Raw genomic sequence first — 55,088 nt, forward strand, 5'->3', positions numbered from 1 at the left:
CATTTATGGAGCGGCGTATGTTGGGAGGTTAGAGCGAGGGGGAATCCGATGCAATGCCATGCTCAGCGCGCGGCGGATTTGGCCTGATGACGCTTGGCCGCGGCAAGGATCGAATCCTGCGTCAGCCCGTCATTGCGCACCATCACCGCATCGAAGGCGAGATCGACGGTCACCGTCTTCACCTCTTCGTTCTGGTAGCCGAGCGCCAGCGAATTCTGAGGCCGCTCATAGGGCATCGGACCGATCTCCGGCAGCACGATCATCTGGTCCATGGCCTGCGCGCCATTGTTGAAGGACGGCGCTGATGGCGCGACCAGAACATGGGCAGCCGGTGCGGGAGCGGGTGCTGCGTTGTAACGTGCGCTCGGCGTCGAGCCGGCATAGGAGGTTGCCGACATCGGCACCGGCACGTTGGACGGCGTCTCGTAGTCTTCCGAACTCTGCAGCTGGTCTCGGGTGATCTTGCGGCTGTTGGAGGCGACCATCACGCCGGTTGCAATCTGCCCTTCCGGATTGACGCCGGGAATGCGGCTGCCCTTCGGCGAATAGGAGGCCATCAGATAGGGCATGTCGTGGCCGTCCATGCGGGCGCGGCCGACATACTGCACGCGCACCTTGCCGGTGCCGCTGTGCTGCAGGTCGAGCATGTCAGCAGTCTTGTTGGAAAGGTCGATGATGCGGCCTTCGTGATAGGGGCCGCGATCGTTGACGCGCACGATGACGGAGGAACCACTTTCGAGATTGGTGACCCGCGCATAGCTCGGCAGCGGGAAGGTCGGATGCGCGGCGGAAAGATGCATCTGATCGTAGACTTCGCCGTTCGCCGTCAGGCGCCCGTGAAAGGCCGAACCATACCAGGAGGCGACGCCGACCTTGTTATAGGCGAAGTCTTCCTTCGGGTAATACCACCTGCCCTTCACCTCGTAGGGGTTGCCGACGATGTAGCGGCCGCCGCCCTTGGGGATATTGTTGCCGGTGGCGACCCGGGGGCTGGCCTTCACGCCATATTCGGATTCGGAGAAATATTCTTTGCCGTGGGATTTTTTCTTCGGCACTGCCTGTGTCGTGCCGCAGGCCGCAACCGTTGCACACATCGCCGAGATCGCCAGCCACCGTGCTGTCGTTGCGAAAGACGCCGCCCCGTATTCCAGTTTCATGTGCCCCACGCCGCTCAAAGATCGTTATGGTTAAGGAAGCCTGCCCCATCCTGGGGCAATACCGCCTTATTCCCGCCCGCCTAACGAGGCTTTAATCTTGTTAAGTTCGTGGCAATTTTACGAACGATTTCGCGGCGATAGCGACAATTCTAATAATTATGGTTTATAAATCACTAACGCGAGCCCTCCCGTCTGCCCTTCCATCGCCGCAATGACGCCCGAAATCAACGTGCCGATGCGGGGCATATGGTGAACATCCGGACGCTTCCGGACGCCCCAAAAGCTCCATATTGAAACACGGTCTGCGGGTATTTCACGAGCAGCGGCGCGGCACTACCTTGCCTATCCCGGCGATATGACGCTATGCACTCTCATCGCGGGTTGGGGGCATAAGAATGGGTCGAATTTTCAAAAGCTTGATCTTGCTGGTGGTGATATCAGCCTCATCGACCGTCGCCGCCGCTGCGGAGGAAATTCCAGCCTATTGGCGCAAGACGATGACCAATGATCCCCAGACGAATTTCTATCTCGCCGAGGCCCTGAAGCCTCTATCGAACAAGGATGCCGAAACCCTCAAGGTGCTCCGCCTGTCGCTGATCGCCGGCAACCTATGCCTCGGCGCCGCCATCGATAGGAGGACAGGCGAAGCCTATCTGCAGCGGGCAGGATATGACCGCATCCGCGGAAAAGCGTGGGACGAAGCCGCCTTCCTCGCCAACGACTGGTTCAAATATTTCAACTACCGCTCCCTTGCCCATCTCTGCGCCGGCATCGACTATATTTTCGGACCTGAGGGAAAGCTGGTGCCCAATCTGGTAAGGGCCGGCAAGGGTGAACCGAAGGGATCCTACGATCCCCAAAATCCCTACCTGCGGCTTCCACCCCTACGCAAGCCGAATGGGTAGGTCACCTAGCCGACTGGATGTGATGCAACGCGGATCGCGTATTTGGCTCTTCTCGGCTGCATGGGAACGAAATGGCCGCCTCAGGCTTTGAAGGTTTAGACCTTTGGAGGATCACCATGAACGATGAGACCCTGACGCAGCTCGACACGGTCAGCCAACAGTTGCATGCCCGATCTCTCGCGCTTTCCCAGCCAGATAAAGACAACGACATCGCAATCCTGATGTCGGCACTCGCCGTGACGATGGAGGCGGTTCGATCTCTCTGCGAGGATATGAACCAGCTCAACGGTCCGAAGGGCCTTGGATCCGACGGGGGCTAGACCTCTCATGTCTCCGGTGCAATTCACGGAGAGCTTGCGCCGGGGAACGTGATACGCGCGAAACGCTCATCTCCCAGATCAGTGGACTGCCACCTACGCTGCCGGTGGGCGATACCGAATCGACTTCGCCTTTTCCAAGGCTTCGATCGTATCCTCGACGCTAAGCAGGACAGTGGTCTCCATGGAGCTGAGCGCGCCTCCTGCACCGATAGCAAGCGCGACTGCCGCCATCGATACGTTATCAGGCGCCTCCCACAGATTCCAACCATCATGCTCGCCGAAGGCGTACCAGAACCCGTGGAGCTTTCCGCCCACGGATTCAATGTAACTGCGTGCCGCCTCTCGGCGATCCTCGGGCTTTTCGATCATTCGCGCCCACGTCTCGGGCGTGTAGCTAAAGCGCGTGAGATACATGGCCATGGTTTGTTTCCTCCGCCAACACAACACAGTAAACGCTCAAGCCAGGGCGAACGCGAGTCATTTCCAATGTGCGGAACAAGGCCCCTCTGCCTGTTTCGTTTCGCAAAGAGGCAAAGATTTATGCGCCGGAACTGCGATCGGCGAAGATACCGGCAAATGCTGCAGAGCAAGTTGACGCTGCTATCAAAGCTGCTAAAAAGCCAGCCATCGAGTGATTGGGTAGCAAATCGGCAGCAAACGCCGGTTGGCAGAAATCAACAGAATGTTGATGTCTCAACCTTTCAATCAGATGGAAGAGTGTCCGAGTGGTTTAAGGAACCGGTCTTGAAAACCGGCGTGCGGGAAACCGTACCGTGGGTTCGAATCCCACCTCTTCCGCCATTTTATATTGATTTTGTTGGATAATTTCCGCTTTCTGCCCGGGCAGTTCTACGCTTATCATAACTCTGATCCTCGTATGAAAAACCGCCAGCTGGTGAGGCCGGCGGCGCGCTATGGTAGGGCTTCCGTTTTGCGGTCGCCCCGATGATCGACTGGATGGATCGGCCAAGCAACTAGCGCCCTCAGAGCGCGTGTCGTACTTCTCGTCGTACCGTGGTTATTGCGCCTCCCTCACCTAGCCCTAAATCAGCACCTCCCTAATCCTTGCGAAAATTCACGAGGCGCATAAATTCAATCTATCAGATGGCTTTTGCTGGTGACCACGGATGTACTGGCACCGTGCTGATGCAATCAAAGAAGGTCGGCGCGAGCATTCGCCCGACCTTTCTTTTTATCCCGTTCTGTGGCCACTGCCGATAATCCCATCCTGGCCCGACACCTTAATCTCCTGGCAGCGCAGCTGGTCAGAGGTTGGCTTTCTCTAAAGTAATCGTTGAGCCTCACGCCTGCTCCTTTGCGTCGACAATGAGATGATGTACAGGCTGCGGCAGGACGCGACTGCCATTAACTTAAGAATGGGGTCGGGCGGCAGATTGACGTCACGTCGCTGCCACGAGATCACGTGGCCGTCCTCTGAGCCGGCGTCGCAAAGACGTCCTGACATGACACGGCAACCTTGCAGGGCTGAAGTCACTCCGAGTTAGGTTTGCTTCAACCCTCCAATTGAGCCGCTTTAGGCTCTCGGCGTTCGCGCAGCTCCACCCTGGACCAGAAGCAGCAGTCGCCTATCCCGGCTGATTTGATATCACTGGGGCTGCAGCAGCAAGGGAAACAGCCGTGATAGCGGCGCCCCCCAAGGTTCTTCGAATTTTCCAGATTTTGGTATACCCAGTGTCTTAAGCGGCCCAACAAGCGCGAGGCTCCTTTATGATCGTTCAAGCTTGCATCAACGGCGCACGGCCGAGCGATTTCCATCCGCTCATTCCGCTGACGATCGATGCCATGGTGCGCGATGCCGCCGCTTCGGTCGCCGCGGGTGCCGCGGAGCTCCACATTCATCCGCGCGGAGCCGATGGCAAGGAGAGCCTTGCCGCTGTCGACGACACGGTTGGCGCAATCCGCCATGTCTGTCCGGGGACACTGGTCGGCGTGTCCACAGGCGCCTGGATCGAAGGCGATCGGGAGAAAACGCGGGAAGCCATCCGCTGCTGGCGCGTTCTGCCGGATTATGCGTCGGTGAACCTGTCGGAAGACGATGCGCCTGGTGTCATCCAGTTGCTCCGGCAGAAGGGCGTCGGGATTGAAGTCGGGCTGGCATCGGTCGCCGATGCGGAGCGCTACACCAGCCTCGAAGATCATGAGCGGGTCTTTCGACTGTTGATCGAGCTCGATGACGAACAGGATCTACAGCGCGCATGTGATATCAGGGATGGCATCATCGAGGTGCTCGAGCGCAGCCGCGTCAATCGGCCGATCCTTCTGCACGGTTTCGACGGGACTGTCTGGCCCTTCGTCAGATCGGCGCGTGAGCGGCACTATTCCACCCGCATCGGCCTTGAAGATGGCAAGCACCTCCCGGATGGAACGATTGCGCGTGACAACGCTGCATTGGTCGTTGCGGCCGTTGCAATCTTCCGCGGCCAATCGAAGTGATCCCACTGTCGAATTTTCGCCGTCGTCGATCCACTTGATCCCGGCCGACTGATCGTTGCTCGCGAACTAGAACCATGACAACCGGAATAGAAGCTTTCCGGTTTTCGGAATTCAGCGCGCCTGATGTCCTCAGCCGAACGCGCGGTTCGATTATCCTAATTCCGTGATGCCGCACCCGCCGATGCGAATGATCATTCAGTATTTCGACCGAGGAAAAATATTCACGAAAAATAAGCGTATATCAGGACGCCGACAGAACCCCAGAAGATAAGCGGTGCCAGTATCATCCCCGCGACGATAATCTTAGTCACAGCAAAAACTCCGCAAAACTCTGCCAGGCGCAAAATCTATGGCAGCGGCCGAAGCTTTGGTATGGGCATGAAGTCCGGGACAGGTCGGACCTTGGTCTGAGCTTCGCTGTGGCGGATGAGCGCCGGCTCATTTATCCCCCCGCTGGGCGTCGCCGGTAAGGGATCGCTGGCGTTCGGGATACCTGCGCGTGAGTTGATTGAAGAAGGGTCGCGTGGGGCTGAAGATCAGCCTAGCCGGCCCCTTCGCATTGACTATCCCATGCCAACATGATTTCCCGTCCGGGATCACAGCGCCGCGCGTCTTTTCGGACGGGCAAAGGACGCCGTACCACTTTGAATTACTGCGGGGACATTATGGCCGACATCATTGTGAAGGACAGCAACGGAACTCAGCTTCTCGATGGCGATTCCGTGACGCTGATCAAGGACCTCAAGGTCAAGGGAACTTCGGAGACGCTGAAACGCGGAACCCTGGTCAAGGGCATTCGCCTGACCGATAATCCTGGTGAGATCGAGTGCAACACCAAGCAGGTCAAAGGTCTGGTACTGAAAACAGAGTTTTTGAAGAAGGCATAGGATCTCCCTCGCCCACCATCAGTCGTCCTTGAGTGTCTCCTGCGGAACTTCTTCGGTGATCACCTGGAAACGGGAAAGCGTTGCCGGGCCAAAGGCCGTCGACATAGCGACGTCGGTGGCGTCGCGGCCGGTCCCCATTAGTATTCTACCGATCCGCGGCGTGTTGTGGCGGGCGTCGACCGTATGCCAGTGGCCGCCGAGAAAGACCTCGAACCAGGCGCTGAAATCCATCGGATTGGGGTCGATCGGAACGCCGATATCGCCGAGATAGCCCGTGCAATATCTGGCTGGGATATTCATGCATCGGCAAAGCGCGATGGCGAGATGGGCAAAGTCGCGGCAGACGCCCGCCTTGTCCGTGAAGCCGCCATGCGCGGTCCTGAGGACGTCGGCCTTCAGGTAATCGAAGGTGATGTGGTCATGGACGAAATCGCAGATCGCCTGGACGCGCGCCCAGCCGAGCGGCGTCGATGAGAACGTCGCCCAGGCGAAATCGGCAAGCCTGTCGGTGTCGCAATAGCGGCTGCCAAGCAGGAAGACCAGCACATCGTCTGGCAGGTCATTGATCGCGTGCTGGACGGCATCATCGGGAACCATGTCGGGCTGGCCGCTGTCGTAGATCTCGAATTCCGTCGAGATCGTCGTCAGGCCCGGCGGGGCGACGATCCGGCTGCAGGCATTGCCGAACACATCAGTATAGCTCCAGGCCTCGATGGGCTGGTCGAATGTCAGGATCTGATCGCTGAGAAGATCGGCACGACGGGAGGGGTGGATGTTGAGGACGAGCAGCATCGGCGTTGGCTGCATGCATTCGTAGCCCAGATGAAACCCGGCGCGTATCTTCATTGTGGCTTCCTTGTCGCGTCTCCGCTTTGGCAGCGGTGAGTGGAGAACGCTGATCGCGCTACCCGGTTCCCGCAAGATCGGGACTGTCATCGCGTGGCTGGCCAGATTGCCTCGTGGTGACGTTCACCTGCACCGTCATGCTGTCGAAATCCTTCCCATCCCCGTCATAACTGCCGCTCAACGGGACTGCCTGGCGCGGATCGCGGGCAACGGCGACACGAATGAGATCGCGGTTACCGACGATGCCGTTGGTCGGATCGAACTCGGTCCAGCCGGCGCCGGGAAGATAGATCTGGCACCATGCATGCGTCGAACCGCCGCCGAGCACGGTGGAGCCGTCCCGGTCGGGAACATAGACATAACCCGTGACGAACCGCGCCGCGAGACCGAGGATGCGTGCCGCCTCCATCATCAGCAGCGCAAAATCCCGGCAGGTGCCGGAACGAAGCTGCAAGGTCTGCACCGGCGTCTGCGTCCCATGTTCCTGGCGCCGCGCATACACGAAGCTTTCCCGAATGGCGTAACAGAGCGTCATCAGCAGGTGGCCGGTCTCCGTCGGACGCCCAAGGCGCACGAACTGGCGCGCCCAGCGTCCGACCTCGTCGTTCGGATCGGGATAATGGCGCTGCATCGCCGGCGTCAAATCGGCAATCTCATCCTTGTCATAGGAGAATGGATAGGTCAGGGCTTCGTCGTCGACCTTAAGATCCAGGGCGACCTGCGGCGTATGATCGAGCGTGATCCAGGTTTCGAAACGAAGCTCGGACGCCGGCCTCGAAATATCGACAAGCGCCACGCAATTGCCGAAAACATCGTGGATCCAGCGCACATGACTTTCCTCAGGATAGATCGTCAACGACGCTTCGATCAGCCGCTGGTCGAAACTGTCGCGCGGTCGGAACATCAAGCGATGCTCGCCGAATTCGACCTCCCTAACGTAACGATAGGACGTGATGTGGCGGACGGAGAAAATCGTCATGAGCCGCCGCCCGGTAATCTGTTCACTTTGCTGCTCCAAGACGGCGATGCCGCCTCTCCTCTGCGGAAGCGCCCTGCCCGCTTTCCCGCTTATCCCGATTTCTTGTCATATAAGCACATTCGAAAGATTGCTATTGTATCTTCAACCGATCGACGGCGGGACCGTCCAACCTAAGAGGATAACATGCATATCATCTGGGACGTTCTGACGCTTCTACTGACAATCGGCTCGCTTTATGGCGGTCGCGAATACCGGATTATTCGCGCCCGTGCCCGTGCTCAGAACTGGGGCAACTTCTGACCTGATCCCTATCATTGATTCGATCCGGATATCTCTGATTCGTTTCAGAACCATGGATCGCATCGGATCGCTGCCGGTCGCGGTTACGTCGAATGACGTAAAGCCACACGCTTAAGAAAGTGCTTTATTAGCTGAGACGGAGTCTATCCGTCCATTCTCCCTGTTATTCTAAGCCCGCCTCACCCCAGGCGGGCTTTTTTATTCCGTCGCCTGCGTCACTTCTTGGCGCCGGCGGAAAGCACCCGATGGGTCGCGTTGTCCATGGCGTGGCTCGCTTCCTGTCCATCCTTCTTCAGCCCGTATGCGGTATTGCCGCAGCCGGAAAGTGTCAGCAGGCAGATGCAGGCGATGGCGATTGCAGCTTTTGGCATCAAGTGTTTTCCCCGATTGAATGGCGATTCAGAGCATGATGCCGAAAAGTGTGAGCGGTTTTCGGACGACATCATGCTCTAACTCTTAATTTAGGACAGGATTCAGATTTTAGGCCGACTGGGCCTAAAATCATCCTATTCTAGGAAAATGATGCACTCCTCGCCAAAATCAATCCGCGGGGATAAGCGCGAACTGGCGGTATGGAACTCCATGACGTGGATCGGCGTTAACGGGAGCTATCCAACCGGGGTTAACGACATGGACTACCAGATTGCCTTCGCCGCGACGGTCGCAACAGCATCCTTCCTCTTCTTCATGTTGATCGTCCACCGGACCTGACTGCCAGCCGGCGGCGGATTGGCCTTGAGGCGCTCGATCACTTGACCAGCGCCGCCTCATGCTGCGGCCCGCCTGTTTGCGATCCGGAGAGATGGCAGCACGGAGTGCTGCCGCGTCTGCAGTCGGCGCTGATGAGGCGGCATAGACCGAAGGCCTGGAGAGCATAGATTGCAGAAGATCCGTCAGCAAACACGGGAAGGGTGCAGAAGAAGAGTTTCGACATCAGAAAGTATTATGACAAAGCAAAATGTACTGAATTTTAATTAATTGCCAGGCTTAACTATCTATTAACAATATAGTTGCGCTCCGTCCGCTTCCGCTTATGCTTTACGCAAAAGGGGAGAGGAAAGATGTTTAGCAAAAGCCTGATCATGCCTTTCGGATTCGCAATGCTCGCCATTGCCGGCCTCCTATTCCAGATTGCCGCACACGCGCTGAACTCTCCGGTCACCTTGCTGCAGCCGTGAGTCACATAAGTTGCTGAACCCGCAAGCAATCTCAGTAACTGGGAGTGGAACTTCCTTTCGTTTCGTGCATTCTGTGACTCGTTTTGCCAGGAGGGAGATAACCATGGAAGACGCAGGCGTGGGTTGGATTGCAGCCATCATTATCGGCGGTGTCGCCGGATGGCTGGCGGAAAAGGCCATGCGCAGCAGCATGAGCCTGCTCATGAACATATTGCTCGGCATCATTGGCGCCATTGTCGCCAACTGGATCCTGGGTCTGTTGCACATCCAGCCGCTCGCCGGTTGGCTGGGTTATCTGATCACCGGTTTCGTCGGTGCCTGCATCCTGATCGCGATCGGGCGCGTCATCCGCCGCTGAACCGGTCGCGATAGCTGGCCTCGGTAGCTTTTGCTGTCCTCAGAAATATTGAAAGCCGGGCGTTCATGACGTCCGGCTTTTCTTCACCCTATATTCCCGTTCAACGGCGGCTGAGCAGGCCGAACACGTAGGCAATGCCTGCCGTCACCGCGAGTGCCATGAGCGGTTCTTCGCGTACCTTGTCGCGCAGCTGCTCCGTCATCAGCGAAGCCTCGTCGGTTACCGCCGACTTTGCCCCCTGTCCCAGCGCCACCACGCTTTCCGTCAGCCGGGAGAGATCGTTGCGAAGGGCTGCGACCTGCGCCGACAGATCGTCTGCTGCTATGTCAGCCTTGACGCGCGCAGCGGTGGATTCGGCGGAAGCGGTTTTCAATTCTGCCATGGTCTGCTCCTGTTTCATGGGATGCCGCTTCAACGAGATGGCGGCCAAAAAGGTTCCGCCGGAGCCGATCTTTTGTTCGCCGCAAAGCTGCTGCCGCGCTGACGTCGGTCCGCGCAGCTTTTCGCGTCACAAACCCTTCATTTCCTGTCGGGTTTGTTTTAAGGAACGTCGAATGTCTGCCCGCGCGCGGGTCAATGATACTGCGAGGTTTGCGTTTCTATGTTCCATATCCTGAGAAGGGCCGCTCAGACCTGGGTCGCCAAGCTGCTGATGCTTCTGCTGGTCGCGTCCTTCGGCATCTGGGGCGTCTCCCGGTCGCTGATCACGGGCAGCAACAGCACCACGGTCGTGACCGTCGGCGATCAGCATGTGGACGTCAACGAATTCCACCTCGCCTATCAACGCCAGGTGGCAAGCGTCAGCCAGCAGTTCGGCACGCGCCTCACCCCCGAGCAGGCCCGCGCCTTCGGCATCGAGCAGCAGGTGCTCGCCCAGCTCGTCGCCGGCGCCTCGCTCGACCAGCTCGCCGAAGACATGAACCTCGGCCTGTCGCAGGATCGCCTCGCCCAGCTGATCGCCGACGATCCGGCTTTCAAGGCGGTCAACGGCCAGTTCGACCGCGAGCTTTTTGTCTCGCGTCTTCGCAATGCCGGCATCCGCCAGGACGATTACATCAAGGAGCGCAGCAAGGTCGCTGTCCGCAGCCAAGTGGTCGATGCCATCTCCAACGGTTTCACGGCCCCGAAGACGCTGGTCGATGCCCTGAAGCTCTATGGCGATGAAAGCCGCAGTATCGACTACCTGCTGCTGACCAACGCCAATATCGAGCCGATCAAGGCGCCTGCCGACGACGTGCTGGCGACATGGTTTGATGGCGTCAAGCAGCGCTATCGGGCGCCGGAATACCGCAAGCTCGTTTATCTCAAGCTGCAGCCCGCCGATATCGCCGATGCGGCGACCGTCACCGACGACCAGATCCACGAAACGTTCGACAAGAGCAAGGATACCTATCGCACGCCGGAAAGCCGCACCATCGAACAGCTGACCTTCACCAGCAAGGATCTCGCCGCCGCCGCCGAAACTGCGCTGAAGGGCGGCACCAGCTTCGACCAGCTGGTTTCCGACCAGGGCAAGACGGCAAGCGACGTGCTGCTCGGCGAGTTCACCAAGGACAAGGTTCCCGACCAGGCCGTTGCCGATGCGGCCTTTGCGGTTTCGCGCGATGGCGGCACGACGCCTGTCGTCGATGGCTCCTTCGGCCCCGTCATCCTGCGCGTCACCAACATCAAGCCGGAAACGACGAAGAATTTCGACGAGGTGAAGGAGGATATCCGCAAGCAGCTGGCGCTCTCCAACGCCTCTCAGGAAGTGATCAACGTTCACGATCGCATCGAGGATCTGCGCGCGGGCGGTTCCACGCTCGAGGACATTGCCGGCCAGCTGAAGCTCACCGCCGTGGCTGTCGACGCCGTCGATATGACCGGCGCCGACAAGGACGGCAAGGAGGTCAAGGATCTCCCCGCCAAGCAGCAGCTGCTCGGCGAAGCCTTCAAGACCGAGGTCGGCGTCGATGCGCCGCCGCTGCCGATCGGCAACGACGGCTATGTCTGGTTCAACGTCCGCGAAATCACGCCGGATCGCGAGCGCCCGGTGGCCGAGGTGCACGAAAAGGCCGTCGAAGACTGGACGGCGGAGCAGCAGAAGGCCGAACTCGCCAAGAAGGCCGGTGAATTGAAGGCCGAAGCGGCCAAGGGCACGGCACTTGCCGATATCGCAACACCGCTCGGCATCGCCGTCGAGAGCAAGAGCGGCGTCACCCGCTCCACCGATGATGCGGTCCTCGGCCGGGCCGGCATTACCGCCGCCTTCTCCGGCCCCGTCGACACGGTCGCAAGTGCTGTCGGCGCCGATCCCTCGACGCAGATCCTGCTGAAGGTCACCGAGGTCAACACCCAGCCGACCGGCGATGTGCTGAACAACCGCGATGCCCAGATCACCGCCATGGCGAATGCCGCCGGCGATGATATTCTCGATCAGATGGTCAACCTGCTGCAGACGCAGTATGGCGCGCAGATCAACCAGACCCTCGCCGAACAGGCGACGGTCCGCTAGGAGGCTTTATGACCGATCTGAAGCCGTTCCTGGCCAAGGCCGCAAGCCGCGAGCCGCTGACGCGTGAGGAGGCTCGAGCCGCCTTCGACATCCTGATGTCGGGCCAGGCGACTCCCTCGCAGATCGGCGGCTTCCTGATGGCGTTGCGCGTGCGCGGCGAAACCGTCGATGAGATCGTCGGCGCCGTCACCGCGATGCGCTCGAAAATGCTGACCGTCGAGGCTCCGGCCGATGCGATCGACATCGTCGGCACCGGCGGCGATGCCAGCGGCACCTACAATATCTCGACGCTGGCGGCGCTGATCGTCGCCGGCGCCGGTGTTCCCGTCGCCAAACACGGCAACCGGGCGCTGAGTTCGAAATCGGGCGCGGCCGACAATCTGGCGGCACTCGGCGTCAAGCTCGACGTCGGTCCCGAGATCATCTCCCGCTGCATCGCAGAAGCCGGCGTCGGCTTCATGTTCGCGCAGATGCATCATTCCGCCATGCGTCATGTTGGCCCCTCCCGGGTCGAACTCGGCACGCGCACGATCTTCAACCTGCTCGGCCCGCTCTCCAATCCGGCCGGCGTCCGTCGCCAGCTGCTCGGCGTCTTCTCGCCGCAATGGCTGGTGCCGCTTGCCGAAGTCATGCGCGATCTCGGCTCCGAATGCGTCTGGGTGGTCCATGGCGACGGCCTCGACGAGATCACCACGACAGGCATTACACAAGTTGCGGCGCTCGAAGACGGCAAGATCCGCAACTTCGAGCTCTCGCCCGCCGATTTCGGCGTCAGCCCTTGCGTGCTCGCCGACATCAAGGGCGGTGATGGTGTCGCCAACGCCGCGGCCCTTCGCGAGGTGCTCGGCGGCGCCAAGAACGCCTATCGCGATGTCTCGCTCGCCAATGCCGCCGCCTCGCTTGTCATCGCGGGCAAGGTCGCAACCATCCGCGACGGCATGACGCTGGCCACGCAGTCGCTGGATAGCGGCTCTACTGCGCTCGCTCTCGACAAACTCATCGCCGTTTCCAACGATATCGACTAGGATTGCCCGATGACCGATATCCTGAAGAAGATCGAACTCTACAAGCGCGAGGAGATCGCCGCCGCCAAGGCGACCGTGTCGCTTGCCGATCTCAAGGCGATGCAGGCTGATCAGTCCGCCCCGCGCGGCTTCCACAAGGCGCTCGTTGCCAAGCGTGATGCCGGCCGCTTCGGCCTGATCGCCGAGATCAAGAAGGCAAGCCCCTCGAAGGGTCTCATTCGCCCGGACTTCGATCCGCCGTCGCTGGCGAGCGCCTATGAGGCCGGCGGTGCCGCCTGCCTTTCGGTGCTGACCGACAGGCCGAGCTTCCAGGGCGCGCCGGAATTTCTGACAGCCGCCCGCGCTGCCTGCACGCTGCCGGCGCTGCGCAAGGATTTCATGTTCGAGACCTATCAGGTGCACGAGGCCCGCGCCTGGGGCGCCGATTGCATCCTGCTGATCATGGCCTCGCTGTCGGACGATGAAGCCGAGCGCCTGCAGGACGAAGCCTTCGGCCTCGGCATGGACGTGCTGGTCGAGGTCCACGACGCCGAGGAGATGGAGCGGGCGCTGAAGCTTTCTTCGCCGCTCATCGGCATCAACAACCGCAATCTGCGTACTTTCGAAGTCAGCCTCGGCGTCAGCGAGGCGCTTGCCCCCATGGTGCCTGACGACCGGCTGCTGGTCGGCGAAAGCGGCATCTTCACCCATGCGGATTGCAAGCGCCTGCAGGCCGTCGACATCAATACTTTCCTTGTCGGCGAGAGCCTGATGCGCAAGGACGACGTGGCGGCCGCCACCCGCGCGCTGCTCTTTGGCGAAGCCGCCATCGCGGCCGAATGATATGAGCGGCGCAGAGCCCGGTCTGACTCATATCGATGCCTCGGGCGAGGCGCATATGGTCGATGTCTCCGATAAGACCGAAACAGTGCGCATCGCCACTGCCGAGGGCCATGTGAAGATGGCGGCGGAAACGCTCGCTCTCATCCGGCAAGGCAATGCCAAGAAGGGCGATGTGATCGGGACGGCGCGCCTTGCCGGCATCATGGCGGCAAAACGCACCGCCGATCTCATTCCGCTCTGCCATCCGCTGATGCTGACTAAGGTCACGGTCGAGATCCAGGAAGATGCCGCCCTGCCCGGCCTGCGCGTTACGGCGACCGCCAAGCTGACCGGCAAGACCGGTGTGGAGATGGAGGCGCTGACCGCCGTCTCGGTCGCTTGTCTGACGATCTACGACATGGCCAAGGCGGCCGATAAGGCAATGGAGATCGGCGGCATCAGACTTCTTGAAAAGTCCGGCGGAAAATCCGCCGATTTCCGTCATCCGGAGGCAAGATGAACCTTCTCCCGGTTGCCGAGGCCCTGAACCGCTTGCTCTCTCGCGCAAAGCCCGTTGCCGCGTCCGAGACGCTGCCGCTTGACGAGGCTGAGGGCCGCGTCCTGGCCGTCGATCTGACGGCCGGCCTGACCCAGCCGCCCTTCAATGCCTCCGCCATGGATGGCTATGCGCTACGCCGCGAAGACGCGCCGGAGCCGGGCGCCGAGCTGAAGGTCATCGGCACGTCTTCCGCCGGCCACGCCTTCGAGGGAAGCGTCAGCCAGGGAGAGGCCGTCCGCATCTTCACCGGCGCGCCTGTTCCCCCAGGCGCCGATAGCGTCCTGCTGCAGGAGGATGCCGAGAAGATCGAGGGCGGCATCAGAACCAATTTCCCTGTGCGGCAGGGCCAGCATGTGCGTCCGCGCGGCCAGGATTTCACCGAAGGCGAAGCCGTGCTGTCGGCCGGCACCGTGCTCGATTTCTCGCGGCTGACGGTCGCTGCCGGCATGAACCGGCCCGATGTCGAGGTGCTGCGGCGCCCGCTGATCGCCATCCTCGCAACCGGCGACGAACTGCTGCCGCCCGGAAGCACGCCCGGCCCTTCGCAGATCATCGCATCCAATACGTTTGGTATTGCAGCGCTTGCCCGCAAAGCCGGTGCCGATGTGCTCGATCTCGGTATCGTGCCTGATGACAAGGCCAAGATCACCGCGGCGATCGGCACGGCGCGGGACGCCAAGGTCGATGTGATCGTCACGCTCGGTGGCGCTTCGGTCGGCGACCATGATCTGGTGCAGGCCACGCTGATCAAGGCCGGCATGCAACTCGATTTCTGGCGCATCGCCATGCGCCCCGGCAAGCCGCTGATGGTCGGCAGCTTCGGCGAGACGCATGTGCTCGGCTTGCCCGGCAATCCGGTCTCTAGCCTCGTCTGTTCGCTGCTCTTCCTGGAGCCGCTGATCCGCAAGCTCGCCTCCCTGCCGCCGGTGCAGCGCGAGGCAACTGTGGAGGCGGCGGTCACACTGCGCGCCAATGACCACCGGCAGGACTATATCAGGGCGAAACTTTCGAAATCCGCTGCCGGCGGCTGGCTCGCCGAACCCTTCGGCAAGCAGGATTCCTCGATGATGAAGGTCTTCGCCGAAGCCGACTGCCTTGTCATCCGCCCGCCGCATGCGCCGGAATTGCCGGCCGGAGCGCCCTGCCCGGTCATGCTGTTGCGGCCCGACCTCCTGGCATAATCTCGCCTTCAGCTTTGCCGGAGAGCGCAAAGACGCCCGCCAGCACGGCACCGCCGCCAGTGCCCCCGCCGAAATCCGCAACCGCATGGGTGGCGATTCGCCTGAGTTCGTCCTGCGGTAGGTAGGCCCGCTCAGGATCGCCGATCAGCACCTCGATGCCGCTCGCCTGGCAACGCCGCAGGAAGGCCATCACCCGCAGGGCAAGTGAGGGGTCGTAGAACAGATCGCCGACCGCGAGGAGATCTGTCTCTGGTGGCGGCCCCTCGATGATATCGGCGGCCCGGGCTACGATATCCACGCCGTTGATCGCCGCGTTGAGGCCGATCGCGGCAATGGCATTGGCATCGATGTCGACCGCCGTAACCGCGCGCGCTCCAGCCTTTGCCGCCGCGATAGCGACGAGCCCTGAGCCGGCGCCGAGATCGAAGACACGGCGGCCCGCGATCGTTTCCGGCTGGTCGAGCAGATGGCGGGCTAGCACGGCGCCGCCGGCCCAGGGATAAGCCCAATAAGGCGGCGGATCGGCCTCTCTGCTACCGGCAAGCCGCCAGAGCCCGCTCGCAGGCCCTGCCGTATGAAGGCAGATCTCGGGGATCGAGGGAACGGGTGATATAGGCAGGTTGGCACCGATGAAGGCGGCCGGATCGGGTTGCGACATGCCCGGGCGTTTCATCGTCGTCTGCTCCTGCCGGCGCTGTAACGGCGTCATCGTTTTTAATAGCAAGAGCAGGCCGCCGTTGTGAAATTACCCGCCATTGATGCACGCCACGATTTAGGTGAAATAATGAAGCCCAGCCAGGCTTTTCGCAAGGAACTGAACGGCTATTCGTGATGAGGCGTGCCATATGCCATTCAAGAACGCAACACAGGCCGGTGAAGCGAGACCGTCTTGGGAGCCTCGGCGCGTGCGAGATCTGCCAGAAACTGCTCCATCAGCGGGGAATCACCAAACCGACGATAGTTGCGCTCTGTTTCGAGCGAGAAGTCGGGCTTTGCTTTGACCAAATTGGCCATGGTTGCCTTGGCCTTGTCCAGCTCTGAGCGACCAGCCTGCAACGCGGTTTGAATGAGCAGGCAGTTCGAATCCTGCGGCGCGCGGATCAGGCACTCTTGAATAACGCTCGCAGCTTCATCGCTACGACCAGCCGCATAAAGTGCCTGGCCATGGACATAAGCATAATATTCGGGAGCTATGGGATGAAGACGGCGGGCACGCTCGGCATTCCGTAATGCCCCATCGTAGTCACCAAAACGAACCTGGGCCTTTGCGAGCGCCATCATGCTGTCAGGATCGTTCGGATTGAGTTCCACCGATCGGTGTCCAGCTTGCAAAGCACCAGCGTAATCACCGCTTGCAGCCAAGCCGTAACTCAACACCTGATATCCCATCGCCAAATTTGGATCGAGTCGGATGGATTGACGCGCCTCACTCAAACCAATCTCAAGGTCTCTGTCTGTGGCGTGACCGCTGACGTTTTGTGTGACATCGAAAATATACGTCATACCGAGATTGGCGCGCGCCACGGCATAAGCCGGATCTAGTTCCAAAGCCCGTTGGAAAAGACCTCGGGCGGAAAGAAGCCCCTCGGCATCTTTTGAATCGTGCGTGAAGCGAGCACGTGCCTGAAGAACGAGATCGTAGGCCTGCAGATCTTTGGTTGGGCGTTTCATCGCCTCTGCTGCTTCAGACTTGCGTACAAAGGAGACAAGGTGGGCAACAATCTCGGATGTTAATTCGCTTTCGACCGTGAATATATCATCGATATGGCGGTCGTAGCTGCGCGACCAGAGGTGAGCTCCACTATAAACGTCAATAAGTTGAGCCGCGACGCGGAGTTTATCACCCACCCGCCGCACGCTACCTTCAACGACGTACGCCACACCCAATTTCTCGCCGACCTTGCGAATATCGGCTTCCTGGTTTCGCATTGCATAAGTGGAGTTGCGGGCAATCACCTGAAGCTCAGAGTTTCGGGCAAGTTCCGTCGTGATGTCTTCCGTAAGTCCGTCGGCAAAGTAGGCCTGTGTTGCCTCGCCGCTCATATTGTCGAAAGGCATAACAGCCACAGACGGCCGAGGGTCCGCCCGTTCGCCGCCGGCAAGCACCGAAAGCTCAGCCGGTATCCGGCCGATCATTGCCGCGAGAGGAAGCGGCTGGATTGCAATCCCGATGAGCACGAGGGAGGCGGCCCCAAGACAATAGCCAAGGCGAGCGCTGACGTGCGGGACAAGAGCCGCGTACCGGCTCCATTTGCTTCTCCGTCGTCCAGCGCGCGTGACCGCATAGACATCGAGTGGTTCAGGAAGGTTTTTGGCATACCGACGTCCAATGCGGAAAAACTCGTCGCCTCGACCCCGGTCAGCACTCAAGACCACCGCACCACTAACAAAGATACTGCCAGGATCTGCCATTGCCTCAAGGCGCGAAGCGACATTCACGCCATCGCCGTACATGTCACCATTGTCTTCGATGACGTCACCCAGATTGATGCCGATCCGAAATTCGAAGGGCCGCGTATCGAACCCGTTCTGAATCTCCACCGCCGCATTCAACGCTTCGTTGACGCTCGGGAATGTTGCGAGAAAGCCATCTCCAGAGTTTTTGAATGTTCGGCCGCCATGGTGCTGGACCGCTGGATCGATCACGTCGTCAAACACCGAACGCAATTCCGCATACGTCGTTGCTTCGTTTTCCGCCATGAGCCGACTGTAGCCGACAATGTCCCCGGCGAGAATCGCCGCCAGCTTGCGTTGCATCGCGGAACTTCCTGTTCGCATCTCTGTCACGTTCCACTGCCGATCGTTCTTCTGGGTGGAAGATCCACCATGGGCAGTGAGGAGCGATAGCAGAGAACGAACGGCTGGATTAGCCGTCGTTGCTCGCATGAAGTTATGAATGCGGTTTCTAAATAGGCGAACTTCCGCGCTGCAACCGATGTCTGCAGAACCTCTCCGAGGGAAGCTTAAGCTTCACTGATTGCATGCTGCGGCAGGCATCAAGAGGGTTGAGTCCAGCTGGTGCAAAGCAAGGCGGACAACCTTCGTCGACGATCGTTGGCTGTCGGGCATTTATGAACCTCATTTCTAACATCATGCAGATAGTACCGCCTAATGCTCGATGCTGAGGCGAGGTAACGTCCCCAACCAACCGCCGTCTCCAGTGCGATGCCATGTCCGGAGAAGATGAGGCGCGTCTTGGGTCTAAGGTCTTTAGCGCGGCCTGCCAGCAACGGCGCTGGCGCGCGCAACTCCACCGTCCTTTCAGGGCTTCGAAAGCCTGTATTCGGGAAGAACACGCATGACAAAAATTTTCGCCTCCGTTGTGATCTCCACCTTGATCCTTGTGTCGGCGACGGCTCCTGCCGCAGCGGAGGGAGATGTCGCCTTGGGACAAAAAGCGTTTCAGCGCTGTTCCGCCTGTCATTCGACCACGGACCAGAAAAAGGCTGGACCGGGGCTCGGTGGCGTTGTTGGGCGCGCAGCCGGCTCTGTGGAGGGCGTCCGCTATTCGGCGGCCATGAAGGCGTCGGGATTAGTATGGGACGAGGCGACGTTGGACCGGTTTCTAGCGGCGCCTCGCGAAGTTGTACCGACAACCACAATGACCGTGAGCGTGTCCAAGCCTGAGGATCGGCTAAATATCATCGCTTACCTGAAGTCCCTGTCGGAGTAGCGGCGAACCTCTTGGCTGAGCAAGCCGGCGATCGATGGGCACCCGACCCGGCTGATCATCGCTGACCGCGTATTGGGTTGACGTGTCAGCTCGTGCTTTTGCTTCGCATTCAGAAGCCGCCTTTCTAACGTCGTGCAGGTTTCGCCAACTAATTCGGCGGCGCCGGACGAGCTAACGTTACCGCGGAGCGCAGGCCTTTGGTCGCGGCGTCTTATCGTCCTGGAGGTTGCCGTCGGCACTCCCGTCGCCGTCGCTGTCCTTAGAGATCGCCAGTTCTAACGATTAGCTGAATGACCTCAGGCAGCGAGCACATCCATATGAAACATAGGAGAACCGACCAGCCATGATCACACTCGATATCAACGGCAATCAGTACGAGGTCGATGCCGAGCCGGAGACACCCATCCTTTGGGTCCTGCGCGACACGCTCGGCATGACCGGCACCAAGTTCGGTTGCGGCGCCGCGCTTTGCGGCGCGTGCACGATACATCTGGATGGTGAGGCCGTCCGTTCCTGCAGCACCCCTCTCTCCGCTGCCGAGGGCCTGAAAATCACCACCATAGAAAAAGCGACCGACGGCAGCGACCGCGTCGGCACCGCGGTGCACGCGGCTTGGGTAAAGCACGATGTGGCGCAGTGCGGTTATTGTCAGAGCGGTCAGATCATGAGCGCCACGGCGTTCCTGGCATCCCTGCCCACCGGCTCGCAGCCGACCGCCTCGGAGATAGATACGGCAATGGAAGGCAATATTTGTCGTTGCGGAACTTATACCCGTATCCGCGCCGCCATAGCCGATGCTGCCAGCAATCTTGTCTGAAGGAGACGCCATATGTTGCCGAACATAGATTATAGCGAATTGCCGCGTGCGCTGCAGCACATGCTGGAACGAGGCCGTTCGACACCGGTCCAGGCGTTGCCACGCCGCAGCTTTCTAAAGCTGACGGGGACCCTCGGTTTGGCTGTCGGCATTTTCCCCCATCTGGCCGCCGCCCAGTCCACCGACGCGGGTGAGGCTCCCACCGCTCTGAAGCCGACCGAGCAGCCTTCTGCATTTGTTCAAATTGCGCCAAATGGCGAGGTTATGGTCACAATCAACCGGCTGGAGTTCGGTCAAGGCGTCCAAACGGCATTGCCCATGATCCTTGCCGAAGAACTCGACGCGGACTGGAATTTAGTACGCAGCCAGCTCGGCACCAATGACATGGCCTACGTTGATCCGCTCTTCGGCATGCACCTTACCGGGGGTTCGAACACCATCAAGAACAGCTTTACGCAGTATCGCGAGCTGGGTGCCCGCGTCCGCGCCATGCTACTTGCGGCCGCAGCGGACCGCTGGAACGTGGATGTTTCCGCGCTGCGAACCGAGGCCGGTGTGGTTCTGGCTCCGGATGGCCGCAAGCTCGGTTATGGAGAACTTTCCGAAGCGGCCATGGCCCTGCCCGTGCCTCAGAAAATAGCGTTGAAGGACCCGAAGGATTTCCGCATCATCGGCCAACCCACCCAGCGTCTGGACGCACAAGCCAAGAGCAGTGGCCAACAGAGTTTTGGCATCGACTTCAAGCTGCCGGGACAATTGACGGCCGTGGTGGCTCGCCCTCCGGTTTTCGGAGCCAAGATAGCCTCCCTGGACGACAGCGCAGCACGTTCAGTAAAGGGCGTTAAAGCTGTTTTGCGTGTACCGCTGGATCGCGGTGCAGAGGGTGTGGCCGTGGTGGCCGACGGATATTGGCAGGCGTCTCAGGGCCGTGATGCCCTTAAGGTGGAGTGGGACACATCGGCTGTCGAAAAGGTCGATAGTGAAAAGCAACTTGCCCAGTTTCGCGAGATCGCCAATCACCCCGGCCCGCGCCAGTTCGATGCCGACATGGCGCCATTGGAAACCGCACCCTTGAGTCTGGAAGCTGAGTTCGTGTTCCCGTATCTCGCCCACGCGGCGATGGAACCGCTGAACTGCACGGTTCGGCTTTCCGACGATCGTGCCGAGATCTGGATGGGAAGCCAAAGTGCAGGGCTCGATGCCGGTGTTGCAGCAAACGTGCTCGGCCTCAAGCCGGAACAGGTCGTGGTGAACGTGCAAACATCGGGTGGTGGCTTCGGCCGGCGCTTTTCCAGCAGCAGCGACACAGCAATGGAGGCCTGCCAGGTAGTCAAAGCCGCCAGAGCGGCGGGGCTGAACGCGCCAGTGCGCATGCTCTGGAGCCGCGAGGACGATATGAGGGGCGGCTACTACCGTCCAACGCACCTTCACCGCGCTCGCATCGGCTTCGACAAAGAGGGCAATGTGCTGGCCTGGGACCACACCATCGTCGGCCAGTCCATACTGACGGGAACCGTGTTCGAGAAGTTCCAGGTGAAGGACGGCATCGATGCCGCCACGACTGAGGGGATGCGGAGCCCCTATCCGCTTCCCATGCGCCTGACAGTACATCATCCTGTTGCCAACGTGCCGGTTCTGTGGTGGCGCAGCGTTGGCTCCACCCATACGGCTTTCGTGATGGAGACCTTGCTTGATGATATAGCGCGAGCCACCGACCAAGACCCGGTCGCATATCGCATGAAGATGTTTGGCAACGAGCATCCTCGTCATCGCGATGCACTGCAGCTCGCCGTAGACAAGAGCGGTTACGGCAGTAGGACATTGGCAGAAGGCAGGGCCTGGGGTGTGGCCGTGCACGAATCCTTTTCATCCGTGGTGGCCTACGTGGTGGAAGCCTCTGTCATCGATGGACAGCCCAAGCTGCATCGGGTCACGGCGGGGGTGCACTGCAATCTGGCCGTCAACCCTCGGACCGTGGATGCGCAGGTCCAGGGCGCGGCGATCATGGGCTTATCGACGTGCCTTGCCGGCTCGGAAATCACGCTCAAGGACGGTGTTGTGGAGCAAAGCAACTTCAGCGAATTCACGGTGGCAAGGATCACGGATGTGCCGGAGTTCGACGTCAGTATCGTACCAAGCGCGGATGCACCGACAGGCATGGGCGAACCCGGCCTGCCGCCTTTGGCGCCGGCATTTGCCAATGCCATCTCGCGTTTGACGGGCAAGCCAGTCCGACAGATGCCTTTCAACCTCGCTTAGAACCTGGCTCGGACGAGAGCCTGGCCCGGTCCGGTGTGCCGCTGAATGCAGCGGGCCGCACAGGGCCGCGATGTTCCTGTCGGGTGGCGTCTTGACAATAATGGAGCTAAGACTTCGCGGTCAGCGATGACCGCGCGGATCACCAGTAGTCAGGACAGGCGGGACCTCACATCTATCGGGCAACCGCGCGACTGAGGTCAATCCGCCAATCCAACGCAACCATCTTCCGGACAGGCCTGGCAGGAGCGTCAGCCTTTGAAACGAAGCGCCTCGACGAGGAGCGCAAACGCGGCCGTATGCTGACGTCTGCTTGGGTAATAAAGGTGATAGCCAGGGAACGGCTGACACCAATCGTCGAGGACTCGGATCAGTCGCCCGTCTGCAATGTATTGTGAAACTTGACTTTCGAAGGTGTAGGCAAGCCCGAGCCCATCTAAAGCAGCGGCTTCCAGCATCAAACTATCGTTGATGATAAGCGGCCCGTTCATTCTGACCACTAGCTCTTCGCCGTCGCGCTCGAACTCCCAGGCATACAATCCACCTCCTGTGGTTTGCCGGTAGCTTATACCCCGGTGGTCGCCGAGATCGCGGGGCGTCATCGGGATTGTGCGGTTCTGGAAGTAGGACGGCGATCCGACGACTGCCATGCGAAGGTCAGGGCCGATCCTGACGGCAACCATGTCTTTTTGAACCTGTTCTCCAATGCGAATACCGGCATCGAACCGGCCGGCCACGATATCCGTCAGGCCCTCGTCAAGAATGACCTCCATTTCAATATCCGGGTATTCCGCCAAGAACGTTGTCATGACAGGCCAAAGCACGCTCATGGCGGCATATCGGAACGTCGTGATGCGGATGGTGCCGGCAGGCTTGTCACGAAGTGCGGTGACGGCTGCGATCTCGCTTTCAATGTGTTCGAAGGCAGGGCGGAGGCTCCGAAGCATACGCTCTCCCGCATCGGTCAGCGATAGGCTTCGTGTGGTGCGTGAGATCAGCCGCACCCCTAGCCTCTGCTCCAACATCCTGACTGAGTAGCTGACGGCAGACTGGGAAAGCCCCAGTTTGGCGGAGGCGCGCGTAAAGCTTCCGGCCTCGGCGACGGCGATGAAGGCTGCAAGCTCGCTGAAATCACCGTGCCTCATTTATCTCTCTCATTTCTAACTTCATGCAGATTATACCAACTAATCATCGTTTGTCTTCATTGCTACTTGTCATTTCACAAACCGCTTAAACGGCATGCAAGAGAGACCGCTGATGATGGAAGCCACCCCCGCACTATTTGAACCCTTCGTTTTCGCCAATGGGATCACGCTTCGAAACAGGGTCGTCATGGCCCCGATGACGACGTGGTCAGCGAATGACGACGGAACAATTTCGGATGAGGAAGTGTCCTACTATCGACGCAGGGTGAACGGCGTTGGCCTCGTTCTAACGGGCTGCACGCATGTCTCAGCCAACGGCATCGGGTTCACGGGCGAATTCGCTTCTTATGATGACAGCTTCACCCCAAGCCTCCGGCGTCTGGCCGAGGCGGCCAAAAGCGGCGGTGCGCCAGCGATTCTTCAAATTTTTCATGCCGGCAGCAAGGCGGTGCCGGCGCTTATTCCGGACGGAGACATTGTTAGCGCCAGTTCGCTTCAAGTTTCACCCGGTCCTTTCAATCCAGGCGGCGGCACGACGCGCGCACTGAGCCACGACGAAATCCTTGATGTGATTTCTGCTTTCGGCGAAGCAACCCGCCGCGCTATCGAAGCCGGCTTCGATGGGGTCGAGCTGCATGCGGCCCACGGCTTCCTGATCCAGAACTTTTACTCGCCGCTCTACAATCATCGCGACGACGAATGGGGAGGCACGCCGGAAAACCGGATGCGGTTTCCGCTCGCCGTGGTCCGCAACGTGAGGCGGGTGATAGGCACACACGCGACGCGTCCGTTTCTTCTGGGATACCGGGTCTCGCCCGAAGAACCTGAAGAGGGCGGCCTTCGTATTGAAGACACCTACGAACTCATCGAGCATCTGATCGACGGCGGCGTGGACTACATCCATGCTTCGCTGACGAGCGTACTCGAAGCCCAACCACTCGAAGCCATCGCCGATCGTCCTATCGCTGAACTGATCGCCGCCAGGGTAGCGGGGCGCGTTCCGGTTATCGCCGCTGGCCAGATCAAGTCACCCCAACAGGCGGAAAGCGCCCTTCATATGGGCCTTTCGCTTGTGGCTGTAGGCCAAGGGCTGGTGATAAACCCGGAGTGGGTCGAACTTTCACGCAGTGGCAATGAGAGGCTGATCGAGAACGAGATCAGGACCACGACAATCCCGAAAATTGCCCTTCCGGCCAAACTTTGGGGCGTCATCGAGGCGGCCACCGGCTGGTTCAACATCAACGATGATCACGAAGCGCAGCGGCAGAAAGCCACCGCATAGAGCATCGGCACACAATCTAGCATGAAGGAAAATTCGATGAGTAAGGTTTGGATGATCACAGGAGCCGGGCGCGGCATGGGCCTGGACTTCGCAAAGGCGGTTCTGGCTGCTGGCGACAAACTCGTTGCAACCGGCCGCAATCCGGAGCGCGTTGCCAAGGCGATCGGCCAGTCGGAAAATCTGCTCGTCGTCACGCTGGATGTAACCAGACCGGCCGACGCCGACTCTGCCGTCAAGGCCGCACTCGAACGCTTTGGTCGCATCGACATATTGGTCAACAATGCCGCGAACTTCTACTCAGGCTATTTTGAGGAGCTGACGCCGGCTCAGATCGACCTGCAACTGGCCAGTAGTCTCCTCGGCCCCATGAGCGTCACCCGCGCTGTCCTGCCGGTGATGCGCCAGCAGGGATCCGGCAAGATCATCTCGATCTCATCGACGGCCAGCCTGCTGGGCTTTGAGTTCTGCAGCGCTTACTCTGCCGCGAAGTTTGCCCTCGACGGCTGGATGGAATCGCTGCAGCCCGAAGTGGCGCCGTTTGGTATCGAAACGATGATCGTCAACCCGGGCTTCTTCCGAACGGAATTGCTGACTGATGAATCAACCCAATATGCTCCGTCGTCTGTCAGCGACTACGACGAAAGACGCGCCCAACACCTGGCATTCTGGAAATCCGCCAACGGCCAGCAGAGCGGCGATCCCGCAAAACTCGCCCAAGCGCTGATCACCCTGGTCAACCAACCGGAGCTGCCCCGCCGGTTCATCGCCGGAGCTGATGCTGTTGGCATGGTGGAACAGAAAATCGCGCTGCTGCAGCAACAGATCGATGCCTACCGGGACCTTTCAAGTTCGCTTGCCTTTGACGTGAAATCCCAAGCCTGAAACGACGCGTCGCTGAAGCTCAGTAATTCTTCATGGCAAGATGCGGCATGCCACCGTCAAGAAATTCCGCGCCATAGGCAACGAAGCCGAAACGCTCGTAAAGCGGCAGCTTGTCCGCCTGCGCTGTGAGATAGAAGCGGTTGCCGCGCGCGTCGCGATGCAGTTCCATCGCGCGCCCGATCATATCAGCCGCAATGCCCCGGCCGCGCCATTGGCCGGCAACCGCAACCCGACCGATCTTCATATGTTCTTCGGCGTAAATGACTCGCAGCGTGCCGGAGACCTCGCCCGCCGTGACGGCGACGAGATGATGGGCGCTGAGATCGTCGGCATCGAATTCCTCGGCTTCGGGAACCTTCTGCTCATGCACGAAAACGGCGCGCCGCAGCCTGAACGCCTCATTGCAGAGCGTACTGAAAACCGGAACGCTGAGGATTACCGTTTCCACCATCATCCTTGCCTCGCTGAGGGATACGACCCAAAGCCCTCCGCCAGGATAGGCGAAGGGTTACCGCATAATTCCTTAAATGGGAATCGATTTTAAGGATAAAATTATGCAGTAATTCAAAGCATTACAGCGCGGTGCTGCAGCGACAAAATCAGCCGGGCTTTTTCTTCGAAAACTTGCCCTTCGGCCCGGCGCCGCCTTTGCCGTCATATTTGGCGCCTTCGAATTTCGGCTTGTCGAATTTCGGTTTGTCGGATCTCGGGGCATCGAAGCCAGGCTTGCCCGGTTTCTTGCTCCAAGGCTTGCTATCCTGTCTCTCCTGGCCTGCATTGTCGGCTGCGGCGTATCCGCCGCCCGGACCCTTGCCGAACTTGTTCTTCGGCCGCTCGCCGCGGAACGTATCGTCCGGCCGCTCGTCACGGGATGGCTTGCCGGCATAAGGCTTCGGCGACGGCGCCCGGCTGAAATCCGGCGTGCCGGAAAGCCTGGTCACACGGATGCCGCGTTCGAGCGCCTTGTTCGGTCCAATCGCCGCCTGGAAGCTTTCGGCACTCGCCGCGGCGATCTCCACGAAGGTTTCCTCAGGCTGCATCTTGATCGCGCCGATCTCGCGCTTCGTCACATTGCCGTTGCGGCAGAGCATCGGGATCAGCCAGCGCGGCTCGGCATTCTGCTTGCGCCCAACCGAGACAGAGAACCAGACGCTGGCGCCGAAATCCTCGCGCGGTCCCCTCTGCGCCGGCTCGTAGGGCTCGGCATTGTCGCGGCGCTTGCGGCTGCGCTCGTCCTGCACGGTAACTTCGATGAGATCTTCCGGCGCCGAATGATTGGTGCGGTAAAGACGTAGGAAGGCGGCGGCAAGCTTTTCGGCGCCGTGGCTGGCGAGAAGCTGCTGTACCAGCCCCTGCTCTTCCTCCTGCGGCGTTTCGTTGAAGATCGGATCGGCGAGCAGCCGCTCGTCGTCGCGCTCGCTTACCTCCTCGGCCGAGGGCGGTCGCGCCCAGGCAGCCGAAATACCGGCATTCTCGAGCAGGCGCTCTGCCTTGCGCCGTGCATTCAGCGGCACAATCATGGCGCTGATGCCCTTGCGTCCGGCCCTGCCGGTACGGCCGCTGCGGTGCAGCAGCGTTTCCGGATTGGTCGGCAGGTCGGCATGGATGACGAGATCGAGGCCGGGCAGGTCGATGCCGCGGGCGGCAACGTCGGTCGCGATGCAGACCCGGGCGCGCCCGTCGCGCATCGCCTGCAGCGCATGGCTGCGTTCATTCTGCGTCAGCTCGCCGGACAGCGCCACCACGGCGAAATTGCGGTTGTTGAAGCGCGCGGTCAGATGATTGACGGCAGCGCGCGTCGAGCAAAAGACGATGGCGTTGGTCGCCTCATAATAGCGCAGCACGTTGATGATCGCATTCTCGCGGTCACTCGGGGCCACCATGAGCGCGCGATATTCAATGTCGATATGCTGCTTTTCCTCGGCCGCGGTGCTGATGCGCACTGCATCGCGCTGGTAGCTCTTGGCGAGCTTAGCGATCGCAGCCGGCACCGTTGCCGAAAACATCAGCGTCCGGCGTTCGTCCGGTGCCGCATCCAGGATGAATTCGAGATCCTCGCGGAAGCCGAGATCGAGCATCTCGTCGGCCTCGTCGAGCACGGCAGCCTTCAGTTCCGACATGTCGAGAGCCCTGCGGCGGATATGGTCGCAGAGGCGGCCAGGCGTGCCGACGACGATATGGGCGCCGCGTTCGAGCGAGCGGCGCTCGCTGCGGATGTCCATGCCGCCGACGCAGCTGACGATCACCGCGCCAGTCATCTCAAAAAGCCATTCGAGCTCACGCTTGACCTGCAGGGCAAGTTCGCGCGTCGGGGCGATAACGATGGCGAGCGGCGCGCCGGCATTGCCGAAGCGCTCCCTGCCTTCGAGCAGCGTCGGCGCCAGCGCCAAGCCGAAGGCGACGGTCTTGCCGGAACCGGTCTGGGCCGAGACCAGCGCGTCGGAAGCGGCAAGCGCCGGATCGAGCATCGCCTTCTGCACCGGGGTGAGTTCGGCGTAACCGCGCTTCTGCAACGCCTTGGCGATCGCCGGGACGACGCCGTTAAATTCTGTCATGGATTCGATCTTTCGGAGCTGTCAGGCGCGTTGCTGCGCCATGGCCGGAGCCAGCCGGCGGGGTATTTGCGCCGTTCCTAGCCGCTCCCGCGGCGATTGTCAAAGCGTACGGCTACGCCACAGCCAGACGTCGATGCGGCTTGCCCGGCCGCGCAGCGCCGTTTCCAACGGTCCCTCCATGCGGCCGGACTGCGTGAGCACGCTATCGGGGCCGGCAGCGCGGACGATTTCGGCGCTCAGCGCCAGTTCGACGCCATGGCGGGCGGCCACCTCCATCAGCCGGCTGCCGACATTGATGGTGTCTCCCGCCGCCGTGATCTGCTGCCGGTCGCCGGTGCCCAATCGCGAGGCGACGATCGGGCCGCAATGGGCGCCGACCTTGAAGCCGATCTTCTTCGGGGCAAAGCCGGCATGGGCTTGAAGCCAGGCCCGTGTGCGCTCGCACAGGCTGACCGCGCAGGCAGCGGCGCGGGCGCCATCGTCATTGGCCGGCTCCGGCAAGCCGAACAAGATCATCGCGCCGTCGCCCATGAAGCTGGTGATGGCGCCGCCGTGGGCGCGCGCCTCTTCGTCGATCAGTTCGAAGAAGCCGCTCAGCATCTCGCTGACCGCCACTGGCCCGACATTTTCGCTGAGGCCGGTGAAACCCGAGAGGTCGATGAAGATGACGGCGGCGTTCTGGCGCACCGGCGCGGCAAGGAAATTCGGATCGCGCGCCAGCCACTCGCCGAGGCCGGGCGCCTCGATGCGCTGCAGGAGCGCGCTCTGCTCGGCGAAATGGCGGGCGCGGCCGCGGTCGAGCCAGAGTTCGGCCGCCGCGAAGATCAGCGCCGGCGGCAGCGCTGCGGCGATCGGCAGCGCCGCACTCAGCCAGTAGCCATGCGCAAAGGCCGACAGGTTGATCATCGCCCAGACGATCAGCGTCAGCACGATGATGATGTAGCCTGCCGTACTGCGGCGCCAGGCAATCAGCGAAACGAGCACGAGCGTCAGACCGACAGCAATGCCGGCATCGATCAGCCTTATCCTATGGTCGCGTACCATGCCGTCGCCGGTGACGAGATGGGTGATCGCGGTCGACATTACCTCGACACCAGGCATGACGGGATCGAACGGCGTCGGGAAGACGTCGCCGCCGCCAGTCACCGTCGAACCGATGACGACGATGCGACCAGTGACCGCATCCGCCGAAAGCTTGCCATCCAGCGCATCGGCGGCGCTGAAGGTGGCGATGCTGCCATGCCCGCCATAAAAGGTCACCGGCAGGCGCTGGCCGATATCGGTGGGAACACGCAGCTTTCCGAGCATGATGGCATCGGGTTCGATGGTGGGATCGACGCCGAGCGCCACCGACGCGACACGCAGCGGAAAAGCCGGATCCAGCCGGTCTGCGGAACGCGAGATCAGCGGAATGAAGCGCGGCGTGCCGGTCTGGTCGGTTGCGACATTGACGATGCCGACCGCAGCTGCCTCGGCAAAGCGCGGAAGCGGCAAGAGAAGCTGGTTTGCCTCAGGGATGGCGGCAAGCGGATCACCGGCCGCATCCGTGACCCGCTGGCTGCTTTGCGCGAAAGTGGCCGCAGCCGCAATCACGCTCGGCCCCCCGCGGAGGGCAGCAGTCAGCGCCGCGTCGCCCGCCTCCGGCCCCGGATCGACGAGCAGAATGTCGATCGCCAAAGCCTTCGGCTTCAGCGCGGTGATCGCGCCGGCGAGGCGCGCAAGTGTCGCCCGATCGAGCGGATAGCCGTGGGCTGCCGCGGTGCGGTCGTCGATCGCAACGATCGAGACGACGGGAGGCGGTGTTTTCGCCCCGACGATGACGCTGCGGATATCGGCAAGCGAGGCCTCTATCCGGTCGAGAAAGCCGCTTCCGGCATTGAGATGGGTATAACCGAGAGCAGCCGCCCAAAGACCGGCGAGCAGCAGTGCGATCACGGTCAACAGACGATGGTTCATGGGATTTACTGGCCGAGGCGGGCAAGCAGGGCGGCGGCACGCGGCGCCGGCCAGCGGCGCACGACAAGGGGTTCGGTTCCGCCGGTAACATCGACGCCCTCGCCCGGCGACAGCACCACCGCCTCGCCTGCCGGCCGGCGGACTGCGACGCTGCCTCTGACGACCAGCACCGAGGTCTTGCCGCCTGCGACATCGACAGCCCATTGGGTGCCGCGCACGGCAGCGATCGCCTGCGGCGTCACGACCTGGAAACCACCCGCGTGCTGAGTGCTGTCGACATCGACGAGGATGGCCTTGCGCCGCAGCGACGCCGAATCAGGGCTGCCGTCGCGGTTGCGATCGACGAGACTGTAGGCGGCTCCGGCCTCCGCCGTCACCGTGACGCCACCTGGACAACTGAGCACCTGGCGGGCGCCGGCATCACGCGATACCGTGCAGCCGGCAGACTGCGCAAAGGCCGCCCCATGCGGAATGAGGCCGACAGCGAGTGCGGCGGCAAAAAGGCTGCGAAGCGTCGTATTCATGGAAAGTCCCCTTGACCGTGCGGAACAGCTCTTTTGGAAAGCACCCGCCAACCGTCTTCTTCCATGTGAGGGATGATAGACGAATTCAAATATTTCCCTAGTCAAAAAAAGCAAACCGGCGCAATCGCCGGCGGAATTCTTACGTTCTACTATCCGTTTCAAGCACCGGTCCGGCATAACGCGCCCGCGGCCGGATCAATTCGCCGCTGTCGATCTGCTCCATCGCATGCGCAAGCCAGCCGGCGGAACGGGCAAGCGAGAAAATGATGATTGGCGCCTCCCGTGGGAGATCGAAGGCGGCGGCCATTGCGGCAAGCGCGAAATCGACGTTGACCTTCTCGCCGACCATCTCCTCGCCGGTTTCCCGGATCTCGGCAAACTGCGGCGGCAAGGCAAAGTGCAAAAGCAGCGCCAGAGCCCTGACATCGCCGTCGGGATAGAGCGGATGACCGAAGGCCGACAGGCGATTGCCCTGGGCGAGCGTGCGGCGGATCGCCTGCTCCGCCCCGAGGGCGGAAGCGGTCTCGATCAAGGCGTCGACACCCTGCCAGGCGGCGCCGTGCAACGGCCCTGTCAGCGTCGCCAGACCGGACAGCACGACGGCCGAAAGGGCTGCACCCGCCGATGCCGTGACCCGCGCCGCAAAGGTCGAAGCGTTGAGTTCGTGATCGGCAAGCAGCACCAGCGCGCGACGCAGGCAATCGGCAGCATCCGGCCGCTGCCAGCTTGCCGCAAGCCGCAAATGCAGCGGCTGGTCGAAAGGTCCTGGCGCCAGCGCATCGGCGACGGTACGGAGAACGCCACTTGCTTCGCGGCGAAGTGCTGCCTGCGAGCGGCCGAGCGATGGCAGATCCGATGTCACCCGCCCTGCCAGCGCCAGGAACGCCGCCTGAAGCGACGGAGAAGCATGTCCGGTCGCTCTGCCGGAGGAGAGTGTTTCCGCGCCGTTCCAGAGCAGCGCCGCCGTCTGCTCCAGCGTCGCGACTTCTGCGAAACCGGCGGCATCCTTTCCGCGGTAGAAAAGCCGTCCGCCGATGATAGTGGAAATTGCCGAGGACAGAACTGGATCGCCCCAGCGGATCGCCTCGGCGGCGACGGTTTCGGTCTTGCGGCGCCCGGCATGGCGTTCGGCAAGCCGCTGTACGTCGGCAGCCTGGTAGAGGCTGCGGCGCGGGTCGGTGGGATCGGGCCTGGCGCGGATGCGCCCGCGGCTGACATTGGCGTAAAGCGTCTGCGGCTTGGTCTTCAGCGCCTGCAGCGCCTCCTCGGCGGTCAGCCACGACATCGGAACCTCATGTTGATCAATTGCATCAAGATTGACGTCAATGAGACTAGGTCGGATCATCCGTGCCGTAAAGGAGAAAACAACATGAAAAATGGCTTGGAAGACGTCATTGCCGCCGAAACGCAGCTCTCGGATGTCGATGGCGAAGCGGGGCGACTGATCATCCGCGGCGTATCGCTGGATCATCTGGTCGCAGACGGCACTTATGAAGGCGTCGCTGCCCTGTTGCTGGACGGGTTGATGGAGCGAAGCTTCAATGAAGCGGAATTGCGCGACTGGCTGGCGCAAGCGCGAGCTGGGGTGTTCGACCACATCAAGGCCGCCGATGCCGCCCTGCTCGCCTTGCCTCCTGTTGATGCGATGCGGGCGCTGATCGCCCGGCTGCCAGACGGCGAGGATTTCGATACCGCGCTCAGCCTTCTGGCCGCACCCGCGGTCTTTCTGCCGGCGGTTTTGCGCCTGCAACGCGGCAAAAAGCCGATCGCGCCCGACGCCTCGCTGCCGCAGGCCGCCGATATCCTGCGCATGCTGACCGGAAAATTGCCGACCAGGGAGCAGACGGCGGCACTCGACGCCTATCTCGTGACGATATCAGACCATGGCCTCAATGCCTCGACCTTCGCATCACGCGTCATCGCCTCGACGCAGGCTGGCCTCACCTCTTCGGTGCTGGCGGCGCTCAGCGCCCTGAAGGGGCCGCTGCATGGCGGCGCGCCCGGTCCCGTGCTCGACATGCTGGATGCGATCGGCACGGCCGAGAATGCTTACCCGTGGCTCGGCGAAGCGCTTGATCGCGGCGAAAGGCTGATGGGCTTCGGCCACCGCATCTATCGCGTCCGCGATCCGCGCGCCGATGCGCTGAAGGGCGCCCTGAGGCCGCTGATATCAACCGGACAGGTCAACAGCGCCCGCGGCGCGCTGGCGGAAGCCGTGGAGGCTGCTGCATTGGCGATCCTGAAGGTACGCAAGCCGAACCGGCCGCTCGACGTCAATGTCGAATTTTATACCGCGCTGCTGCTCGAAACGCTGGGCTTTCCGCGTGAGGCCTTCACCGGCGTCTTCGCGATCGGCCGCACCGTCGGATGGCTGGCCCATGCGCGTGAACAGGCGCTCGACGGCCGGCTGATCCGTCCACGTTCGGTCTATATCGGGCCGCTGCCGGCCGCTGCCTAAAAGTTGAATTCGCCGGCAGGGGCATGTCCTTGCCGGCGACCGTCAACCGCCGACGAAGGCGGCGAGGTTGTCGAGCGTCGAGCGGCAACCTTCCTCATTGTCTTCGAGGCGAATGCCGGAGGGGATGTTGTCGCAGACCATCGTCACATCGGTGCCTCCATCGGCGGGCGACAATGTCGTGCTGACCGTCATCTCGCCGGAAAAACCTTCATCTTCGGAATCAAAGACCGTAGCCCAGACGATGCTTTCGTCAGGGACGAGCCGTGCAAAACGGCCTTCGAATCTGTCGGTCTTGTCGGAGGTCTTGCCCGGCTGCGACGCCTCGTCATCGGAATAGACGAGCGACATGCTGAAGGCGCCGCCTTCCCTGCCCTCGAAGGCATGGACGATGCCCTTCATCGAATCGGGCGGAAGCCAGGTGGCGACGGCCTCTGCATCGAGGAAGGCGCGGTAGATGTGCTCGCGCGGTGCTGCGATGAAGCGTGAGACGTTGATGCTGCGTCCGGTGGTCATGCAAGCAAGATAGCTCGAGCGCGGATGTTTTCCAGATCGCGCCAGAGCAATTCCAGCAAAAGTGCGCAGCGGTTTTGCGTCCGGAATTGCGTGAAAACAAAGAGATAGAGCATTTCCGTTACTCGAAGAAAACGGAAATGCTCTAACCGCGCGATCTGGTCTTGGCGTTCGTCAGACGAGGCGGCTTTGTTCCGTCGCCGCTTCGATGAAGCTGGCAAATAGCGGATGCGGATCGAGCGGCCGGCTCTTCAGTTCCGGGTGGTACTGCACGCCGATGAACCAGGGATGGTCGGGATATTCGATCGTCTCCGGCAGCACGCCGTCCGGCGACATGCCGGAGAAGACGAGGCCGCAGTTTTCGAGCCGGTCCTTGTAGTCGACATTGACCTCGTAGCGGTGGCGGTGACGCTCGGAAATATCGGTGGAACCGTAGATATCCGAGATCTTCGTGCCCTTCTTCAGCGCCGCCTTGTAGGCGCCAAGGCGCATCGTGCCGCCGAGATCCCCGGCTGCCGTGCGCTTCTGCAATTCGTTGCCCTTGACCCATTCGGTCATCAAGCCGACCACCGGCTCTTTCGTCGCGCCGAATTCGGTCGAGGAGGCACCGGCCACGTCGGCGAGATTGCGCGCCGCCTCGATGACCGCCATCTGCATGCCGAAGCAGATGCCGAAATACGGCACCTTGCGCTCGCGGGCGAAGCGGGCAGCGTGGATCTTGCCTTCCGAACCGCGTTCACCGAAGCCACCGGGCACGAGGATGCCGTGCACCTTTTCGAGATAGGGCGCCGGATCTTCCTTTTCGAAGACCTCGGATTCGATCCATTCGAGGTTGACCTTGACGCGATTGGCGATGCCGCCGTGATGCAGCGCCTCGATCAGTGACTTATAGGCGTCCTTGAGGCCGGTATATTTGCCGACGATCGCGATCGTCACCTCGCCCTCCGGCGTGCGGATGCGATTGCAGACCTCTTCCCACTGGTCGAGCCGCGGCTTCGGCGCCGGCTCGATGCCGAAGGCGGCAAGGACTTCGTCGTCCAGACCTTCCTTGTGGTAGGCTATCGGCACATCATAGATGTTGGCGACGTCGAGCGCCTGGATAACGGCGGACGGGCGAACGTTGCAGAACAGCGAGAGCTTGCGGCGTTCGGCTTCCGGAATTTCGCGGTCGGCGCGCACCAGCAGGATATCGGGATGAATGCCGAGTGCCTGCAGTTCCTTGACCGAATGCTGCGTCGGCTTGGTCTTGAGCTCGCCGGCCGCCGGAATATAGGGCATCAGCGTCAGGTGGACGTAGACGGCGGTGCCGCGCGGCAGGTCGTTGCCGAGCTGGCGGATCGCCTCCATGAACGGCATCGCCTCGATGTCGCCGACCGTGCCGCCGATCTCGCAGATGACGAAATCGTAGTCGTCATTGCCCTCGATAACGAAATCCTTGATCTCGTTGGTGACGTGCGGAATGACCTGCACCGTCGCGCCGAGATAGTCGCCGCGCCGTTCCTTGTCGATGATGTTCTTGTAGATGCGGCCGGTGGTGATGTTGTCGGTCTTGGTCGCCGAACGCCCCGTGAAGCGTTCGTAGTGACCGAGATCGAGATCGGTTTCCGCGCCGTCGTCGGTGACGAAGACCTCGCCGTGCTGGGTCGGGCTCATCGTGCCCGGGTCCACGTTCAGATAGGGGTCGAGCTTGCGAAGCCGAACCCGATATCCACGGGCCTGCAGCAACGCTCCGAGAGCCGCGGCCGCAATTCCTTTTCCGAGAGAGGAAACCACGCCGCCAGTGATGAATACGTATCGCGCCATGGGATTCACCGGATACCTTTTCAAAAACGATTCCACCAGCCCCAAAAATTCTTTTCCGGAACTTTCGGAGCGTGGCGCAGGAATCTGAACAAAAGAAAACCGGCAGACCCTTGGGCCTGCCGGCGGTTTATGTCGAAGCCGGGCTTATTGTCCCGTCGGGACGCCGGAAGGCTGAGCCGGCACCGGCGTGGCCGGAGCTGCAGGCGCAGTCGTCGCCGGTGCGGTGGCAGCCGGAGCCTGAGTTGCTGGAGCAGTCGTTGCCGGCGCTTGAGCGGCGGGAGCCTGCGGTGCGGGCGTCGCTGCCCCGCTGCTCGGAACGCCGTTGCCGGCCGGCTGATTTGCCGGAGCCTGTGCGCCGCCGAGCGAATCGAGAATGCCGTTGCCCTGACCGCCTGTTGCCGGAATCCGGTCGAGAATATCGCTCGGGCGGCCTTCATAACGCGTCAGAATGCCGAGGCCGAGTGAGGTCAGGAAGAACAGCGTCGCGAGGATCGCGGTGGTGCGCGTCAGTGCATTGGCCGTACCACGGGCCGACATGAAGCCGGAACCACCGCCGATACCGAGGCCGCCGCCTTCAGAGCGCTGGATGAGCACGACGCCAACAAGGGCGAGCACGATCATGAGATGGATGACAATCAATACGGTCTGCATGGGTCCAGTCCTGCCCGCCTGGAGACGGACATAAATAAGAATTCTGGCGGCTCTTTACATGAGGCTTTCATCTATTCCAAGCCCTTCGGCCCGGAATAAACCCAGGAATAAAAAATGCCTCAGGCGAGCAGCGCCTCATAGGCCCGGTAGATGGCGAGGAAGTCGGCCGCTTTCAAGCTCGCTCCGCCGATCAGCGCGCCGTCGACATTGGCGATGCCCATCAGTTCATGGGCATTGGCCGGCTTGACCGAGCCGCCGTAGAGAAGACGCATCTTGCGGCCTTCATCGCCGAAGCGGGCCACAAGCTCTGCCCGCATGAAGGCATGCGCCTTTTCGACATCGCCTGATGTCGGCGTCACACCGGTGCCGATCGCCCAGATCGGCTCGTAGGCGATAACGGTATTTTCGGCTGTCGCGCCATCGGGAACGGAGGCGGAAAGCTGGCGTTTGATAACGTCAAGCGCCTGGCCTGTCCGGCGTTCATCCGCGGTCTCGCCGATGCAGATGATCGCCGTCAGCTCTGCGGCGAAGGCGGCCTCCGCCTTGGCGCGCACCAGATGATCCGTTTCGGCATGGTCGGTGCGCCGCTCGGAATGGCCGACGATGACATAGGTGCCGAAACAATCGGCAATCATCTCGGCCGAGATGTCGCCGGTATGCGCACCGGACGGATTCTGATGGCAGTCCTGAGCGCCAATCGCCAGCGGGCTGTCGGTGCACAGCGCCGTCGCCACGTAGAGCAGCGTCGTCGGCGGGCAGATCAGCGCCTGGACCTTGTCGGCCAGCGGCGGGCGAACACCCTCGGCGATCGCTTTGATCTGATCCAGGGAGGCACGCATGCCATTCATTTTCCAGTTTCCCGCCACAAGCGGGCGCACATCAGGTGTCATGCTGGCCTTCCACAATCTGCATATGCCTTGGGCAATATCAAAAGCTTGCAGCAAAGAAAAGCATCATGCCCTTGACGTAAGGGGAATCTCTGCGATCCCGCGCATATTTCTGCCGAATATCGTCCGCTACAGCGCCGCGCGTCTTTTGAGGCACGCAAAGGTAGCATTTTGAATTCATGCATCGTGCTTTCTAAAAATAGTCTCCGAATTTCCGACCGATGCGCTAGCCGGCAAGAATCCAGTTCACCACCCTGCGCCAGTCGATCATCCGGATCGGTGTCCCGTGATTGCCGGTCTGAAACAGCGTGAAACGCGCCGGATATTTTGCCTTGTGCAGGCTTTCGAACAGCGCCTGCTGGTCGGAGGCGGCATAGACCGGGTCGCGGCTGCCATGGGCAAACCAGAGCGGCAGCTTTGCCTTGTAGAAGGCGCTCTTGATGAAATCCGGATCGGTGACCCCGCTCATGATCAGCATGCCCTTCAGCCGCTTGACGCTGTCGCTGTCGCGCGCAATGCCCCAGCAGACCTGGCTGCCCATCGAGGCACAGGAAAGGATGATCGGCCGGCCTGGCGATTGCGCGCTGGCATAGCGGATCAGGCCGGCGATCGCCGCAACGCCGCTCCTGTCGAAGCTCTTGACGGTCGGCGAATAATAAACGCCGCCATTGCCGGCGACGAGGTTCTTCAGCCGGTTGAAATTGCCGCCGAAGCTGTAGTCGTTGGCGCCGAGCCGGCGGTCGCCGTCGCGCCCGTGGATGAAAATCACCGTGAAAGCGGCACTCTGAGCCGGTCCCACCCTGGTGACATCGAGCTTGATGCCGTCGAGAGACAGCGTCTCGTCCGCCTGGACCTTGCGGATGCCGAGCGCCACATATTTCTGCTGCACCCGCTTTTGCGGGATCTGGTCGCGGCCGTTGATATCGCGCATTTCGTCATAGTCGATAACCTCGAAGGCGCCGTCATCGCCCGTCTGCAGCACGGTCTGCTTCGAAAACAGATCGTCCTTGAAAGGCGCCAGCTCATCCGCCGCCTGCGCCGGGCCAACAGCGGACAGCATGGCCGCGGACAAGAAAAACGCCGCAATTGCGGTGATAATGGTGCAATGACTTGTGGACATTCGCATTCGGATGGTTCCTGAGGCCTGCCGCCGCTTGCCATTCCGCGCCCGGCAACGCAAATCATTTGGGAAAAACCCGCCAAGTCAGGCGGTGTCGCGTATAGAGGTGCTTTCTGGCAAAATCTGCCTGATTCGCAAACGTGGCATGAAATGCGGTGATTTTGGGTCGGCGGCGGATGCCCGCCCAAGACAGGATGAAGATCTGAACGGCTCCATGGACGATAGCAACGACCTCTTTTCCGGAATGCCCCTCTCTGAAAAACGCGAGGAGGCGCAGAAGCCTGCCGCTCCGGCCGAGCGGCCGCCGGTGACGGCTGCGCCCGTCGCCGCCGCAGCCCCCCCGGCTGCTGGAGCCTCAGCGCGTCCGGCGCCCGCCGCCTCGAACTCGGATGATTACGGTGCCTCGTCGATCCGCGTCCTTGAAGGCCTCGAGCCGGTGCGCATGCGCCCGGGCATGTATATCGGCGGCACCGATGAAAAGGCGCTGCACCACCTGTTTGCCGAAGTCATCGACAATGCGATGGACGAGGCGGTCGCCGGGCACGCCAATTTCATCGAGGTCTATCTCGACCTCGAGGGTTACCTCACCGTCTCCGACAACGGCCGCGGCATCCCGGTCGAGAACCATCCGCAGGTGCCGGGCAAGTCGACGCTCGAAGTCATCATGACCAAGCTGCATGCCGGCGGCAAATTCGACGGCAAGGCCTATGAGACCTCGGGCGGCCTGCACGGCGTCGGCGTCTCGGTCGTCAACGCGCTCTCCGACGACCTCGAGGTCGAGGTGGCGCGAAACCGCAAGCTCTACCGCCAGCGCTTCTCCCGCGGCCTGCCGCAGGGCGGTCTCGAAGAGCTCGGCGACGTCCACAATCGCCGCGGCACCCGCGTGCGTTTCCATCCAGATCCCCAGATCTTTGGGGATCACATGAAGTTCGATGCCGCCCGCGTCTTCCGCATGGCGCGCTCGAAAGCCTATCTCTTCGGCGGCGTCGAAATCCGCTGGAGCTGCGAGGCGGGCGTGTTGCCCGAAGGCTCCGAGGTCCCTGACAAGGCCGTCTTCCACTTCCCCGGCGGCCTGAAGGACTATCTCCAGGCGACGATGGGCAAGGAGTTCACCGTCACCCGCGAGATTTTCGCTGGCAAGACGGAGAAGGTGAGCGGCCACGGCTCGATGGAATGGGCGATCACCTGGTATGGCGGCGATCCGCAGGTGCATTCCTATTGCAACACCATCCCGACGACCGAAGGCGGCACGCATGAAGCGGGGCTGCGCATCGCGCTGACCAAGGGCCTGAAGGCCTATGCCGAGCTGACGCAGAACAAGCGCGCCGCGCAGATCACCACCGACGACGTGATGATCTCGGCGGTCGGCATGCTGTCGGTCTTCATTCGCGAGCCGGAATTCGTCGGCCAGACCAAGGACAGGCTTGCGACCGTCGAGGCGCAGCGCATCGTCGAGAACGCGTTGCGCGATCCCTTCGACCATTACCTTGCCGACAATCCGAACGAGTCGGCCAAGCTGCTCGACTGGGTGATCGAGCGCGCCGAGGAGCGCCTGCGCCGCCGCAAGGAAAAGGAAGTCAACCGCAAGACGGCGGTGCGCAAATTGCGCTTGCCCGGCAAGCTTGCCGACTGCTCGCAGAACACCGCCGTGGGTGCCGAACTCTTCATCGTCGAGGGCGATTCGGCAGGCGGTTCGGCCAAGCAGGCGCGCAACCGCGCCAACCAGGCAATTCTGCCGCTGCGCGGCAAGATCCTCAACGTGGCCAGCGCCGGCCGCGAAAAACTTGGCGCCAACCAGCAGCTCGCCGATCTCGTCCAGGCTCTCGGCTGCGGCACGCGGTCGAAATATCGCGACGAAGACCTGCGCTACGAGCGCATCATCGTCATGACCGATGCCGACGTCGACGGCGCCCATATCGCCTCGCTGCTCATCACCTTCTTCTATCAGGAGATGCCGGAGCTTGTGCGCGGCGGCCACCTCTTCCTCGCCGTGCCACCGCTTTACAAGATCACCCAAGGGGCGAAATCCGCCTATGCCCGCGACGACAATCATCGCGCCGAGCTGATGCAGACAGAGTTCAAGGGCAAGGCCAAAGTCGAGATCAGCCGCTTCAAAGGTCTCGGCGAAATGATGCCCGCCCAGCTCAAGGAAACCACCATGGATCCGTCCAAGCGCACCCTGCTCAAGGTGCTGATCGACGAGGTGGATTTCGAAGGCACCCGCGCCGCCGTCGACGATCTGATGGGCACCAAGCCCGAAGCCCGTTTCCGCTTCATCCAGGACCGCGCGGCCTTCGCGGAGAACCTCGATATCTAGGGTATACCATCGAGCGCGCCAAACGGTCGGATAGAGACGGGTTCGGCGCGCCGCATTTTAGCATTCACGATTTCACGGAACTGACGAAGAACCGTAACAACTCCGTCAAACAACCGGCGCATGAAGCGGTCGGCGCGCCTTCCCTAGGGGAGCGGCGGCGCCGGTTCGAACCGTTTTCAAACCCCTTGCCGGATATTTGTCATGACCAAGCGTTTTCTCGCGGCTGCCGCATTCGTTTTCCTGTCCAGCACCGTCACCGTCAGCGCCACCGATATCGGCGCCACCTTTGAGACCGCCTGCCCCTTTGGCGGTTGCGCTGCCGGCATCTCGCTCTCCTATCTCGGTGAATTCGTCATCCCGACCGGCCACATGGAAAACGGCGTCGAATTCGGCGGCATTTCCGGCCTCGATTTCGATGCCGCCACCGGCCACTATCTCGCCATCAGCGACGATCGCTCGGAAAGAGGCCCGGCCCGCTTCTATGAACTCAACGTCGATGTCGACGCATCCGGTCTCAAGGGCGTTTCAGTCGTCAAGCAGGTGACGCTGAAGGACAAGAACGGCGAGCCCTTCACTGCCCGGACCGTCGATCCGGAATCGATCCGCCTCGGCAAGGACGGCATCTATTGGGGCAGTGAAGGCGACGGCAAGGCGCTGCTTCCGCCCTTCGTCCGCGTTGCTGCGCCCGACGGTTCCTTCATCCGCGAGTTCAAGCTGCCGGAGGGCTTTGCCCCGACCGCAGACAAATCGACCGGCATCCGCGACAACCTCGCCTTCGAAGATCTAGCCGTCACGCCCTCCGGCGATGTTTTCGTCGGTATCGAAGCTGCCCTCTATCAGGACGGCCCGAACCCCTCGCTGACGTCAGGCAGCCTCTCGCGCATCGTCCGCTACGACGGCGCCACCGGTGAGCCGAAGGCCGAGTACGTCTACCCGGTCTCGCCGATCCCGCAGGCCGCCACCAAGGCCGACGGCGGCAATGACAACGGCATGTCGGAGATGCTCGCCCTCGACGATCACCGCCTGCTTGCCGTCGAGCGGAGTTATGCCCAGGGCTTCGGCAACAGCATCAAGATCATGATGATGGATCTAGCCGACGCGACCGATGTATCCGCCATCGCGTCCCTCGCCAAAAACGACCAGCGTGTCGTCCCCGCCCGCAAGAGCCAGGTCCTCGATTTGAGGGCGATCGGCCTCGTTCCCGACAATATCGAGGCCATGTCGCTCGGCAAGGCCAAGGACGGCACCGATGTTCTCATTCTCGGCTCCGACAATAATTTCTCGGCCAGCCAGAAGACGCAATTCTATGCCTTCAAGATTCTGCGCCGCCCGCAGCAGTAAGACGCTCGGGTCTGAGGGTCGAATAGCGACGCTTTGTATACGCTTTCATGGTGCGGACCTTGAAACCGTCGGGTTGATGGCCCATAACCAGAGTACAAGAAAAAGAAGAGGCGCGCGTGGGTGTGTTCGACCGTCAGAAAAGCAATCATGAACCGCGATGGCTCGGATCGTCGGCGCAGACGCGCACGCCGCTGATTCCCTCCATTTCGGCGGCGCGCTGGCTGCTGGTCCTGGTCGTCGCCGCCGGCGTTTATTTCTTCTACGGCTTCCTCGTGCCGGTGCTCGCAGCCCTCGTCATCGGCTTTGCCAGCTGGCCTCTCTACCGCAAGCTTCTTGCTCGCGTCGGCGGCAATACGACGATCGCCGCAACCATCGCCATCATCATGATCATCACCTTCCTGGTCATCCCGATCGGGCTTGCGGTGACCTATACGACGGGCGAAGTGCGCACCTGGGTCACCTGGGCAATCCACGCCAACCGCGCCGGCGCCCCGACACCCGACTGGATCGTCGCACTGCCTTGGGCGGGCGCCTATCTCGATGAAGTCTGGACAAAATATATCGGCAGTCCCGGCGCCCTGGGCGAAGTCATCCAGGCGGTCAGCGGCGCCAATATCGGCAACATCTATCGCGCCGTGCTTGCGGCCGGCGGCGGCGCCTTCCACCTGCTGCTGACGCTGCTCTTCATGCTGATCGCGCTGTTCTTCGTCTATCGCGACGGTTTCTCCTTCTCCAAGCAGATTGATATGCTCGGCGAGCGCATCCTGCCGAACCGCTGGGAGCGCATTTCCCGCGTTGTGCCGGCGACGATCAGCTCCACCGTCATGGGCATGACGTTGATCGCGATCGGCGAAGGCATCGTGCTCGGCCTTGCCTACTGGATTGCCGGCGTGCCCTCGCCGGTGACGCTCGGCGTTCTGACGGGCGTGATGGCGCTGATACCGGGCGGTGCGCCGCTCTCCTTCACGCTGGTCTCCATCTATCTGCTGGCGAGCGGCTCGCATGTCGCCGGCATCGGTCTCTTCGTCTGGGGGACGGTCGAGCTCTTCATCGTCGACAAGACCCTGCGGCCGAAACTCGTCGGCGGTCCGATCAAGCTGCCCTTCCTGCCGACCTTCTTCGGCCTCGTCGGTGGCGTCAAGACGATGGGTTTCCTCGGCCTCTTCATCGGCCCGGTGCTGATGGCGCTGATCGTCGCCATCTGGCGCGAATGGATCCACGAGGCCCGCAACGCCGACAAGAGCGAAACCGGACCGCAGATCATCATCGACGAACCGGCCCCACCGCCGGTACCGCGCGTCGCCGAAGGCTGAACATATCTTCGCAGACCGGTTACCCCAGTCGCTTTTCCATGAACAGGCTGAGCGGATCCGGCAGGTAAGCGCCGAACGGCTCGATTTCCCGATATCCGTATTTGCGGTAGAGCGCGATTGCCTCGGGCTGGTAGATACCGGTTTCGAGCCGGATTGCCGTCAGCCCCTTTTTCTCTGCGATTGCTTCGAGCGCATTCATCAGGCCGCTGGCGATCCTCAGCCCCCTCGCCTCGGGATCGACGAACATGCGCTTGATCTCCGCCGTGCCGTCGCCGGCCTCGACCATCGCGCAGCAGCCGACGATCACATCGTCGCTGCGCGCGACGAGGAAGCTCACCGAAGGTTTCTCCAGCACGGAGAGGTCGACCAGATGGTTGCTTTCCGCCGGGTAGAGCGATTGCGCATAGGCATCGGAAAGATCGAGAAGGCGGATGACGCCCTCCTGGCGCGGCGGCTCCAGGGCGATGGTCACGGACATGCTGACTTCCTCTGCTGGCGCGGGGCACAATCCCGACATGACGAAGAGTTAATGCCGTTGCCTTCATTCGGTTGGAATTGCGCCCTCTAAGACGATGATGTGCTCAATAATCAAGGAAGCAGAATATGCAAGCGGTGCTGATCGCGATGACCATTCTTGGCTGCGACGATTCCATCAGCCAGTGCAACTATGTCGCGACGGTCGATAAACGCTGGAAAACCGTTGCCGCCTGCGATGCGGAAGCCGAACGACGGCTGAAGACCTATGTGAATGTCAACTATCCCTCAGTGATCGCGGTGTGCGAGGCGCCGAAAGCCATCGCCGCCGCCGAGCCGCCGAAGCCGGCGCCCGTGCCTGCCGCTGCGCCCGAGGTCGCTGTCGCAGCGCCTGAGGAACCCGCAGGAAGGATCGCCGGTTTTGCTGAAGGTATCGCCGGGCAGGTCCGCGCCCATCTGCCCTCGGGCAGAAGCGTCAGGGACACACTCACCAAGCCGGTGCATTTCGTCTCCGCCAGCTATTCCTGGGTGGTGACGCGGCTGGCTGATTAGGCCGCGGCAAGCGCCGCGTAGACGCGGGCCGATTGTCGCTGCTCGTTAATGTGCAGCTTTTCCACCATGTCGAGCAACTCGCCGATCGCGCCATGCGCGTCGTGATGGCGGAATTTTTCGAGAAGACGGCCGCAGACATTGCCGAGCACGTTGCCGGGCGCTTTTCTGGCGGCGTCGCGCCACAGCATCGTCGCCTCGACGAAGATCACGCTGATCTCCCTCGGCAGGCCAGCGGACTCATAGAGCGCCCGCACGGCATGCATGCGCCCGGTTGCCAGGATCGAACGCACGCGGCGCTCGCCGCAGCCGGTCAGATCGACGATCGCGCCGGCGAAGAAGTCCACCTTGCCGGCGCAGAGCGCATGCATCAGGAAGGATGGCGTCAGCCGGCCGTTGAGGCGCAGATGCTGGACGAGGTCGGGGATTTCGCGCGGGGCGATATCGCCGGCGATCGAGACGATGGCAGCCTCAGTCGCCTCGCGGCTGATGCGCTGAAGCCGCTGCAGGCCGATCGCCGCCTGCGCCAGCGGCAACCCGATCAGCGCATTGCTGACATGCTGGGTGAGCAGCTGGCGGGCATCTGCGGGAAGATCGCTGCGGTCGAGAAGCAGGTTGCGGATATCGCAGCAGTCGCCGAGCCGTTCCGCGATGCGTTTCAACGAAAGGCTGGAAATCACAGCACCGTCATTCTCGAGCAGGCAGAGCAGTTCTTCCTCGTCGCCAACCTCCGCAAGGGCGGCGGAAACCGGGCGCGTCACATGCGCTCTGGCGGCGATCAGCATGCGGGTGGCGCCATTGCCGCGCGCGGCAAGGTCGACCAGATCGGCATCGCTCAAAAGCGGCGAACAGGTCACAGCATGGCAGGCAACCTCGGGCTGGTCTTCGGCAAGCGAAAGGATCAGGTTGCGCGGCGCATCGGGTGACCAGGCGATCGCCTCGGCAAGCCCAAGCCGCACCCGCGGCGACGGATCGTCGAGAAGAAAGGTCATCGCCATTTCGGCCGCCGCCCGCTCGTCCGCGGACATTGCGGACTGCAGATAGGCGCGCCCGAGGGCGTTTGCGGCCCGGGCCCGGTCACCGGTCTTGGCCGTTTCGATCCAACGAAGGAAAGCTTCTACGATCACGCGACGCCCCAGCACTTGAACGCGATTCCCTCGCGCTCTATTCAATGCTGCGACCGTAGCGGCAAAAGGTTTAGGATTGGTTCACCATATTTCTTAAGTCTTTGTACGCCTTGACGGCTCGGCTCAGCCTTGCTGTGGCTTCGGCCGGACCATCTCGAAAACATCGCTGCCTTCGCTGTAATCCATGTAGCCCATACGGGCGACAGGTTTGGCGATCGACATATCGAGGCGGCCGTCCCTGACGATCGCTTCGTCGATACGGATGCCGACCACTTCGCCGAAGACCAGGACGTTTTCGGACGGTTCCCCCGACAGCGTCTTCGGCTCGATGATCTCCGTGACCTTGCATTCAAGTACCGCGAAAGCCTCGCCGACATAGGGCGCGTCGATCAATTCGGCCTGCTTCGGCGTCAGGCCCGCGAAATCGAATTCGCTGTCGCCGTAGGGCAGCGCCGCCGAGGAGAGGTTCATCTTCTCAGCGAGATCGCGGCTGACGAAATTGCAGGTGAAGACGCCGGTCTCGGCCGCATTGCGCTGGCTGTGCTTGCGTCCGGCGGAAGAAAACATCACCAGCTTCGGCCGGTCGGCAACGGCATTGAAGAAAGAATAGGGCGCGAGATTGATCGATCCGTCCCTGCCCTTGCTGCCAATCCAGCCGATCGGGCGCGGCGACACGATCGCCTTGAACGGATCATGCGCGAGCCCGTGCCGGTTGCTCTCGGTGGTGTAGAACATCAATCGTCTCCGCCGACCCAGGTCACGGTATCGGCAAGCTCCGGACGCGGCCGCTCGATTGCCGGAAATGTGGTCGAGCCGATATGGATGAAGCCCGCCACCTTTTCATCCGAACCGACGCCGAGCAGCGGATAGGCGCGCTCGTCATAGGCGAACCACTCCGTCAGCCAGTTGGCAACATAACCATTGGCGTTGGCGGCGAGAATGACGTTGAAGCAAAGCGCGCCGGCCGACATCAACTGCTCCCATTCAGGGATCTTGATATGCGGTCCTGCCTTGCTGACGACGGCGACGACCACGGGCGCGCGGGTGAAACGGCTGCGCTCGACCTGGATCATCTCTTCGGAAAGTACGGGCTTTGTCTGAAGTGCCAGCGTCAGAAGCTCCTCGCCGAGACGCACGCGCGGCTCTCCGCGATAGACGATGAAGCGCCAGGGGGCGATCTTGCCGTGATCGGGAACACGCGAGGCAAGCCGCAGGATCTCCTCGATCTCGGCCTTTTCAGGGCCTGGTTCGCACATCTGGAAAGCGGGGATGGAGCGGCGCACGGCGAGGTAGTCGATCAGCTTGATATCGGATTTCATGCGGGAGAGGCTCTCATTATTTATGCTGCTGCAAAGGGTGGGTCTTGAATTTGCCATCGCGTTGGTCTTGAAGTGGCCTTTGCGATTTCAGAAGTCAATCGGTTCACGAAACAGATGTTTGGCATTTTGCCTTTTGCACGTATCGGCCTTGCCATTGCCCTGATCATACTGACGCCCTTCGGCGCCGCCGCTCAGGATGCCTTCAAGGGATTCAAACAGCTTGAATCGACGCCGAAGATGCCGAAGCTCGATGCCTTCATCGCGCCCGGCGCGGCGCCCGAAGGGGTCAAGCTGCGCGACATCCCGATGGAAGCGAAGCTGACAGCGGACGGCACGCCGGTTGAGGAAGGCCTCTCCTGGTACGTCTTCAGCCCGATCGCCGGATCCGACGGCAAGCTGCCGCTGATCGCCAGCGCCAAGGGCGGGCCTGCCGCCTTCCAGCTCGCACCCGGTGACTATTTCGTCAACGTCTCCTTCGGCCGCGCCGGCGTCACCAAGAAACTGACCGTGCCCGCTGAAGGCGAGGTCGACAAGCAGGTGATGGTGCTCGATGCCGGCGGCCTGCTGCTCAATGCCGTCTCCGGCACCGACGCCCGCATCCGCCCCGACCAGTTGAGCTTCTCGATCTATTCTTCGGAAGTGCGCGACGATGGCGAGCGCGGCCTCGTCATGGCCGATGTCTCGCCGAATACCGTTGTCCGCCTCAACGCCGGCACCTACCACATCGTTTCCGAATATGGCAGCGTCAACGCCGTGATCCGCGCCGATATCCAGGTCGAGGCCGGCAAGCTGACCGAAGCGACGATCCAGCATCGCGCCGCGCAGATCACCTTCAAGCTGGTCTCCGACGCCGGCGGCGAGGCAATCGCCGATACGGCATGGTCGATCCTGACGGCGGCCGGCGACAGCGTCGGCGAAAGCGTCAGCGCCTTCCCGACCATGGTTCTCGCCGAAGGCGGATATTCCGCCGTCGCCCGCAACAAGGACAAGATCTACCAGCGCGATTTCACCGTCGTCGCCGGCAGGAACACCGATGTCGAGGTCCTGATGAAGGACCAGCAGCCGCAGCCTCCGGCGGATGCTGCCCGCACGGTGCAGCAGGTGCCTGTGGGCACACCGACACCGCCGGGTGTCCAGCCGGCTCCGGTGGAGCCGCTGCCTTCCTACGAACAGCTCGTGCCGCAGGGCGGCGACGACACCAGCCTCGATTGATTTTACCGTGCGAGGTTTCGGCTCAGCCGAGACGTTTGGCACAGGCGCGTTCCGTCATTGGCATAGGGAATTTTTTGACGCGCACTGCGGTCGGGTGATTCGTTCCCCGATCATGGTGGTACCGTACGGATCTTGATCGGATTTCCGACAGCGCCGAATCCGGCGCTGTCCGACCCCGGCGATTTTTAGGCCGCCTTGGCCCTTTTTGCTTCGGCCTTGCGACGAATGTCGGGCGGTGTCGCTTCGAGGGCAAGGCTCTCGACGGCGGCGTCGAGCCCCATCGAAACCTGTTCCTGGCTGCCGAGGCGGCGGATATTGACCGTGTGCTCCTCGGCCTCCTTCCTCCCGCAGACGATGATGACAGGAACCTTGGTGACCGAATGCTCGCGGACCTTGTAGTTGATCTTCTCGTTGCGGAAGTCGGTTTCGACGTTGAGACCGGCCTCGCGCAGCGCCTCGGCCACTTCAAGCCCGTAGGCGTCGGCTTCCGAGGTGATCGTTGCGACAACCACCTGAAGCGGCGATACCCAAAGCGGCATGTGGCCGGCGAAGTTCTCGATCAGGATGCCGAGGAAGCGCTCCATCGAGCCGCAGATGGCGCGATGGATCATCACCGGCTGCGTTTTTTCGGAGTTGCTGTCGATATAGAAGGCGCCGAAGCGTTCCGGCAGGTTGAAATCGACCTGCGTCGTGCCGCACTGCCATTCGCGGCCGATGGCATCCTTCAGCGTATATTCGAACTTCGGCCCATAGAAGGCGCCCTCGCCCGGCAGGATGCCGGTCTTGATGTCGTTCGACTGCTGCTGGATCGTCTCCAGCACGCCCATCATCACGCTTTCGGCGCGGTCCCAGAGCTCGTCCGAACCGACACGCTTGTCCGGCCGGGTCGAGAGCTTGATGGTGACTTCGTCGAAGCCGAAATCCTTGTAGACCGAAAGGATCAGGTCGTTGATTTTCAGGCATTCGGCCGCCATCTGCTCGTCGGTGCAGAAGATATGCGCATCGTCCTGCGTGAAGCCGCGCACGCGCATCAGCCCGTGCAGCGCGCCCGACGGTTCGTAGCGGTGGACATTGCCGAATTCGGCAAGCCGGATCGGCAGCTCGCGGTAGGATTTCAGCCCGTGCTTGAAGATCTGGATATGGCCGGGGCAGTTCATCGGCTTCAGCGCAAAGACGCGGTCGTCGTCGGTGTCGTCGCCGGCAACCGTTACCTTGAACATGTTGTCGCGGTACCAGCCCCAGTGACCGGAGGTTTCCCACAGCGACTTGTCGAGCACCTGCGGCGCATTGACTTCCTGATAATCGCCGGCCAGCCGGCGGCGCATATAGGCGACCAGCGTCTGGAAGACGCGCCAGCCCTTGCCGTGCCAGAAGACGACGCCCGGCCCCTCTTCCTGGAAATGGAAGAGATCCATTTCGCGGCCGAGGCGGCGGTGATCGCGCTTTTCGGCTTCGGCAAGCATATGCAGGTAGTTGTCGAGTTCCGACTGCTCGGCGAAGGCCGTACCGTAGATGCGGCTCAGCATCGGATTGTTGCTGTCGCCACGCCAATAGGCGCCGGCCACCTTCAAGAGCTTGAAGGCGGAGCCGATCTGGCCGGTCGAGGCCATGTGCGGGCCGCGGCAGAGGTCGAACCAATCGCCCTGATAATAGATCTTGAGATCCTGCCCTTCCGGGATCGCGTCGACGAGTTCGACCTTGTACTGCTCGCCCTTGTCGGCGAAGACCTGTTTGGCCTTCTCGCGCGACCAGACCTGCTTGGTGAAGGCGGCGTTGCGGGCGATGATCTCCTTCATCTTCTTTTCGATCTTCGGCAGATCGTCGAGTGTGAAGGGCTCGTTCTTGGCGAAGTCGTAATAGAAGCCGTTTTCGATGACCGGGCCGATCGTCACCTGGGTGCCGGGCCAGAGTTCCTGCACCGCTTCGGCCATGACATGCGCCGCGTCGTGGCGGATAAGTTCCAGCGCACGGTCGTCATTGCGGGTGATGATCTCGATCCTGCCCGTCGTCACGGGATCGGAAAGGTCGCGCACGGTGCCGTCGATTGCAACGGCGACCGCCTTCTTGGCAAGCGACTTGGAAATGGATTCGGCGACATCCCGGCCGGTTGCGCCAGCATCGTAGCTGCGCACGGAACCATCGGGAAATGTCAGGGAAATAGCTTGGGACATCGAAATTCTCCTTGTCCAGTCCCGCCAACGAATGCGGGTGGTTGCAACGACAGCGCCTCCGTCCTTGGATTCGCTGCCGCCTGATACTCAGATTTGCTGCGTGAGTAAAGACGAAGCCGGCCTACATGATCATTTCGGTCAGGCCGCACACGGTGTTCCAGTTGCGCATCGTGCCGACGCCGAGCCGCTTGGTCGTCAGCGCCGAAAGCAGCTTGGATTGGCTCGGCTTGCCGGCGAAATCGATCCAGAGATCGCCGCCGACGACGGCGATGCGCTGTCCCTCCGTCATCAGCGGTTTCAGCGCCTCCACCCTCTTCGGGTCGACCGGCAGGCGCATCACCCGGACGATCACCTGGTCGCCATTGCCATCCCTGAAGGGATTGGTGCTGCAAAGAGCCATCCAGGTGCAGTCGCTGCGCACGATGATGTCGACATGTTTGCCGAACTTTTCTTCAAAGCCCTCTTCCAGGGCTACCTCGAGTTCGTGCGGCCGCATTTCGTCGGCCTCGAAGACAAGATTGCCCGTGGAAACCAGCGTGCGCGGCTCGCGATAACCGAGTTCTTCGGCAAGTGCGCGCAAATCCTGCATGATGACGCGGCGGTCGGGCGTCAGGACAATGCTGTGCAGAAGGGCGATGAAGGTGCTCATGGCCGCCAGAACTCCTCTGCGCCGTCGGGCAAGGTCTTCAGCACCCTGTCGAATGCGGCGGCGTCAACATGTTTCCGCACAGCCATCGCCACGTCTCGGATGGCAGTGTCGGGTGAAAAATTATGGTCACCGCGCAGTGACTGCGCCTCCCGCGTCATCGTCGCGCGATCCTCGAAGGACCGTTTGGCCTCGTCGGGATTCCAGTCGGCGACGAAGATCGCGCGCAGCACCGGCGGCAGCACATCGGCAAACCGGAGCGCGTCTGCGACCTCGAGGCGGCGGCGGAACGTCTGAAAGACCCCTTGTGTCATGGTGTAGACCACATTGCGGCTGTCGATCAGCATATCGGCTCTCACATCATCGAGATAACCGTCGAAGTCTTCCGATGCACGCCTGTATTCGCCGGGCATCGTCATGGCGCTCACCCCCTCTTGCGTCCGAGGGTGAAATAGCGCCACGGGGTCCACCAGCGGAAGCCGTCGCCGAGTATCTCCGGCACCTGGTCGAGACCGCTGGTGCCGCCCGGGCCGCAGCGGCCGACGCGAAACAGCGTCATCCAGCCGCCGGCCCACAGACCGTGGCGGGCGATCGACTCGTAGCCATATTCGGAGCAAGTCGGGATATGGCGGCAGGAATTGCCGACAAAGCCGGACAGCGTCAGCTGGTAGAGGCGGATGAGACCCATGCCGAGCAGGCGGTCGGGAGTCTTGCGGAACGGACCGGTGTAATTGCGGGAAGTGCGTGCGGCCTTTTCACGCGGCTTGTCCGATCCGGCAGCACCGCCGTCGTCCTCATCGTCAGCCTGCTGGGCGCAGAACTCGCACATGTCAGTTACGCCTCGACAACTTCCGCCCGTTTCGCCTCGATCTGCCCGATCGCGTCAACGACCGCATCGAAGGTCAGCATCGTCGAGGCATGGCGGGCCTTATAGTCCCGCACCGGCAGCAGATAGCGCATGTCTTCGAACCGCCCCTGTGGCCCCGCTCCATCCGCCTTCAACATGGCGAGCATGTCCTGGTGTGCCTGGCGCAATTCGCCCGATGTGGCGCCGACGACATGACGGGCCATGATCGAGGACGAGGCCTGGCCGAGCGCGCAGGCCTTCACCTCATGGGCAAAACCGGTCACCGTATCGCCGTCCATCTTCAGCCAGATCCGCACCTTCGAGCCGCAGAGCTTGGAATAGGCCTGGGCGGTCGCATCCGCATCATCAAGCGTGCCGGTCAACGGAATATTGCCGGCGAATTCGAGGATTTTGCTGTTGTAGATATCGTCCATGCTGGATTTCCGCTCCAAAATCACTGCGGATCGGCCTTTATGGGGGCGTTATTGTCATCAAAACAAAAAACACACCGTGTCGTCTGAGGATACTTACATACGATGGCCGTCTTCCTATATGTATGTCGTTCGAAGGCCATTAAAATGCAATGGCCTCGTGTAAGTTTGATTGGGAAACCGTGCCGGACGGGCTGAACTTGCCCTGAAAGCCCCGGAGCCTGCCAAAGGTGCATGAATTCCCCCATGGGATTGACCAGTGGCGATTCCGACAGATCGGTCCGCGGTGCGGACCAGGAGACCATTGTTCATGGACGCCATCGTAAAGAATTTTCCGCAGACGAACCGAGACTCGGATCGCCCCTCCCAGCAGGAGGCGGAGGAAGCCGTTCGCGTTCTGCTGCGCTGGGCCGGTGACGACCCGACGCGTGAAGGGCTGCTCGAAACGCCGGCCCGCGTCGTCAAATCGTACCGAGAACTCTTTTCCGGTTACGACATGGCGGCGGAAGACGTGCTCGGCCGCACCTTCGAGGAGGTAGCCGGTTACGACGACATGGTCCTCGTCAAGGACATCCCGTTTTACTCGCATTGCGAACACCACATGGTGCCGATCATCGGCAAGGCCCACGTCGCCTACATGCCGGACGGGCGTGTGCTCGGCCTGTCGAAGATTGCCCGTGTCGTTGAGATCTATGGCCGCCGCCTGCAGACGCAGGAAACGATGACCGCGCAGATCGCCCGGGCCATCGACGATACGCTGCATCCGCGCGGTGTCGCCGTGTTGATCGAGGCCGAACACATGTGCATGGCGATGCGCGGCGTTCAGAAGCAGGGCTCGACCACGTTGACGACCACCTTTACGGGAACGTTCAAGACCGAGCCGGCCGATCAGGCCCGTTTCATGACCATGGTGCGGAGCCGCTGATACCGGCTCCCTCAGGAGGGCCGCGATGAGTCAACTGATCTTCAATCAACCATCCGAGGACAAGTCGGCGTTGGAAGACGCCGGCGATTTCACGCCGCGTTTCGACGACCGCGGCCTGATCACCGCGATCGTCACCGATGCTGGCGATGGCGAGTTGCTGATGGTGGCGCATATGAATGCCCAGGCGTTGGCGCTGACCATCCAGACCGGCACGGCGCACTATTTCAGCCGTTCGCGCGGCAAGCTCTGGAAGAAGGGCGAGACCTCCGGCAATCTTCAGACGGTGAAGGAAATCCGCACCGATTGCGATCAGGACGCCATCTGGCTGAAAGTCGAGGTCGCCGGCCACGACGCCACCTGTCACACCGGCCGCCGCTCCTGTTTCTACCGGACGATCACGCTTCAGGACGGAAAGCCGATGCTTGACATCGTTGACGACGAGCTTCAATTCGATCCGCAGGATGTCTACGGAAAATAGCCCGAATTCCCCGGTACTTGCTCCTTATTGCGCCAGAAACCGCTTCTATATACCATTTGGAAACTGATCGGGCACACTATCGAAAATCACGTGTTCTGCTGGGAGGGGAGAGCGCCATGTTGAGCTGGAGTCTGCATCGTCAAAGCTCTGAAGGCGAGGGTTCTGGTTCCGGCATGTCGACCACGCTCGATATGCTCCCGCCTCCGGCGCCTCAAAAGAAAATCAAGATCGCGCTCGCGCTCGGCGGTGGCGCTGCCCGCGGCTGGGCCCATATCGGTGTGCTGCGCGCACTCGACGAGGCAAAGGTCGAGATCGGCATGATTGCCGGCACCTCGATCGGCGCGCTGGTCGGCGGCTGCTATCTCGCCGGCAAACTCGATGAACTCGAAACCTTCGCGCGCTCGCTGACGATGCGCCGCATCGCAAGTCTCCTCGACCTCACCATCGGCGGCAGCGGTCTGTTCGGCGGCATGCGGCTGACCAAGCGTATGCAGGAACATCTCGAAGGCCTGAACGTCGAGGATCTCGACCGGCCTTTCGTCGCGGTCGCTGCCGAGGTCAATACCGGCCATGAGGTCTGGATTGCCAATGGTTCGCTGATTACGGCGCTGCGCGCCTCCTATGCCCTGCCCGGCATTTTCGAGCCGGTGCGCAGCAATCACCGCACGCTGGTCGACGGGGCGTTGGTCAATCCCGTCCCCGTCTCCGTCTGCCGCGCCTACGAGCAGCCGCTCGTCGTCGCCGTCAATCTCAATTACGATCTCTACGGCCGCTCGGCCGTCGTCCGGCACAATGCCAGCCTCTCTCCGCAGGAAGTGCAGAAGCAGGAAGAGGCGCCCTATGCGCGCCTCGGTATGACCGGCGTCATGGTGCAGGCCTTCAACATTATCCAGGATAGGATCGCCCGCGCCCGCCTTGCCGGCGACCCGCCGGATATTTCGCTGCAGCCGCGTCTCAGCTATATCGGCCTTTCCGAATTCCACCGGGCTGGCGAAGCGATCGAACGCGGCTACGAGGAAGCCAGAGCCCGGCTCCCCGAGATCAAGCGCATGCAGGAAGTCTACGCCAGCCACCCCTGATGCAGGCCGTCTAACAGCCTGCAGCGATTTTGCCGCAACGACATCGGTCAAGCACAGCCGGCGAGAACCTCAGCCGGCGATATAGGCCTTGATTTCCTCGGCCTCACGCTCGACTTCTGCGATGCGCGATTTCACCACGTCGCCGATCGAAATGATGCCTGCAAGCTTGCCATTGCTTTCCACCGGCACGTGACGGAAACGGCGGCTGGTCATCAGCTCCATCAGCTCGTTGACGGTCGTTTCCTCATGGCAGCGGTAGACCTTCGCGGTCATGACCTGGGCCAGCGACTGGTCGAGGCCTTCCTTGCCGTGTTTGGCGATCGCATGCACGAGATCGCGCTCGGTGAACATCCCCGAAATCCGGTTCTCCATGCCGACGACGACGATGGCGCCGATCTTCTTCTTGCTGAGGATGGCGGCCGCCTCGGCGACGGTGGTGTTCGGCCCGGCAGTGATGACGTCCCTGCCCTTCAGGTCGAGAATTGCTTTGACTGAACTGGTCATTCGAACCTCCTATGTCCGTGAAACACTTGTCACAGGCATCCGCGGCGGTTTCTCCCCCCATCGCGGACAGGTTGATGGTGCACTGCCCGGCTCAGGATTGCAACATATCCTTCTCGGTTCCGTCAGGTTCCATCACCGGCGGGCGCGGCGCCCGATCAAACAGCGAAAACAGCAAGAAGCCGAAGACAAAGCCGCCGATATGCGCGTCCCAGGCAATCGCCTGGTCGCTGTCGCCGACGAGCGGGATGCCGACGGCGATCAGCGCGTTGCCGACCAGCCAGAGCAGCATGAAGATGATGACGGTGCGGCTCTTCAGCGCCTCGACGATGGAAAGCCGGGGATTGAGATGCGCCGGCGCCATCGGCCGCCGTTCGGCCGGAAAGGCGAATCGG

General features: G+C 61.5%; 56 protein-coding genes and 1 tRNA gene (1 of these 57 running past the window's edge). 27 read left to right on the top strand and 30 right to left on the bottom strand.

Annotated elements, in window-relative coordinates:
- Positions 1-62: 62 nt before the first annotated feature.
- The gene (locus ELH03_RS09880) at positions 63-1,157 is read right to left on the bottom strand and encodes a septal ring lytic transglycosylase RlpA family protein (RefSeq protein WP_130766262.1); all 1,095 of its coding nucleotides are present in this window, start codon (positions 1,155-1,157) and stop codon (positions 63-65) included.
- Between the two features lie 395 nt (positions 1,158-1,552).
- Between ELH03_RS09880 and ELH03_RS09885 the strand changes: the two genes are divergently transcribed.
- Positions 1,553-2,062 (top strand): hypothetical protein, encoded by a 510-nt coding sequence (locus ELH03_RS09885; RefSeq protein ID WP_128410047.1) that lies wholly within the window; start codon positions 1,553-1,555, stop codon positions 2,060-2,062.
- 116 nt (positions 2,063-2,178) lie between these two features.
- The gene (locus ELH03_RS09890; RefSeq protein ID WP_028733723.1) at positions 2,179-2,382 is read left to right on the top strand and encodes a hypothetical protein; all 204 of its coding nucleotides are present in this window, start codon (positions 2,179-2,181) and stop codon (positions 2,380-2,382) included.
- Between the two features lie 93 nt (positions 2,383-2,475).
- Here the strand turns inward: ELH03_RS09890 and ELH03_RS09895 are convergent, their stop codons facing one another.
- Positions 2,476-2,802, bottom strand: a complete 327-nt coding sequence (locus ELH03_RS09895) for a GYD domain-containing protein (protein ID WP_164902201.1) — start codon at positions 2,800-2,802, stop codon at positions 2,476-2,478.
- Positions 2,803-3,093: 291 nt separating this feature from the next.
- Between ELH03_RS09895 and ELH03_RS09900 the strand changes: the two genes are divergently transcribed.
- The 3 genes from ELH03_RS09900 to ELH03_RS09910 all read left to right on the top strand — a co-directional run bounded on the left by ELH03_RS09900 (position 3,094) and on the right by ELH03_RS09910 (position 5,723).
- Positions 3,094-3,183: transfer RNA gene (locus tag ELH03_RS09900), tRNA-Ser, on the top strand.
- A gap of 927 nt (positions 3,184-4,110) precedes the next feature.
- Positions 4,111-4,836, top strand: a complete 726-nt coding sequence (locus tag ELH03_RS09905) for a 3-keto-5-aminohexanoate cleavage protein (RefSeq protein ID WP_128405236.1) — start codon at positions 4,111-4,113, stop codon at positions 4,834-4,836.
- Between the two features lie 665 nt (positions 4,837-5,501).
- A complete protein-coding gene (locus ELH03_RS09910) occupies positions 5,502-5,723 on the top strand; it encodes an alkylphosphonate utilization protein (RefSeq protein ID WP_128405235.1) in 222 nt (73 codons plus the stop codon).
- Between the two features lie 18 nt (positions 5,724-5,741).
- Here the strand turns inward: ELH03_RS09910 and ELH03_RS09915 are convergent, their stop codons facing one another.
- The 3 genes from ELH03_RS09915 to ELH03_RS09925 all read right to left on the bottom strand — a co-directional run bounded on the left by ELH03_RS09915 (position 5,742) and on the right by ELH03_RS09925 (position 8,219).
- The gene (locus ELH03_RS09915; protein ID WP_128405234.1) at positions 5,742-6,569 is read right to left on the bottom strand and encodes a transglutaminase-like domain-containing protein; all 828 of its coding nucleotides are present in this window, start codon (positions 6,567-6,569) and stop codon (positions 5,742-5,744) included.
- Positions 6,570-6,627: 58 nt separating this feature from the next.
- Complete coding sequence (locus ELH03_RS09920) at positions 6,628-7,548, bottom strand: transglutaminase family protein (protein WP_128405233.1); 921 nt, start codon at positions 7,546-7,548, stop codon at positions 6,628-6,630.
- Positions 7,549-8,063: 515 nt separating this feature from the next.
- Positions 8,064-8,219: a hypothetical protein gene (locus ELH03_RS09925; RefSeq protein WP_018445292.1), complete on the bottom strand. Its 156-nt coding sequence runs from the start codon at positions 8,217-8,219 to the stop codon at positions 8,064-8,066.
- A 148-nt stretch (positions 8,220-8,367) separates the two neighbouring features.
- Between ELH03_RS09925 and ELH03_RS37360 the strand changes: the two genes are divergently transcribed.
- Both ELH03_RS37360 and ELH03_RS09935 read left to right on the top strand, forming a co-directional pair.
- A complete protein-coding gene (locus ELH03_RS37360; protein ID WP_165430517.1) occupies positions 8,368-8,559 on the top strand; it encodes a hypothetical protein in 192 nt (63 codons plus the stop codon).
- A gap of 570 nt (positions 8,560-9,129) precedes the next feature.
- A complete protein-coding gene (locus ELH03_RS09935) occupies positions 9,130-9,384 on the top strand; it encodes a GlsB/YeaQ/YmgE family stress response membrane protein (protein WP_018242084.1) in 255 nt (84 codons plus the stop codon).
- Between the two features lie 100 nt (positions 9,385-9,484).
- Here the strand turns inward: ELH03_RS09935 and ELH03_RS09940 are convergent, their stop codons facing one another.
- Positions 9,485-9,766, bottom strand: a complete 282-nt coding sequence (locus ELH03_RS09940) for a hypothetical protein (RefSeq protein ID WP_026188395.1) — start codon at positions 9,764-9,766, stop codon at positions 9,485-9,487.
- A 219-nt stretch (positions 9,767-9,985) separates the two neighbouring features.
- Here ELH03_RS09940 and ELH03_RS09945 point away from each other — a divergent pair, with 219 nt between their 5' ends.
- From ELH03_RS09945 to ELH03_RS09965, 5 genes are read left to right on the top strand one after another with little or no spacing between them, the layout of a single operon-like run.
- The gene (locus ELH03_RS09945; protein WP_130766263.1) at positions 9,986-11,878 is read left to right on the top strand and encodes a peptidylprolyl isomerase; all 1,893 of its coding nucleotides are present in this window, start codon (positions 9,986-9,988) and stop codon (positions 11,876-11,878) included.
- An 8-nt stretch (positions 11,879-11,886) separates the two neighbouring features.
- Complete coding sequence (trpD, locus tag ELH03_RS09950; RefSeq protein WP_128405231.1) at positions 11,887-12,903, top strand: anthranilate phosphoribosyltransferase; 1,017 nt, start codon at positions 11,887-11,889, stop codon at positions 12,901-12,903.
- A 9-nt stretch (positions 12,904-12,912) separates the two neighbouring features.
- Positions 12,913-13,725, top strand: coding sequence for an indole-3-glycerol phosphate synthase TrpC (gene trpC / locus ELH03_RS09955; protein WP_130658898.1), 813 nt, complete (start codon positions 12,913-12,915; stop codon positions 13,723-13,725).
- Between the two features lies 1 nt (position 13,726).
- Positions 13,727-14,224: a cyclic pyranopterin monophosphate synthase MoaC gene (moaC, locus tag ELH03_RS09960; protein ID WP_130766264.1), complete on the top strand. Its 498-nt coding sequence runs from the start codon at positions 13,727-13,729 to the stop codon at positions 14,222-14,224.
- On the top strand, positions 14,221-15,444 hold the full coding sequence (locus ELH03_RS09965; RefSeq protein ID WP_128405229.1) for a molybdopterin molybdotransferase MoeA: 1,224 nt from the start codon (positions 14,221-14,223) through the stop codon (positions 15,442-15,444). The genes moaC and ELH03_RS09965 overlap by 4 nt, the downstream gene beginning before the upstream one ends.
- Here the strand turns inward: ELH03_RS09965 and ELH03_RS09970 are convergent.
- Positions 15,413-16,117, bottom strand: a complete 705-nt coding sequence (locus ELH03_RS09970; protein ID WP_024322650.1) for a class I SAM-dependent methyltransferase — start codon at positions 16,115-16,117, stop codon at positions 15,413-15,415. The genes ELH03_RS09965 and ELH03_RS09970 overlap by 32 nt on opposite strands.
- 179 nt (positions 16,118-16,296) lie before the next feature.
- Positions 16,297-18,201: an adenylate/guanylate cyclase domain-containing protein gene (locus ELH03_RS09975; protein ID WP_128405227.1), complete on the bottom strand. Its 1,905-nt coding sequence runs from the start codon at positions 18,199-18,201 to the stop codon at positions 16,297-16,299.
- Positions 18,202-18,742: 541 nt separating this feature from the next.
- Here ELH03_RS09975 and ELH03_RS09980 point away from each other — a divergent pair.
- The 3 genes from ELH03_RS09980 to ELH03_RS09990 all read left to right on the top strand — a co-directional run bounded on the left by ELH03_RS09980 (position 18,743) and on the right by ELH03_RS09990 (position 22,193).
- The gene (locus ELH03_RS09980; RefSeq protein WP_017994119.1) at positions 18,743-19,117 is read left to right on the top strand and encodes a c-type cytochrome; all 375 of its coding nucleotides are present in this window, start codon (positions 18,743-18,745) and stop codon (positions 19,115-19,117) included.
- Positions 19,118-19,460: 343 nt separating this feature from the next.
- Positions 19,461-19,934 carry a (2Fe-2S)-binding protein gene (locus tag ELH03_RS09985; RefSeq protein WP_130658900.1) on the top strand — a complete coding sequence of 158 codons (474 nt, stop codon included), beginning with the start codon at positions 19,461-19,463 and terminating at the stop codon, positions 19,932-19,934.
- 12 nt (positions 19,935-19,946) lie between these two features.
- A complete protein-coding gene (locus tag ELH03_RS09990) occupies positions 19,947-22,193 on the top strand; it encodes a xanthine dehydrogenase family protein molybdopterin-binding subunit (RefSeq protein ID WP_130658901.1) in 2,247 nt (748 codons plus the stop codon).
- Positions 22,194-22,441: 248 nt separating this feature from the next.
- Here the strand turns inward: ELH03_RS09990 and ELH03_RS09995 are convergent, their stop codons facing one another.
- A complete protein-coding gene (locus tag ELH03_RS09995; RefSeq protein WP_018072151.1) occupies positions 22,442-23,335 on the bottom strand; it encodes a LysR family transcriptional regulator in 894 nt (297 codons plus the stop codon).
- Positions 23,336-23,444: 109 nt separating this feature from the next.
- Between ELH03_RS09995 and ELH03_RS10000 the strand changes: the two genes are divergently transcribed.
- Together ELH03_RS10000 and ELH03_RS10005 are read left to right on the top strand one after the other, a co-directional pair.
- Complete coding sequence (locus tag ELH03_RS10000; RefSeq protein ID WP_128410051.1) at positions 23,445-24,617, top strand: NADH-dependent flavin oxidoreductase; 1,173 nt, start codon at positions 23,445-23,447, stop codon at positions 24,615-24,617.
- Positions 24,618-24,653: 36 nt separating this feature from the next.
- Entirely contained in the window at positions 24,654-25,499 is an 846-nt protein-coding gene (locus ELH03_RS10005; protein WP_018072153.1) for an SDR family oxidoreductase, read from the top strand.
- A gap of 19 nt (positions 25,500-25,518) precedes the next feature.
- Here the strand turns inward: ELH03_RS10005 and ELH03_RS10010 are convergent, their stop codons facing one another.
- From ELH03_RS10010 to ELH03_RS10030, 5 genes are all read right to left on the bottom strand, one after another.
- Entirely contained in the window at positions 25,519-25,953 is a 435-nt protein-coding gene (locus tag ELH03_RS10010) for a GNAT family N-acetyltransferase (RefSeq protein ID WP_130658902.1), read from the bottom strand.
- Positions 25,954-26,098: 145 nt separating this feature from the next.
- Positions 26,099-28,054, bottom strand: coding sequence for a DEAD/DEAH box helicase (locus ELH03_RS10015; RefSeq protein ID WP_024322656.1), 1,956 nt, complete (start codon positions 28,052-28,054; stop codon positions 26,099-26,101).
- A 99-nt stretch (positions 28,055-28,153) separates the two neighbouring features.
- Positions 28,154-30,010, bottom strand: coding sequence for a CHASE2 domain-containing protein (locus ELH03_RS10020; protein WP_128405471.1), 1,857 nt, complete (start codon positions 30,008-30,010; stop codon positions 28,154-28,156).
- Between the two features lie 5 nt (positions 30,011-30,015).
- Positions 30,016-30,534, bottom strand: coding sequence for a FecR domain-containing protein (locus ELH03_RS10025; protein WP_128405472.1), 519 nt, complete (start codon positions 30,532-30,534; stop codon positions 30,016-30,018).
- Positions 30,535-30,673: 139 nt separating this feature from the next.
- Positions 30,674-31,819, bottom strand: coding sequence for a citrate synthase (locus tag ELH03_RS10030; RefSeq protein ID WP_128405473.1), 1,146 nt, complete (start codon positions 31,817-31,819; stop codon positions 30,674-30,676).
- 84 nt (positions 31,820-31,903) lie between these two features.
- Here ELH03_RS10030 and ELH03_RS10035 point away from each other — a divergent pair, with 84 nt between their 5' ends.
- The gene (locus tag ELH03_RS10035; protein ID WP_128410030.1) at positions 31,904-32,992 is read left to right on the top strand and encodes a citrate synthase/methylcitrate synthase; all 1,089 of its coding nucleotides are present in this window, start codon (positions 31,904-31,906) and stop codon (positions 32,990-32,992) included.
- A gap of 42 nt (positions 32,993-33,034) precedes the next feature.
- On the opposite strand, the gene ELH03_RS10040 is transcribed toward ELH03_RS10035, so the two are convergent.
- The 4 genes from ELH03_RS10040 to tpiA all read right to left on the bottom strand — a co-directional run bounded on the left by ELH03_RS10040 (position 33,035) and on the right by tpiA (position 36,846).
- Positions 33,035-33,505, bottom strand: a complete 471-nt coding sequence (locus tag ELH03_RS10040; protein ID WP_128410029.1) for an SRPBCC family protein — start codon at positions 33,503-33,505, stop codon at positions 33,035-33,037.
- A gap of 171 nt (positions 33,506-33,676) precedes the next feature.
- Positions 33,677-35,305 (bottom strand): CTP synthase, encoded by a 1,629-nt coding sequence (gene pyrG, locus ELH03_RS10045; protein ID WP_027684626.1) that lies wholly within the window; start codon positions 35,303-35,305, stop codon positions 33,677-33,679.
- Positions 35,306-35,449: 144 nt separating this feature from the next.
- Positions 35,450-35,956: a preprotein translocase subunit SecG gene (gene secG, locus ELH03_RS10050; RefSeq protein ID WP_128405567.1), complete on the bottom strand. Its 507-nt coding sequence runs from the start codon at positions 35,954-35,956 to the stop codon at positions 35,450-35,452.
- A 119-nt stretch (positions 35,957-36,075) separates the two neighbouring features.
- A complete protein-coding gene (gene tpiA, locus ELH03_RS10055) occupies positions 36,076-36,846 on the bottom strand; it encodes a triose-phosphate isomerase (RefSeq protein WP_128405568.1) in 771 nt (256 codons plus the stop codon).
- Between tpiA and ELH03_RS37365 the strand changes: the two genes are divergently transcribed.
- Positions 36,794-37,018, top strand: a complete 225-nt coding sequence (locus ELH03_RS37365; RefSeq protein ID WP_164902219.1) for a hypothetical protein — start codon at positions 36,794-36,796, stop codon at positions 37,016-37,018. The genes tpiA and ELH03_RS37365 overlap by 53 nt on opposite strands.
- A gap of 51 nt (positions 37,019-37,069) precedes the next feature.
- Here the strand turns inward: ELH03_RS37365 and ELH03_RS10060 are convergent, their stop codons facing one another.
- Positions 37,070-37,969: an alpha/beta hydrolase gene (locus ELH03_RS10060; RefSeq protein WP_128405569.1), complete on the bottom strand. Its 900-nt coding sequence runs from the start codon at positions 37,967-37,969 to the stop codon at positions 37,070-37,072.
- Between the two features lie 208 nt (positions 37,970-38,177).
- Between ELH03_RS10060 and parE the strand changes: the two genes are divergently transcribed.
- From parE to ELH03_RS10075, 3 genes are all read left to right on the top strand, one after another.
- A complete protein-coding gene (gene parE / locus ELH03_RS10065) occupies positions 38,178-40,280 on the top strand; it encodes a DNA topoisomerase IV subunit B (RefSeq protein ID WP_105006076.1) in 2,103 nt (700 codons plus the stop codon).
- 201 nt (positions 40,281-40,481) lie between these two features.
- Positions 40,482-41,621, top strand: a complete 1,140-nt coding sequence (locus tag ELH03_RS10070) for an esterase-like activity of phytase family protein (RefSeq protein WP_128410026.1) — start codon at positions 40,482-40,484, stop codon at positions 41,619-41,621.
- Between the two features lie 116 nt (positions 41,622-41,737).
- Positions 41,738-42,934 (top strand): AI-2E family transporter, encoded by a 1,197-nt coding sequence (locus ELH03_RS10075; RefSeq protein ID WP_128405571.1) that lies wholly within the window; start codon positions 41,738-41,740, stop codon positions 42,932-42,934.
- A gap of 19 nt (positions 42,935-42,953) precedes the next feature.
- Here the strand turns inward: ELH03_RS10075 and ELH03_RS10080 are convergent, their stop codons facing one another.
- Positions 42,954-43,412 (bottom strand): GNAT family N-acetyltransferase, encoded by a 459-nt coding sequence (locus ELH03_RS10080; RefSeq protein WP_128405572.1) that lies wholly within the window; start codon positions 43,410-43,412, stop codon positions 42,954-42,956.
- A gap of 125 nt (positions 43,413-43,537) precedes the next feature.
- Between ELH03_RS10080 and ELH03_RS10085 the strand changes: the two genes are divergently transcribed.
- The gene (locus tag ELH03_RS10085; protein ID WP_130806671.1) at positions 43,538-43,960 is read left to right on the top strand and encodes a hypothetical protein; all 423 of its coding nucleotides are present in this window, start codon (positions 43,538-43,540) and stop codon (positions 43,958-43,960) included.
- On the opposite strand, the gene ELH03_RS10090 is transcribed toward ELH03_RS10085, so the two are convergent.
- From ELH03_RS10090 to ELH03_RS10100, 3 genes are all read right to left on the bottom strand, one after another.
- Complete coding sequence (locus ELH03_RS10090) at positions 43,957-45,099, bottom strand: DUF2336 domain-containing protein (RefSeq protein WP_130658903.1); 1,143 nt, start codon at positions 45,097-45,099, stop codon at positions 43,957-43,959. The two genes, ELH03_RS10085 and ELH03_RS10090, sit on opposite strands and share 4 nt — an antisense overlap.
- Positions 45,100-45,207: 108 nt before the next feature.
- Positions 45,208-45,819, bottom strand: a complete 612-nt coding sequence (locus tag ELH03_RS10095; protein WP_128405575.1) for a flavin reductase family protein — start codon at positions 45,817-45,819, stop codon at positions 45,208-45,210.
- Complete coding sequence (locus ELH03_RS10100) at positions 45,819-46,403, bottom strand: nitroreductase family protein (RefSeq protein ID WP_128405576.1); 585 nt, start codon at positions 46,401-46,403, stop codon at positions 45,819-45,821. The genes ELH03_RS10095 and ELH03_RS10100 overlap by 1 nt, the downstream gene beginning before the upstream one ends.
- A 114-nt stretch (positions 46,404-46,517) precedes the next feature.
- Here ELH03_RS10100 and ELH03_RS10105 point away from each other — a divergent pair, with 114 nt between their 5' ends.
- Positions 46,518-47,615: an RgsD C-terminal domain-containing protein gene (locus ELH03_RS10105; RefSeq protein WP_130766266.1), complete on the top strand. Its 1,098-nt coding sequence runs from the start codon at positions 46,518-46,520 to the stop codon at positions 47,613-47,615.
- A 185-nt stretch (positions 47,616-47,800) separates the two neighbouring features.
- Here the strand turns inward: ELH03_RS10105 and thrS are convergent, their stop codons facing one another.
- From thrS to ELH03_RS10130, 5 genes are all read right to left on the bottom strand, one after another.
- Positions 47,801-49,786 (bottom strand): threonine--tRNA ligase, encoded by a 1,986-nt coding sequence (thrS, locus tag ELH03_RS10110; protein ID WP_128405578.1) that lies wholly within the window; start codon positions 49,784-49,786, stop codon positions 47,801-47,803.
- Positions 49,787-49,907: 121 nt separating this feature from the next.
- A complete protein-coding gene (locus tag ELH03_RS10115) occupies positions 49,908-50,435 on the bottom strand; it encodes a DUF1697 domain-containing protein (RefSeq protein WP_128404138.1) in 528 nt (175 codons plus the stop codon).
- Positions 50,432-50,860: a DUF2267 domain-containing protein gene (locus ELH03_RS10120; protein ID WP_197729990.1), complete on the bottom strand. Its 429-nt coding sequence runs from the start codon at positions 50,858-50,860 to the stop codon at positions 50,432-50,434. The genes ELH03_RS10115 and ELH03_RS10120 overlap by 4 nt, the downstream gene beginning before the upstream one ends.
- The gene (gene yidD / locus ELH03_RS10125) at positions 50,857-51,261 is read right to left on the bottom strand and encodes a membrane protein insertion efficiency factor YidD (protein WP_128404137.1); all 405 of its coding nucleotides are present in this window, start codon (positions 51,259-51,261) and stop codon (positions 50,857-50,859) included. Before yidD ends, ELH03_RS10120 begins: the two co-directional genes overlap by 4 nt.
- Before the next feature lie 5 nt (positions 51,262-51,266).
- Positions 51,267-51,713, bottom strand: coding sequence for an iron-sulfur cluster assembly scaffold protein (locus tag ELH03_RS10130; protein WP_130766268.1), 447 nt, complete (start codon positions 51,711-51,713; stop codon positions 51,267-51,269).
- 307 nt (positions 51,714-52,020) lie between these two features.
- On the opposite strand from ELH03_RS10130, the gene folE reads away from it, so the two are divergent.
- From folE to ELH03_RS10145, 3 genes are all read left to right on the top strand, one after another.
- Positions 52,021-52,635: a GTP cyclohydrolase I FolE gene (folE, locus tag ELH03_RS10135; protein ID WP_003559608.1), complete on the top strand. Its 615-nt coding sequence runs from the start codon at positions 52,021-52,023 to the stop codon at positions 52,633-52,635.
- 25 nt (positions 52,636-52,660) lie between these two features.
- Positions 52,661-53,113, top strand: coding sequence for a phosphoribosyl-AMP cyclohydrolase (hisI, locus tag ELH03_RS10140; protein WP_018242117.1), 453 nt, complete (start codon positions 52,661-52,663; stop codon positions 53,111-53,113).
- 116 nt (positions 53,114-53,229) lie between these two features.
- Complete coding sequence (locus ELH03_RS10145) at positions 53,230-54,192, top strand: patatin-like phospholipase family protein (protein WP_128404135.1); 963 nt, start codon at positions 53,230-53,232, stop codon at positions 54,190-54,192.
- A 69-nt stretch (positions 54,193-54,261) separates the two neighbouring features.
- On the opposite strand, the gene ELH03_RS10150 is transcribed toward ELH03_RS10145, so the two are convergent.
- Both ELH03_RS10150 and ELH03_RS10155 read right to left on the bottom strand, forming a co-directional pair.
- A complete protein-coding gene (locus tag ELH03_RS10150) occupies positions 54,262-54,696 on the bottom strand; it encodes a CBS domain-containing protein (protein WP_128404134.1) in 435 nt (144 codons plus the stop codon).
- Positions 54,697-54,787: 91 nt separating this feature from the next.
- Positions 54,788-55,088: the 3' end of a rhomboid family intramembrane serine protease gene (locus tag ELH03_RS10155; protein WP_128404133.1), read on the bottom strand. Its footprint extends 491 nt past the window's final position; only the last 301 of its 792 coding nucleotides appear in the window; its start codon lies off the right edge, out of view; it ends in the stop codon at positions 54,788-54,790.

This window comes from Rhizobium beringeri (assembly GCF_004306515.1).
GTDB classification, from domain to species: Bacteria; Pseudomonadota; Alphaproteobacteria; order Rhizobiales; family Rhizobiaceae; genus Rhizobium; species Rhizobium beringeri.

Bases quoted from the DNA above. Each gene is read 5' to 3' on its own strand.
- ELH03_RS37365 (WP_164902219.1), top strand. From the start codon at position 36,794: ATGCCATTCATTTTCCAGTTTCCCGCCACAAGCGGGCGCACATCAGGT.
- parE (WP_105006076.1), top strand. From the start codon at position 38,178: ATGGACGATAGCAACGACCTCTTTTCCGGAATGCCCCTCTCTGAAAAA.
- ELH03_RS09985 (WP_130658900.1), top strand. From the start codon at position 19,461: ATGATCACACTCGATATCAACGGCAATCAGTACGAGGTCGATGCCGAG.
- ELH03_RS10035 (WP_128410030.1), top strand. From the start codon at position 31,904: ATGAAAAATGGCTTGGAAGACGTCATTGCCGCCGAAACGCAGCTCTCG.
- ELH03_RS09890 (WP_028733723.1), top strand. From the start codon at position 2,179: ATGAACGATGAGACCCTGACGCAGCTCGACACGGTCAGCCAACAGTTG.
- yidD (WP_128404137.1), bottom strand. From the start codon at position 51,261: ATGTGCGAGTTCTGCGCCCAGCAGGCTGACGATGAGGACGACGGCGGT.
- ELH03_RS10095 (WP_128405575.1), bottom strand. From the start codon at position 45,819: ATGTTCTACACCACCGAGAGCAACCGGCACGGGCTCGCGCATGATCCG.
- ELH03_RS09935 (WP_018242084.1), top strand. From the start codon at position 9,130: ATGGAAGACGCAGGCGTGGGTTGGATTGCAGCCATCATTATCGGCGGT.
- trpC (WP_130658898.1), top strand. From the start codon at position 12,913: ATGACCGATATCCTGAAGAAGATCGAACTCTACAAGCGCGAGGAGATC.
- ELH03_RS09895 (WP_164902201.1), bottom strand. From the start codon at position 2,802: ATGGCCATGTATCTCACGCGCTTTAGCTACACGCCCGAGACGTGGGCG.
- ELH03_RS09910 (WP_128405235.1), top strand. From the start codon at position 5,502: ATGGCCGACATCATTGTGAAGGACAGCAACGGAACTCAGCTTCTCGAT.
- trpD (WP_128405231.1), top strand. From the start codon at position 11,887: ATGACCGATCTGAAGCCGTTCCTGGCCAAGGCCGCAAGCCGCGAGCCG.
- ELH03_RS09940 (WP_026188395.1), bottom strand. From the start codon at position 9,766: ATGGCAGAATTGAAAACCGCTTCCGCCGAATCCACCGCTGCGCGCGTC.
- moaC (WP_130766264.1), top strand. From the start codon at position 13,727: ATGAGCGGCGCAGAGCCCGGTCTGACTCATATCGATGCCTCGGGCGAG.
- ELH03_RS09975 (WP_128405227.1), bottom strand. From the start codon at position 18,201: ATGCAACGCAAGCTGGCGGCGATTCTCGCCGGGGACATTGTCGGCTAC.
- ELH03_RS10015 (WP_024322656.1), bottom strand. From the start codon at position 28,054: ATGACAGAATTTAACGGCGTCGTCCCGGCGATCGCCAAGGCGTTGCAG.
- ELH03_RS10025 (WP_128405472.1), bottom strand. From the start codon at position 30,534: ATGAATACGACGCTTCGCAGCCTTTTTGCCGCCGCACTCGCTGTCGGC.
- ELH03_RS09990 (WP_130658901.1), top strand. From the start codon at position 19,947: ATGTTGCCGAACATAGATTATAGCGAATTGCCGCGTGCGCTGCAGCAC.
- ELH03_RS10010 (WP_130658902.1), bottom strand. From the start codon at position 25,953: ATGATGGTGGAAACGGTAATCCTCAGCGTTCCGGTTTTCAGTACGCTC.
- ELH03_RS10080 (WP_128405572.1), bottom strand. From the start codon at position 43,412: ATGTCCGTGACCATCGCCCTGGAGCCGCCGCGCCAGGAGGGCGTCATC.
- secG (WP_128405567.1), bottom strand. From the start codon at position 35,956: ATGCAGACCGTATTGATTGTCATCCATCTCATGATCGTGCTCGCCCTT.
- ELH03_RS10150 (WP_128404134.1), bottom strand. From the start codon at position 54,696: ATGACCAGTTCAGTCAAAGCAATTCTCGACCTGAAGGGCAGGGACGTC.
- ELH03_RS09885 (WP_128410047.1), top strand. From the start codon at position 1,553: ATGGGTCGAATTTTCAAAAGCTTGATCTTGCTGGTGGTGATATCAGCC.
- pyrG (WP_027684626.1), bottom strand. From the start codon at position 35,305: ATGGCGCGATACGTATTCATCACTGGCGGCGTGGTTTCCTCTCTCGGA.
- thrS (WP_128405578.1), bottom strand. From the start codon at position 49,786: ATGTCCCAAGCTATTTCCCTGACATTTCCCGATGGTTCCGTGCGCAGC.
- ELH03_RS09920 (WP_128405233.1), bottom strand. From the start codon at position 7,548: ATGACGATTTTCTCCGTCCGCCACATCACGTCCTATCGTTACGTTAGG.
- ELH03_RS10005 (WP_018072153.1), top strand. From the start codon at position 24,654: ATGAGTAAGGTTTGGATGATCACAGGAGCCGGGCGCGGCATGGGCCTG.
- ELH03_RS09915 (WP_128405234.1), bottom strand. From the start codon at position 6,569: ATGAAGATACGCGCCGGGTTTCATCTGGGCTACGAATGCATGCAGCCA.
- ELH03_RS09970 (WP_024322650.1), bottom strand. From the start codon at position 16,117: ATGAAACGCCCGGGCATGTCGCAACCCGATCCGGCCGCCTTCATCGGT.
- ELH03_RS10115 (WP_128404138.1), bottom strand. From the start codon at position 50,435: ATGAGCACCTTCATCGCCCTTCTGCACAGCATTGTCCTGACGCCCGAC.
- hisI (WP_018242117.1), top strand. From the start codon at position 52,661: ATGAGTCAACTGATCTTCAATCAACCATCCGAGGACAAGTCGGCGTTG.
- ELH03_RS09945 (WP_130766263.1), top strand. From the start codon at position 9,986: ATGTTCCATATCCTGAGAAGGGCCGCTCAGACCTGGGTCGCCAAGCTG.
- ELH03_RS10060 (WP_128405569.1), bottom strand. From the start codon at position 37,969: ATGCGAATGTCCACAAGTCATTGCACCATTATCACCGCAATTGCGGCG.
- ELH03_RS10070 (WP_128410026.1), top strand. From the start codon at position 40,482: ATGACCAAGCGTTTTCTCGCGGCTGCCGCATTCGTTTTCCTGTCCAGC.
- folE (WP_003559608.1), top strand. From the start codon at position 52,021: ATGGACGCCATCGTAAAGAATTTTCCGCAGACGAACCGAGACTCGGAT.
- ELH03_RS10020 (WP_128405471.1), bottom strand. From the start codon at position 30,010: ATGAACCATCGTCTGTTGACCGTGATCGCACTGCTGCTCGCCGGTCTT.
- ELH03_RS09905 (WP_128405236.1), top strand. From the start codon at position 4,111: ATGATCGTTCAAGCTTGCATCAACGGCGCACGGCCGAGCGATTTCCAT.
- ELH03_RS10085 (WP_130806671.1), top strand. From the start codon at position 43,538: ATGCAAGCGGTGCTGATCGCGATGACCATTCTTGGCTGCGACGATTCC.
- ELH03_RS10145 (WP_128404135.1), top strand. From the start codon at position 53,230: ATGTTGAGCTGGAGTCTGCATCGTCAAAGCTCTGAAGGCGAGGGTTCT.
- ELH03_RS10030 (WP_128405473.1), bottom strand. From the start codon at position 31,819: ATGTCGTGGCTGACCGCCGAGGAGGCGCTGCAGGCGCTGAAGACCAAG.
- ELH03_RS10040 (WP_128410029.1), bottom strand. From the start codon at position 33,505: ATGACCACCGGACGCAGCATCAACGTCTCACGCTTCATCGCAGCACCG.
- ELH03_RS37360 (WP_165430517.1), top strand. From the start codon at position 8,368: ATGATGCACTCCTCGCCAAAATCAATCCGCGGGGATAAGCGCGAACTG.
- ELH03_RS09995 (WP_018072151.1), bottom strand. From the start codon at position 23,335: ATGAGGCACGGTGATTTCAGCGAGCTTGCAGCCTTCATCGCCGTCGCC.
- ELH03_RS09980 (WP_017994119.1), top strand. From the start codon at position 18,743: ATGACAAAAATTTTCGCCTCCGTTGTGATCTCCACCTTGATCCTTGTG.
- ELH03_RS09925 (WP_018445292.1), bottom strand. From the start codon at position 8,219: ATGCCAAAAGCTGCAATCGCCATCGCCTGCATCTGCCTGCTGACACTT.
- ELH03_RS10105 (WP_130766266.1), top strand. From the start codon at position 46,518: ATGTTTGGCATTTTGCCTTTTGCACGTATCGGCCTTGCCATTGCCCTG.
- ELH03_RS10100 (WP_128405576.1), bottom strand. From the start codon at position 46,403: ATGAAATCCGATATCAAGCTGATCGACTACCTCGCCGTGCGCCGCTCC.
- tpiA (WP_128405568.1), bottom strand. From the start codon at position 36,846: ATGACACCTGATGTGCGCCCGCTTGTGGCGGGAAACTGGAAAATGAAT.
- ELH03_RS10130 (WP_130766268.1), bottom strand. From the start codon at position 51,713: ATGGACGATATCTACAACAGCAAAATCCTCGAATTCGCCGGCAATATT.
- ELH03_RS09880 (WP_130766262.1), bottom strand. From the start codon at position 1,157: ATGAAACTGGAATACGGGGCGGCGTCTTTCGCAACGACAGCACGGTGG.
- ELH03_RS09965 (WP_128405229.1), top strand. From the start codon at position 14,221: ATGAACCTTCTCCCGGTTGCCGAGGCCCTGAACCGCTTGCTCTCTCGC.